46 protein-coding genes and 1 pseudogene (1 of these 47 running past the window's edge) are annotated in these 57671 nt (G+C 56.6%); 20 read left to right on the top strand and 27 right to left on the bottom strand.

Annotated elements, in window-relative coordinates:
- Positions 1-235: 235 nt before the first annotated feature.
- Both ACMUVN_RS27730 and ACMUVN_RS27735 read left to right on the top strand, forming a co-directional pair.
- The gene (locus tag ACMUVN_RS27730; RefSeq protein WP_414815733.1) at positions 236-1204 is read left to right on the top strand and encodes a hypothetical protein; all 969 of its coding nucleotides are present in this window, start codon (positions 236-238) and stop codon (positions 1202-1204) included.
- Between the two features lie 24 nt (positions 1205-1228).
- Positions 1229-2425: a phospholipase D family protein gene (locus ACMUVN_RS27735; RefSeq protein WP_414815734.1), complete on the top strand. Its 1197-nt coding sequence runs from the start codon at positions 1229-1231 to the stop codon at positions 2423-2425.
- Positions 2426-2946: 521 nt separating this feature from the next.
- Here the strand turns inward: ACMUVN_RS27735 and ACMUVN_RS27740 are convergent.
- The 3 genes from ACMUVN_RS27740 to ACMUVN_RS27750 form a co-directional block, all read right to left on the bottom strand.
- Positions 2947-5679 (bottom strand): UvrD-helicase domain-containing protein, encoded by a 2733-nt coding sequence (locus ACMUVN_RS27740; protein ID WP_414815735.1) that lies wholly within the window; start codon positions 5677-5679, stop codon positions 2947-2949.
- 482 nt (positions 5680-6161) lie between these two features.
- Positions 6162-9650 carry a DUF3427 domain-containing protein gene (locus ACMUVN_RS27745; RefSeq protein ID WP_414815736.1) on the bottom strand — a complete coding sequence of 1163 codons (3489 nt, stop codon included), beginning with the start codon at positions 9648-9650 and terminating at the stop codon, positions 6162-6164.
- A gap of 683 nt (positions 9651-10333) precedes the next feature.
- Positions 10334-11233, bottom strand: a complete 900-nt coding sequence (locus ACMUVN_RS27750) for a LysR family transcriptional regulator (protein WP_414815737.1) — start codon at positions 11231-11233, stop codon at positions 10334-10336.
- A gap of 120 nt (positions 11234-11353) precedes the next feature.
- Between ACMUVN_RS27750 and ACMUVN_RS27755 the strand changes: the two genes are divergently transcribed.
- The 4 genes from ACMUVN_RS27755 to ACMUVN_RS27770 all read left to right on the top strand — a co-directional run bounded on the left by ACMUVN_RS27755 (position 11354) and on the right by ACMUVN_RS27770 (position 15375).
- The gene (locus tag ACMUVN_RS27755; protein WP_414815738.1) at positions 11354-12535 is read left to right on the top strand and encodes an MFS transporter; all 1182 of its coding nucleotides are present in this window, start codon (positions 11354-11356) and stop codon (positions 12533-12535) included.
- Positions 12532-12999, top strand: coding sequence for a cyclophilin-like fold protein (locus ACMUVN_RS27760; RefSeq protein ID WP_414815739.1), 468 nt, complete (start codon positions 12532-12534; stop codon positions 12997-12999). The genes ACMUVN_RS27755 and ACMUVN_RS27760 overlap by 4 nt, the downstream gene beginning before the upstream one ends.
- A 30-nt stretch (positions 13000-13029) precedes the next feature.
- Entirely contained in the window at positions 13030-14109 is a 1080-nt protein-coding gene (locus ACMUVN_RS27765; protein ID WP_414815740.1) for an alpha/beta hydrolase, read from the top strand.
- A 75-nt stretch (positions 14110-14184) separates the two neighbouring features.
- On the top strand, positions 14185-15375 hold the full coding sequence (locus tag ACMUVN_RS27770) for a carboxymuconolactone decarboxylase family protein (protein ID WP_414815741.1): 1191 nt from the start codon (positions 14185-14187) through the stop codon (positions 15373-15375).
- 696 nt (positions 15376-16071) lie between these two features.
- Here the strand turns inward: ACMUVN_RS27770 and ACMUVN_RS27775 are convergent.
- Complete coding sequence (locus tag ACMUVN_RS27775) at positions 16072-16695, bottom strand: response regulator transcription factor (RefSeq protein ID WP_414815742.1); 624 nt, start codon at positions 16693-16695, stop codon at positions 16072-16074.
- Positions 16685-18592, bottom strand: coding sequence for a PAS domain-containing sensor histidine kinase (locus ACMUVN_RS27780; protein WP_018486468.1), 1908 nt, complete (start codon positions 18590-18592; stop codon positions 16685-16687). Before ACMUVN_RS27780 ends, ACMUVN_RS27775 begins: the two co-directional genes overlap by 11 nt.
- A 444-nt stretch (positions 18593-19036) precedes the next feature.
- Between ACMUVN_RS27780 and ACMUVN_RS27785 the strand changes: the two genes are divergently transcribed.
- The 7 genes from ACMUVN_RS27785 (at position 19037) to pseC (ending at position 25806) form a co-directional block, all read left to right on the top strand.
- Positions 19037-20011 carry an alpha/beta fold hydrolase gene (locus ACMUVN_RS27785; protein ID WP_024321371.1) on the top strand — a complete coding sequence of 325 codons (975 nt, stop codon included), beginning with the start codon at positions 19037-19039 and terminating at the stop codon, positions 20009-20011.
- Positions 20012-20110: 99 nt separating this feature from the next.
- Entirely contained in the window at positions 20111-20737 is a 627-nt protein-coding gene (locus ACMUVN_RS27790; RefSeq protein ID WP_115112110.1) for a pyridoxamine 5'-phosphate oxidase family protein, read from the top strand.
- Complete coding sequence (locus ACMUVN_RS27795) at positions 20737-21207, top strand: DUF1348 family protein (protein ID WP_414815743.1); 471 nt, start codon at positions 20737-20739, stop codon at positions 21205-21207. The genes ACMUVN_RS27790 and ACMUVN_RS27795 overlap by 1 nt, the downstream gene beginning before the upstream one ends.
- A gap of 14 nt (positions 21208-21221) precedes the next feature.
- Positions 21222-22073, top strand: a complete 852-nt coding sequence (locus tag ACMUVN_RS27800; RefSeq protein ID WP_414815744.1) for an alpha/beta fold hydrolase — start codon at positions 21222-21224, stop codon at positions 22071-22073.
- Positions 22074-22162: 89 nt separating this feature from the next.
- Positions 22163-22981 carry a GNAT family N-acetyltransferase gene (locus ACMUVN_RS27805; RefSeq protein WP_414815745.1) on the top strand — a complete coding sequence of 273 codons (819 nt, stop codon included), beginning with the start codon at positions 22163-22165 and terminating at the stop codon, positions 22979-22981.
- 660 nt (positions 22982-23641) lie between these two features.
- Positions 23642-24640 carry a UDP-N-acetylglucosamine 4,6-dehydratase (inverting) gene (pseB, locus tag ACMUVN_RS27810; RefSeq protein ID WP_414815746.1) on the top strand — a complete coding sequence of 333 codons (999 nt, stop codon included), beginning with the start codon at positions 23642-23644 and terminating at the stop codon, positions 24638-24640.
- Positions 24637-25806, top strand: coding sequence for a UDP-4-amino-4,6-dideoxy-N-acetyl-beta-L-altrosamine transaminase (gene pseC, locus ACMUVN_RS27815; protein WP_414815747.1), 1170 nt, complete (start codon positions 24637-24639; stop codon positions 25804-25806). Before pseB ends, pseC begins: the two co-directional genes overlap by 4 nt.
- A gap of 32 nt (positions 25807-25838) precedes the next feature.
- Here pseC and pseG read toward each other — a convergent pair whose 3' ends face one another.
- Genes pseG through ACMUVN_RS27855 form a run of 8 tightly spaced genes read right to left on the bottom strand, consistent with a single transcriptional unit; the run spans position 25839 to position 35534 of the window.
- On the bottom strand, positions 25839-26996 hold the full coding sequence (gene pseG, locus ACMUVN_RS27820) for a UDP-2,4-diacetamido-2,4,6-trideoxy-beta-L-altropyranose hydrolase (RefSeq protein WP_414815748.1): 1158 nt from the start codon (positions 26994-26996) through the stop codon (positions 25839-25841).
- An 8-nt stretch (positions 26997-27004) separates the two neighbouring features.
- Positions 27005-29356 carry a hypothetical protein gene (locus tag ACMUVN_RS27825; protein ID WP_414815749.1) on the bottom strand — a complete coding sequence of 784 codons (2352 nt, stop codon included), beginning with the start codon at positions 29354-29356 and terminating at the stop codon, positions 27005-27007.
- Positions 29353-29742 (bottom strand): GtrA family protein, encoded by a 390-nt coding sequence (locus tag ACMUVN_RS27830; RefSeq protein ID WP_047613713.1) that lies wholly within the window; start codon positions 29740-29742, stop codon positions 29353-29355. The genes ACMUVN_RS27825 and ACMUVN_RS27830 overlap by 4 nt, the downstream gene beginning before the upstream one ends.
- Positions 29743-29771: 29 nt before the next feature.
- Complete coding sequence (locus ACMUVN_RS27835; RefSeq protein WP_414815750.1) at positions 29772-31052, bottom strand: NAD(P)/FAD-dependent oxidoreductase; 1281 nt, start codon at positions 31050-31052, stop codon at positions 29772-29774.
- 10 nt (positions 31053-31062) lie between these two features.
- Positions 31063-31995 carry an NAD-dependent epimerase/dehydratase family protein gene (locus tag ACMUVN_RS27840; RefSeq protein WP_414815751.1) on the bottom strand — a complete coding sequence of 311 codons (933 nt, stop codon included), beginning with the start codon at positions 31993-31995 and terminating at the stop codon, positions 31063-31065.
- Positions 31995-32732 (bottom strand): SDR family NAD(P)-dependent oxidoreductase, encoded by a 738-nt coding sequence (locus tag ACMUVN_RS27845; RefSeq protein ID WP_414815752.1) that lies wholly within the window; start codon positions 32730-32732, stop codon positions 31995-31997. The genes ACMUVN_RS27840 and ACMUVN_RS27845 overlap by 1 nt, the downstream gene beginning before the upstream one ends.
- Positions 32733-32742: 10 nt before the next feature.
- A complete protein-coding gene (locus ACMUVN_RS27850; protein WP_414815753.1) occupies positions 32743-34077 on the bottom strand; it encodes an FAD-binding oxidoreductase in 1335 nt (444 codons plus the stop codon).
- Positions 34074-35534: a UbiA family prenyltransferase gene (locus ACMUVN_RS27855; RefSeq protein WP_414815754.1), complete on the bottom strand. Its 1461-nt coding sequence runs from the start codon at positions 35532-35534 to the stop codon at positions 34074-34076. The genes ACMUVN_RS27850 and ACMUVN_RS27855 overlap by 4 nt, the downstream gene beginning before the upstream one ends.
- A 146-nt stretch (positions 35535-35680) precedes the next feature.
- On the opposite strand from ACMUVN_RS27855, the pseudogene ACMUVN_RS27860 reads away from it, so the two are divergent.
- Positions 35681-35958 (top strand): annotated as a pseudogene (locus tag ACMUVN_RS27860) (IS5/IS1182 family transposase); the annotation flags it as partial.
- 26 nt (positions 35959-35984) lie between these two features.
- Here ACMUVN_RS27860 and ACMUVN_RS27865 read toward each other — a convergent pair.
- The 12 genes from ACMUVN_RS27865 to ACMUVN_RS27920 form a co-directional block, all read right to left on the bottom strand.
- Positions 35985-36737 (bottom strand): ABC transporter ATP-binding protein, encoded by a 753-nt coding sequence (locus ACMUVN_RS27865; protein ID WP_127431269.1) that lies wholly within the window; start codon positions 36735-36737, stop codon positions 35985-35987.
- Between the two features lie 3 nt (positions 36738-36740).
- The gene (locus ACMUVN_RS27870; protein ID WP_127431268.1) at positions 36741-37562 is read right to left on the bottom strand and encodes an ABC transporter permease; all 822 of its coding nucleotides are present in this window, start codon (positions 37560-37562) and stop codon (positions 36741-36743) included.
- Positions 37563-37644: 82 nt separating this feature from the next.
- Positions 37645-40404 carry a glycosyltransferase family 2 protein gene (locus ACMUVN_RS27875; RefSeq protein WP_414815756.1) on the bottom strand — a complete coding sequence of 920 codons (2760 nt, stop codon included), beginning with the start codon at positions 40402-40404 and terminating at the stop codon, positions 37645-37647.
- 258 nt (positions 40405-40662) lie between these two features.
- Positions 40663-42033 (bottom strand): DUF4910 domain-containing protein, encoded by a 1371-nt coding sequence (locus ACMUVN_RS27880; RefSeq protein WP_414815757.1) that lies wholly within the window; start codon positions 42031-42033, stop codon positions 40663-40665.
- 63 nt (positions 42034-42096) lie between these two features.
- Positions 42097-43662: a hypothetical protein gene (locus ACMUVN_RS27885; protein WP_414815758.1), complete on the bottom strand. Its 1566-nt coding sequence runs from the start codon at positions 43660-43662 to the stop codon at positions 42097-42099.
- A 270-nt stretch (positions 43663-43932) separates the two neighbouring features.
- Positions 43933-44625: a class I SAM-dependent methyltransferase gene (locus ACMUVN_RS27890; RefSeq protein ID WP_047613698.1), complete on the bottom strand. Its 693-nt coding sequence runs from the start codon at positions 44623-44625 to the stop codon at positions 43933-43935.
- 79 nt (positions 44626-44704) lie between these two features.
- Positions 44705-45490, bottom strand: a complete 786-nt coding sequence (locus tag ACMUVN_RS27895) for an AAC(3) family N-acetyltransferase (RefSeq protein WP_047613697.1) — start codon at positions 45488-45490, stop codon at positions 44705-44707.
- On the bottom strand, positions 45487-45744 hold the full coding sequence (locus tag ACMUVN_RS27900) for an acyl carrier protein (protein ID WP_047613696.1): 258 nt from the start codon (positions 45742-45744) through the stop codon (positions 45487-45489). The genes ACMUVN_RS27895 and ACMUVN_RS27900 overlap by 4 nt, the downstream gene beginning before the upstream one ends.
- 14 nt (positions 45745-45758) lie before the next feature.
- Positions 45759-46415 carry a cyclase family protein gene (locus tag ACMUVN_RS27905; RefSeq protein ID WP_047613695.1) on the bottom strand — a complete coding sequence of 219 codons (657 nt, stop codon included), beginning with the start codon at positions 46413-46415 and terminating at the stop codon, positions 45759-45761.
- Positions 46412-47218 carry a hypothetical protein gene (locus ACMUVN_RS27910; protein WP_047613693.1) on the bottom strand — a complete coding sequence of 269 codons (807 nt, stop codon included), beginning with the start codon at positions 47216-47218 and terminating at the stop codon, positions 46412-46414. The genes ACMUVN_RS27905 and ACMUVN_RS27910 overlap by 4 nt, the downstream gene beginning before the upstream one ends.
- 1 nt (position 47219) lies before the next feature.
- Positions 47220-48647, bottom strand: coding sequence for a class I adenylate-forming enzyme family protein (locus ACMUVN_RS27915; RefSeq protein ID WP_414815760.1), 1428 nt, complete (start codon positions 48645-48647; stop codon positions 47220-47222).
- A 7-nt stretch (positions 48648-48654) separates the two neighbouring features.
- Positions 48655-49692, bottom strand: coding sequence for a hypothetical protein (locus ACMUVN_RS27920; RefSeq protein ID WP_414815761.1), 1038 nt, complete (start codon positions 49690-49692; stop codon positions 48655-48657).
- Between the two features lie 543 nt (positions 49693-50235).
- Here ACMUVN_RS27920 and ACMUVN_RS27925 point away from each other — a divergent pair.
- Positions 50236-50670, top strand: coding sequence for a GNAT family N-acetyltransferase (locus tag ACMUVN_RS27925; protein WP_414815762.1), 435 nt, complete (start codon positions 50236-50238; stop codon positions 50668-50670).
- 107 nt (positions 50671-50777) lie between these two features.
- On the opposite strand, the gene ACMUVN_RS27930 is transcribed toward ACMUVN_RS27925, so the two are convergent.
- Entirely contained in the window at positions 50778-51689 is a 912-nt protein-coding gene (locus tag ACMUVN_RS27930; RefSeq protein ID WP_414815763.1) for a glycosyltransferase family 2 protein, read from the bottom strand.
- Positions 51690-51995: 306 nt separating this feature from the next.
- Here ACMUVN_RS27930 and ACMUVN_RS27935 point away from each other — a divergent pair, with 306 nt between their 5' ends.
- From ACMUVN_RS27935 to ACMUVN_RS27950, 4 genes are all read left to right on the top strand, one after another.
- Positions 51996-52178, top strand: a complete 183-nt coding sequence (locus ACMUVN_RS27935) for an SAF domain-containing protein (RefSeq protein WP_280949757.1) — start codon at positions 51996-51998, stop codon at positions 52176-52178.
- Positions 52175-52876, top strand: a complete 702-nt coding sequence (gene pseF / locus ACMUVN_RS27940) for a pseudaminic acid cytidylyltransferase (RefSeq protein ID WP_414815764.1) — start codon at positions 52175-52177, stop codon at positions 52874-52876. The genes ACMUVN_RS27935 and pseF overlap by 4 nt, the downstream gene beginning before the upstream one ends.
- 284 nt (positions 52877-53160) lie before the next feature.
- Positions 53161-54213, top strand: a complete 1053-nt coding sequence (pseI, locus tag ACMUVN_RS27945; RefSeq protein WP_414815765.1) for a pseudaminic acid synthase — start codon at positions 53161-53163, stop codon at positions 54211-54213.
- A gap of 724 nt (positions 54214-54937) precedes the next feature.
- Positions 54938-56212: an O-antigen ligase family protein gene (locus tag ACMUVN_RS27950; protein ID WP_183904500.1), complete on the top strand. Its 1275-nt coding sequence runs from the start codon at positions 54938-54940 to the stop codon at positions 56210-56212.
- Positions 56213-56357: 145 nt separating this feature from the next.
- Here ACMUVN_RS27950 and ACMUVN_RS27955 read toward each other — a convergent pair whose 3' ends face one another.
- The gene (locus ACMUVN_RS27955) at positions 56358-57269 is read right to left on the bottom strand and encodes a glycosyltransferase family 2 protein (RefSeq protein WP_414815766.1); all 912 of its coding nucleotides are present in this window, start codon (positions 57267-57269) and stop codon (positions 56358-56360) included.
- Between the two features lie 377 nt (positions 57270-57646).
- Here ACMUVN_RS27955 and rfbC point away from each other — a divergent pair, with 377 nt between their 5' ends.
- Positions 57647-57671: the 5' end (the start) of a dTDP-4-dehydrorhamnose 3,5-epimerase gene (gene rfbC / locus ACMUVN_RS27960; protein WP_414815801.1), read on the top strand. The gene runs 542 nt beyond the window's last position; 25 of the gene's 567 nt are visible here — the first part of the coding sequence; it begins with the start codon at positions 57647-57649; its stop codon lies beyond the right edge, outside the window.

Below are 57671 nucleotides of genomic sequence, written 5' to 3' on the forward strand. Positions count from 1 at the left end.
ACACCGCAGATATCAGCCGTAGATCAAAATCTCCATAGCCTCCGACTGTGGTCCGCGGGTTCCTTCCTCGGGGACTTTCGTACGCCTGGCGGCGCCCGAAACTCTTCACGTTTGCTGTCTGGCAGCTATCAGGCGCACATCAAATGAAAGCAAGCAGAGGCAAACGGCCTCTCTAGAATGTCGAGAGGACATCGCCGGCGCGGGGCGCGAGCGATCGACAACCAAGGGAGAAATGATGATATCTGGAGAAACTAAGATCGCTGCGGTCGCTACTGAAATTCAGGACCTGGCGCCGACTATATCAGAACTTGCGCAGCGGGCACGGATGGTGGCGACGTCCGCTTCTATCGCCAAGTTGGAGGGGCGGGGTCGAGCGGAACTGCTGCTTCCATGTGAGATCGGCGCCGAAGCTCTCGAGCGATGCAAGATCCTAGTAACCAATAACGTTGTTGTGCTGGAGACGCTCGGCGTCATCTCGCTGACCAGATATGTTTTTGAACTTCTCGTATGGCTCAGGACGATCAAGCAGACGCCTCTGAAATCCCTATATTTCCTCATGCTTTCGCTGAATGACGGAGAGGCTCATACGGCGCAACACATCGAGCAACTGAAAGCAGAAGCAAGCTTTTTCGACATGATGGCCGAACGCGACGATCCGGTGCCGGCGATGCGGGCGCTTCAGGAACAACATGGAGAGAACCTGACGGCGGAGATCGTACGTGCTGCTGAGAAGTCGCGAATGGGTGCGATCGATCTTGAAGCCCGGCGTCACTTTAGCGTTTATGCCGCTGATGCGAAAATCAACGGCTACTCGTTCCAGGCCCATTTGATCAGAACCAAGGCGATTATCGCTGCAGAGGCGGACCTAAAGGCTCATTGGCGAGCTCGCACCGAACTCGTCGATCGTTTTGGCCAGGCTCTGATCAACGAGTCGGGTATAGGTTCAAAATGGATCTGGGCCAATTCCGCCAAGGCCGTCGGCATGGAGGCGGAGTACGAGTATATCTATCGATACACATCGAGGCTCCTGCATGCGACACCCACCAGCTTCTATACGTCTGCGAAGAACCTGGAACTCGTCGAGATGCGGGTGTTTCTGGAGTTCGTCTATGTCCGGCTGCTGGACGTGATCGACGTCGTAGCCGAGCTCATCGATCGAGCTGAAACGAATCTGGTTGCCCACCCGGATCCGTTATCTGCTTGATTAGGAAGAATAGGGGGAGAATGGATGAATGTCGAGTTCCTGGAGGCGAACGCAATTCGGCTCAGGCTTAGGCGCTACATGGAGGAGTACGACGAGTTCCACTGGGCCGTTGCCTGGGGGTCGCACCCTGGCATGGCAAAGCGACTCTTCACGCACCGCTCCAAGTTCCGCAACGTTACCTTCGGGGTGGCGTTCAGCCAGACCGATCCAGATGTCGTCGACGCGCTAGTCGGCGTCGCCAACGGCTACGTCGCGACCAAGTTCGCGGGCGGCACCTATCACCCAAAAATCTACAGTTTCCGCACTGGACGGAGGGTGGCGGCTGTCGTCGGCAGCGCAAACTTCACCGGCGGTGGGCTAGGCGCGAACCTCGAGGCGGCGGTCGCGCTCACCGGCACGATGGACGACCCGGCGCTGTCCGATATCATAGCCTTCGCACGGACGAGCGCCGGATACGGGCGACAGGTGACCCAGCCCTATGCCGATGCCTACCGCGCGAGCTGCGTCCGCGCGGGCAGGCTTCCCAAGGCACCGCGCGATCCGGTGCCAGAGGGACGCGTCGGGGCCGCCGCCGCCATCATGAAGATGGACTGGGACGAGTATGTGCGCCGCGTCCGAGCCTCCCGCCATCACGACATGGCCCGTAGCCTGGAACTGATCGCAATCGCCCGGCGCTGGTTCGCGACCGAGGCGTCGTTCGCGCGCTTCTCGCCCGAGCAGCGCAAGGCCGTCGCCGGGATTCTGGGAGAGTACCAGAAGGTCGGCCCCGATCTGGACCGCGAGTGGGGCTGGTTTGGATCGATGCGCGGCGCGGGCGATTTCGCGAACCGGATTGAGCAGAACGACCGCTCGCTGTCCAAAGCATTGGACAGCATTCCATCGGGTGGCGAGGTGACACGTGCGCAGTACGAACGCTTCTGCAGGCTGTTCCGGCAGGCGTTCGCTAGATCGTCGCGCACGGGCGGCGTGCCGACCGCGACGCGGCTGCTGTCTATGAAGCGCCCGGACACTTTCCTGTGCGTTTGCAAGCCCAACATCGTTCAGGCCGCGAAGGAGCTGGGCTTTGCCCGCACGACCCTGGACCTGGACAACTACTGGGAGCGCGTGGTCGAGCCGATCAGCCTTTCCACCTGGTACAACGCGGACAAGCCAGATCATCCCGACGGCGAACTCTGGGAAGCGCGCGCGGCGATGCTCGACACGCTGTTCTACCGCCCGTAGGCAGACCCGAGAAGCGCTAGCGATGGTCCCGCGCCCGCCAACGCCGGCGTGCCCGGAGCGCTCAACTGGCGTAGATGGTGACGCGCACTAAGAGGAGGATGGGGCCGCAGAACACTTGCACAGGCTCAGCACCTTGAGCGGAATTTCGGCTGGCACTCGAACATCCACTCTTGTCCAGAGCTTCCGTTTGACGGCCGAATTCCGAGACAACGAAAGAAGCCTGCTCTTGGCCCGAAAGCGGAAATAATTGCCGCTCGTCCCCTCTGTTGACTGATGCCCAAAGCCAGGGCACAAAGGTGGCATCCACGGTCGCTTGCGTAATTTACCCCCCGTAACAAACCATTCTAAGTTGACGATCCATCCGAAAAATTGCGTAGCTTTTACAGCCATTTGCTCCCTTTTCTGAGCACGCCGCCCGTCTTAATTCCAAGCCAACTATGCAATCTAAGGCCGCACTAAAATTAACTGGGGACCCATTTCACTCGAGGCGACTCCCTCCTCTCGAAGCCTATCGAGGCATTCTAAGCGCGCGCGCCGATCTTGGACAAAGTTTTCGTCCTTCCCGTGCACGCGGGATAGCGGACACAGCTCAGGAAGGCACCGTAACGCCCGGACCGTTCAATCAGCCATCCATCCTTGCATTCCGGACATGATGGAAAGTTTGCATCGCAGTTGCACCGCGCCTCCGCTGATTTATTCGTACGGCTCGGAAGCCCAACTCCACAGGACGAGCAGGCGGGCAGCAAGTTTCCGCAGTGCTGAACATGTTCGCAGCGATACCAGGTTCGCGCATCCTGGCCCCGGACATCGAGCAACCGTCCGCCGCATTCTCCGCATTCGTGCGCAGTCTGTTCGCTGCCGGCCGCCGAGGCGATACCGTATTCAGGGTCTTTGTTGAGTTCGGTTACAAAGGACGAAGGCCTGGAGCTCGAAGCCATGATCGTCAGCGTGTGACGGGCTCGCGTCATTGCGACATACATGACCCGACGCTCCTCCGCGTTCTCGAACGATTCCTCCTCTGGCGATACCAACGCAAGCAAGGGGTCATCGACGATCTCGGAGGGGAAGCCCATCCGGCCGTTGTCCGCATTTAGAAGAATTACATGATCTGCTTCGAGGCCCTTCGATGCATGGATCGTCTTGAAATTGATGCGTAGCCGAGGAAACCTTCGCTGAACGTCGCTCATGTCTGGCTGGAGAAAGCGATACCGCCCCAGCAGCAACACACTCGCGGTGCTTGCGCGATCAATCCTGGCGGAGATTCCCGCAAGAACGTCATGGAGCTTTCTCTCGTCCTCGTTCTTCGGCGTCATCACGATCCTGATAGCCGGCTCGGTTGCCTTCCCTGCCGGAACTATCTGCTTTGAGATCTGAATCGGGTTTTTCAGTACAAATGTTCTTGCAGCGAATGCGATCTGGTCGATCGAACGGAAGGTCCGACCAAGGTCCACTGTTCGGTGGACGCCGGTCTCTGCGTTGAAGATCCCACCAAATTCAGCGCCGAAGTGGCGCATCAGATGGATGTCCGATCCTGCAAAGCGGAAGATCGATTGCCAGTCGTCTCCTACCGCAAAAACGCGGACGTCCTGGTGCTGCGCTTTTAATGCCTTCACCAGCCGGGCACGGCTCTGCGAAATGTCCTGAAACTCGTCCACTAGGATGTGTCGAAACGGGCTCACATATCGGCTTGTTTCGGCATACTGGGCAGCTCGCAAGATCATATCTTCGAAGTCGATCCGTCTGCCGAGACGTTTCTGGTACTCCGCGAAAACTGGTGCGAAGACGGCAAGGAAAGCCTTGGCGCGACTGCCTTGCTTCAACCGCTCCGAATTCGTCTCGCAAGCGGCGACGTTGTAGCCCCCGCCCTTGAACTTGCGCAGGAAGGTACCGAGCAATTGTGAAAACGCGTCGACCTGCTTCAACTCAATCACTCGGTCAAAGATTGTATCGGCTGGGCGAGGTTTCAGTGTCACATGCGGTTCGAGCTTCTCTGCCAAGGCAATGAGCAGACGCCCCTCCTGCCGTTCGTAGCTATATGTTTCGATGAGCGTGGTTTCATAAGCCGTGTGAAGCTCGCGCTTCCATTCCATGCCTGCCAGGTAATGGTCACGGTCGACGAAGGGTGCTGTGGTCAGCCGCTCGCTGCCATCGGGCATCTTTTGACGCCGCACACCGAAATGCTCGATGTAGACACCACTTTCAGTCAGGCGAAAATCCGGGCAATAGTCTCGGCGTCCCGTCTCTCGGATCTTATGCTGGTAGTCCGGCTCATATTCGTATTCGATGCCGTTTTCGTAAAGCCAGTTGGCAATCTGCAGCTCTTCGTAACTCTTGACCTTCTCGCCCTGCAGGGTGCGGAGATCCTGCTTTTCCATATGCGTGTAGAAATCGTGTTTGGTCTTGAAGTCCCACTCGGTCTTCGGTTCGATCAGAAAGTGCGCAAACCACTCAATGATTGCCTTGGACACTTCAGACAGCGCGTGAACGAGATCCTTCAGAATCTGCTTAATTAAGTTGGTGAACGCCAGCTCGTCCGTGGCGTGATCCGCCAGTGCCGGCTTTGACCCCTCGACACCCCCGATGATGTCATAGGCAATTGCGTGGAAAGTTCGCGCCACGATCGGCACGCCGGATCGTGCCTCGACTCGTTCCGACATTTCCTCGGCGGCATTCTTTGCGAATGCCAGCAGCAGTATTTCATCCGGCCGACGTATACCGGCCTTGATCAGATAGGCGGCCTTGGCAGTGATCACGCTGGTCTTTCCGGATCCGGCGCCGGCCAACACCAGCGTTGCGTCCTCGTCCACAACCACGGAGAGGCGTTGTTCCGGCGTCAGAGGCTTGCTTTCGATCGTATCGAAGAAATCCTTCCAGCGTTCGAGCTCGGCAGGAACAAAGGTAGCGATTGCGCTCGTTCTCATCGTGTCAGGCTCGGCGGCGAACTTCCTCACAAGCGCAACACGCTCGGCTTGGTCGGCCCCGATGGCGTCTGGCTGAAGTTTCGATAGCAGCAAGGTCTCGAGTGCCCTGGCGTCGCTCAGAAGCGGCGCGAGTTGGCATGCAGCGGGATAACGAGTGGGCTTGGCAAGTTCGGCAATCGCTCGATGAAGGCGAAGCAAGCTATCTGCTTCACGTTCCAGCGCCGAAAGATTGAACCCGATCCAGGCTCTTTTGACTTCTTCGGCGAACATGTACGCATCAGGATGTCGGAGGCCACGCACCACGAGATGGCGCTCTGCCGTGGTAACTGTCATCGTCGCACCAACAGTTCCCTTCCGTACCAACGGAGCAGCAGCTATCGCTTCAAGGGATACGGACGAGGTCAATCCGCGGCGAGTAACCCGCAGGTAGTCCCCATCGAGCTCCATGGCCTGAAACGTTGTCCCGAATGGGTTCACAAGCAGTCCAAGCAATGGCCGTTGTTGCAGTCGATTCAATACAGGAGCCTCGTATCGCGTTCGGCGGCGCAGCTCGGCTTTGCCATCGGAAATGATCCGACTATACATCGCGAGTGGTAAAGAGGATGCACATGACCAATAAATAACGGCCATGTTGATTGAGCCCACTAACGAGGATGAAGTATGGCGGATTTAAACGAAGAATCTCGCGCCCCGGACTACCGACAATGAGGGCGCTCAGTCTCGGCAAGTTGACCTGGAAGTCATTTCCGCACTGGCGCACGTAGCCCGCCGCCTAGTCAACCCAGCGTTCTGACGCACTTGAAAGCGCCAATAGTTCAGACCTTTAGTTGTGACAGAAGCGTCGACGGCACCGCCTCACGTAGTCGCCATGTCACGGTAATCGGCATCTCGCCTGTCCAGGTTTCGAAATCCACTTCGCCACAGTAGATAAATGGTGCCGGCTTGGGTCCGATCTTCTTCGTCTTTCGGACGAGCAAGTGGACGTGAAGACCCAGGGCTTGATGGTCACGGATCATCTCGCCATGCTTCGATTGTTGCTTGGTCCTATTCTGACTTTGCCATGAGAATTCCGTGGCTGAGGTGAAGTGATCAGCATAGCGGTGCTCGTCCATCATCCCCTCCTTCTCCAAGGTGACGAGCAGAAAGACGTGAGGCGGTTTTGGCACAAAACCAGCGTTCCACGTCGCCTGATCGAAGGTTAGGCCGAAAGCTGGAGGGATAACCTCGCGCGAATAGCGTTCCCAAAGCCGAAGGCCTGCCTGTGCCTGGGCCTGTACACCCATCGGCTCCATGCGCCAGACATCGCTCTGGTATCGGAATCGGACACGATCGCCTTTGCCCGGAAGTCCGGCGTCGTCGCCGAACCATCCGTGAAGAATGGTGGACAAGCGGTTGGATGAATCGTCGGCTCTCCGCACAACGTTAATTGCGATCTTGGCAACTGTAGCCTCCATCGGCTGATCGTCTACGATAACGTGCAGGGGCCCTTCCGGCAGCCGCCCTGCGCCCGACGTCGTCGGGAGGAATAAGATAGGTTGTCCGCTCGTGTTTCGGGCGACGCGGCAAACAGCTTCCGCCGGCTCGTTGGGAACACCGCTTCTGCTCAAATATTGCGCAAGACGCCAATCGAGGATTTCCCGCAGAAGTTGGCTAAACGTCGCCCTATCCCGTGGAACTCTCACTAAGCCGAATTGATCTTCTCGCAAAACAAAATACGGAGCGCCCTCGCTATCCCGCAGCTTTGTAAGGACATCGATCGGAAACCTTAGCACGAGCAATCTGAGCGCTTTCCGATCCGTGAGATCGACAGAGAAATCCTGCTGAAGCTTATGGACTCGAGAGGCCAACTGCGCGACGCGCTCGACGAGCTCATCGACGGTACAGCGGTCCCGCACGGTCTCCTCATCGAACAGTGCGAGAAGCGTCACGAGCTTGTAGCTTCGGGTTAATTCGGTCTTCTCCATCTCCTGAAAGAAATCCCGATGCTCCAACCAGGTCGATCGTTCCAGATCGTCCAACCCGCGCATGCGTTCCACGAAACCAAGCCAGGAACGTTCGCTGCTGCTTCTTGGATTGTTAGTTGAGTGGAAAACCTCTGACGCAGTTGGGCGGACGCCATGCCGCTCCAGGAAGTCGCGGTAAAAGTCTTCCAGTGCATTCTCGGTGCTGGCTGGTTTCACCAGCATGCGCAGTATGTCGAGTGCCTCGAGGTCGTAGGTCACTTCACAACCGGTGGGCAGATTGATCTGATCGCCTTGCAGCCGTTCCAGGAGCTCGCGGATATGGCCACCAGAAGACGCATCGACATTCGCAATCGAGGCGATCGCACGCAACTTCGTGAGAAAGATTCGATGGTTGCCGATATAGTCGATGACAACGAGACGCTTCTTGTTTGCGGATTTTCGCAAACCGCGGCCGAGCTGTTGCAGCCAGATTATAGTCGATTCCGTTGGCCGCAACATCAACACGGTATCGATACTTGGGACATCGACACCTTCGTTGAACATGTCAACGGCAAACACTACCTCGAGTTCGCCCGCTTCCAGTCTCTGCAGCGACGTAGCCCGAGGTGCGGAGTTGATGCCGGAATGGACGGCGGCGGCCGGCACGCCGTGGCGGTTGAAGAAGTCGGCCATGAAATCGGCATGCGTCTGGGAGCAGCAGAAGCCGATGCACTTTGTCCCGCCGCGCAGTCGGTACTGTTCGAGCGCGTTCTGCGCTCGTGCTTCTGTGGCGACAGCAGCGGTGAGTTCTGTCATGTCGAACTGCGCGCTGCGCCAGGGGATGTTTCGATAATCTACATTGTCCGGGACGCCGAAGTAATGAAAGGGGCAGAGATGCCCGGCTTCTATCCCCAAATGGACACCGGCCTGGAAGACGAGGTTCTCTTGGCACAGACCGAGGAGATCAGCTCCATCGCTCCGCTCGGGCGTCGCCGTCAGACCGAGGAGGAACTTTGGTTCGAAGTAATCGATGATGCGTCGGTAGGTGGTCGCTGCTGCGTGATGGAACTCATCGATGACGATATAATCGAAGGTGTCCGGTCGAAATTGCTTGATCTGGTTCACCTTGCCGAGAGTTTGAACGGAGGCGAAAAGGAGATCGGCATCCGTGTCCTTGTAATCGCCCGACAACCTTCCGATCCGAGCTGTCGGTCGCACGCGTCGAAATGTCTCGATCGCCTGATTGAGTATTTCCTCGCGGTGGGCGACGAAGAGGATGCGACGATATTCGAGGCGATCGCTGTCGAAGGCCGCCAGCCAAGTCTTACCAAGACCGGTAGCGAGCACAACAAGGCCCGCAGTAAATCCGTCCTGCCGTGTGTGCTCGAGCGCTGCGAGAGCCTGCCGTTGGATGGCGTGGGGTTCGGGAGGGGGCAGCGGCGGCTCGTATGCTAAGCCAGCATCCTTGAAGCCTAGCGGATTCCTCCGGCTTTCATAGCGGTCGATCCACTCCGGCGTGACGGAGACTGCGCTATAGGAATTGAACAGGTCTTCGAAGCCATTGGTGATCTGGGGGAAGGCCGATCGGTCGTGGCTGGAAATGACCTTGTAGTTCCACTCGATGGATGTCGTCAGTGCCGCCTCCGACAGGTTGGAACTGCCGACGAATGCCACGCCCTCGTTGTCCGACAGAAAGATATAGGTCTTCAGGTGAAATCCCTGCGCCGCAGCCTCGAAGACCCGGAACGTCAGATCGCCGTCGAGATCGGCCAGACGCCGCAGTGCCATCGGCTCCGTCACGTCCATGTAGTCGCCGACGAGAATTCGGGCTCGTCCACCGCGGGCCAGAAAATCTTTCAGATGTTCGACGATCAGTCTGGCGCCGCTATCAAGCAGAAATGCTACTGCGATGTCGCAGGCGTTCGCCTCGTCCATATGCATGATGAGGTGGGGCAGAAGGTGGTCGCTTCCGCCAGTGACCAAGCGCTTTAACGCTTGGGTGCTGCTCACATCCTGGGCTAGGTAGTTGGCCTTGTGCGGGATAACATGCCTGATGCCGCCTCTCGGATCGTCGACGTCACCTAGGTAGCGCGGAATGACATGCAGGTGAAAATGGGAGACCGTTTGTCCTGCAGCCTCAGCCAGATTGAAACCGACGTTGTACCCATCCGACTTATGCCTTCGTTCGATCTCGATTTTTGCCCTGTCGATGTTCTGCCAGATTGCCTGCTTCTCGTCCGCTGAAAGATCGTCCCATGTCGTCGCATGCCGTCGTGGAACGATGAGTAAATGTCCTTGCGACACCGGGAAGCCGTCCCACAGGGCGACGACTTGATCGTCCATAAAGGCGATGCGGCTCAATTCGGCGGTACAGAAAGGGCATTTGATCATCGGTAAACTATGGGCTGCGTCGCCGAAGCATCCCAGGATGGCTGATGCTTTTCCACACAATGTTTTTGAGAACCCGCCGCGTTTTCGGCACCTGGCTGAGGCGCCATCCAATGTGGAACCGTGAGGTGGAGGCGCGTTCAATCTAAGGAAGATAATGTGGAGCAACTTCTATTCAAGGTTGCTTTGACGCAAACTTGCCGCCTCGCCGATTCACCGAGACGACCACTTCTGGGACGCGGCAGGAATGCAAGCTATGACGGGAATGAGCGGTCGATTAACAAGGTGACGGCCAGACAACAACTTCGCCCCGAAAGCGGAAATTATTGCCGCTTATCCCGCCGGTTGACTGATGCCCAAAGCCAGGGCACAAAGGTGGCATCCACGGTCGCTCGCGACGGAAAAACAGAGGGAATTCAAAGGCCATTTCGCTAAGTCTTTGAAATCATGCGAGAATCCAGGTCTCCCAGGCAAGCCATTTTAGACCGATTTTCCGATTCAAATTGGCGACCATCTGTCGCACGAAAAAGTGACGTCTTCTCAATAACTTGGGCAATCTCGGCCGCAGTTCCTTAGGCCATCCGTCGTGTGCGAAGACGGCTAGGAAAATTGGCTGGGGACCTTGTTATCCGGTCGGTACCTGAAATTCACTCAACTCAAATTGTTCCGCGCTGCCGAAGAGCGTCCACGATCACCGCCATAGCAGGCGACATCTGACGTCTGCTGGGATAGTAGAGATGGTAGCCAGTGAATGGGTGGCTCCAGTCATCTAAGACAGCTTGCAAACGGCCATCAGCAATATGCTCCTCGACAAGGTTGTCAGGAACGTAGGCGATGCCGAAGCCTGAAACCGCTGCCTCTACCTGCGAAATCGAGGAGTTGAAACTTAACTGGCCATCCACCCTCACCCGCAGTTCCCGGCCGTCCTTTTCGAACTCCCAGGCGTAGAAGCCGCCGAGCGTCGCCTGGCGCATGTTGATGCAGACGTGACCCACTAGATCCTGAGGCACCTGAGGACGTCCGCGTCTGGCGAAGTATTTTGGAGAAGCGACTGCGCGGAGCCGCCAGTCAGGACCGATCCGGACGGCGATCATATCCTTGTCGACGTTTTCCCCAAGGCGAACGCCGGCATCGAAGCGTTCTTCCACGATGTTGCGCATTCCATTGTCGGCGTAGAGCTCCACCTTTACGTCGGGATATTCGTCGAGAACGCCCGATAACTTTGGCCATACGGTTGTCTGCAGAGCATGATCGGACAAGGTCAACCTGACGGTGCCGGAGGGCTTCTCGCGGAATGCGACCAGATCTCCAAGATCCGCTTCGATGCCCTCAAACCGAGGTAAGATCGATCTGAACAGGCGTTCTCCAGCTTCCGTCGTCGCGACGCTGCGGGTCGTTCTTGTAAGAAGACGGACGCCGAGGCGGGCCTCCAACTGCTTGATTGTGTGACTGAGGGTAGACTGGGACGTCGCAAGGTTTGCGGCTGCCTTGGTGAAGCTCCCTTCCTTCGCGACCTCCAAGAACCACAACAAGTCCTTCATGTCCTCGCGTTGCATCTGCGCATCCTATTCATGTTGAAAATCGATAGGTCCATGCGGATTAGCCCGTCTTATCCGAAAAGTAGGTGAGGACTATCTTCAGCGCAACGTTGAACAGAGATGATTCAGGACGAAGCAATGACGCTCACCATAGACAACATCGAACGGAAACCCTCGGCATGGGGAGCCGTTCTCTCCATGACCCTGTGCGTGTTCGTGCTGATCGCGTCGGAGTTCATGCCGGTCAGCCTGCTAACCCCGATCGCGGCCGACCTAGGCGTTTCGGAAGGGAATACGGGTCAGGCGATTTCGATCTCCGGGATCTTCGCGGTGATCACGAGCTTGTCCATCGCCACGGTGGCCGGTCGACTTGACCGACGCCTGCTCGTGCTGGCCTTGACCGCGCTGCTGATGTTGTCCGGCGTCCTCGTCACCTTCACGCCATCCTACCCGATCCTGATGCTCGGCCGAGCGCTGCTCGGCGTCTCAATCGGCGGCTTCTGGTCGATGTCGACATCGATCGTGATGCGCCTCGTCGATACCGACCAGGTGCCAAAGGCGCTCGCGCTACTCAACGCCGGCAATGCCATCGCCGCGACGATCTCCGCCCCGCTCGGCAGCCTGCTCGGCGCCTACATCGGCTGGCGCGGCGCCTTCTTCCTCGTCGTGCCGATGGCGCTGCTCGCTCTTGTCTGGCAGTGGATGAGCCTGCCCAGCCTTTCGCCGCGCGGAGAAGGATCAGGAAACGTGTTCCGGCTTCTTGGACGTCTACCCGTCGCGCTCGGCATGGCGGCGATCCTGCTCCTCTTCATGGGCCAGTTCGCGCTCTTCACCTATCTGAGGCCGTTCCTGGAAACGGTCACCCGACTGGAGATCGAAACCCTTTCCCTTGCCCTTCTGGTGATGGGTCTGGCCGGAGCGGTCGGCACATGGGTCATCGGAAAGCTCCTGTCCCGCCGACTGTTCAGCATCCTCGTTGCCATCCCGCTGCTGATGGCCTGCATTGCAGGCGCGATGATCGGGTTTGGCGAGATGAAGCTCGCCGTGCTCCTGTCCCTGGTAGGATGGGGTTTCCTCGGAACCGCCGCTCCGGTCGGCTGGGGAACATGGTTGAGCCGCGCCCTTCCCAAGGACGCGGAAGCCGGCGGCGGCCTGCAGGTGGCTGTTATCCAGCTTGCGATCACGGCCGGCGCATCCCTCGGCGGCCTGCTCTTCGACACGGTCGGCTGGCGCTCGACTTTCACGCTCGCCGCCGTGCTGCTGCTCGGCTCGTCGCTGATGTCCATTGCCGCATGGCGTGCCACCAGGAGGTCCCGATGAGCGTCCCGCGCACTGGTCCGACCCGCCGCGGTCTTCTCGTCTCGGCCGCAGCCGCCGCAATCTTACCGACAAGAGTGTTCAGCCAGAACGGCCCTGACAACCAGGAGCGCACGGACGTGAAGATCAGATTGATATTCGACACCCACACGATGACCGCGACCCTCTACGACAACCCGTCGGCACGCGACTTTGCTTCGATGCTGCCGCTGGACTTGGAGATCGACGACTTCGGCTCCAACGAGAAGATCGCCTACCTGCCCCGCAAACTGACGGTGGACGGGCACGGCCCATTCTCGAACGAGCGGCCATACGACCTCTGCTACTACATGCCCTGGGGCAATCTGGCGATGTTCTACGCCGACTACAAGCATCCGGGCCTCGTGCGCCTCGGCCGCTTCGACGACGGCTACGAGGCGCTGCATGTCCGGGGGAAATTCCCACTGCGCATCGAACGCATCCAGTAAGTCAAAACCTCTATCTACGGAGATCACATGATGACCAGGAAGACCGACAATACCGAAGGATTCGACGCAGGCCGGCGTAGCCTGATGAAGGCGACAGGCGTCGCCGTCGCCGCACTCGGCGTTATTCCAGCGGCTGCCGCAACGCAGGCGTTCGCCCAGACGAGCTCGTGGGACAAGGTGTTCCCGAAGAGCGACAAGGTCGACCACCAGAAGGTCTCGTTCAAGAACCGGTACGGCATCACGCTGTCGGGCGATCTCTATCTTCCGAAAGAACGGGGAAGCGGCAGGCTTGCAGCACTCGTCGTCGGCGGCCCGTTCGGCGCCGTGAAGGAGCAGTCTTCCGGTCTCTACGCCCAGACGATGGCCGAGCGTGGTTTCGCGACGCTCGCATTCGACGGGTCCTATACCGGTGAAAGCGGCGGCGAGCCCCGCAACATCGCCTCCCCCGACGTCAACACGGAAGACTTCAGCGCGGCCGTGGACTTCATCGGCCTCCAGTCCTTCGTCGACCGCGAGCGCATCGGCATGATCGGCATCTGCGGCTGGGGCGGCATGGCCCTGAACGCCGCCGCTGTCGACAAGCGGGTCAAGGCCGTCGTCGCGAGCACCATGTACGACATGACCCGCGTCATGTCGAAGGGCTACAACGACAGCGTGACGCTCGAACAGAGGACGAAGGCGCTGGATCAGATGAGCCGGCAGCGCTGGACCGATGCGGAGAAAGGCACCCCCGCTTACCAGCCTCCTTACAACGAGCGCAAGGGCGGCGAAGCGCAGTTCCTGGTCGACTACCACGACTACTACATGACGCCGCGCGGCTATCATCCCCGCGCCGTCAACTCTGGTAATTCGTGGTCGCAGACGACCCCGCTGTCGTTCATGAACATGCCGATCCTGACCTACATCGCGGAAATCTCGCCGCGGCCGATCCTGTTTGTCCACGGCGAGAAGGCCCATTCGCGCTACTTTTCCGAGACGGCCTTCGCAGCGGCCGCGGAGCCGAAGGAGCTGATGATCATCCCCGGCGCTAGCCACACCGATCTCTACGACCGAATGGACAAGATCCCATTCGATCGCATTGCCGGCTTCTTCGGACAGCATCTCGCATAAGCGAGGAAGCCATAACGATGGCGGCGTCGCGTAATTGACCTCGACGTCGCCAAGCTTTGAAAGAAGGATTCAAAGATGAAGAACATCGCTGCATCCATCGCCATGTCGGCGCTTGCGACCACGGGTGTCGAAGCCCAGGAAGAGCGCCGCAGAATAGCACCACCAGCCGTCTATGACGTCGCACCCGGCCTCGGACATTTCACCGACGAGATTCTGTTCGGCGAGGTCTGGGAGCGGAAGGAACTGGCGCCGCGGGACCGTAGCCTCGTCACGGTCTCGGCGATCGTCTCCACCGGCAAGACGGCCCAGATCGGCGCCCATGTTGGCCGCGCCTTGGACAATGGCATGGCCCCGCAGGAGATCGGCGAACTCATCACGCAGCTTGCGTTCTATTCCGGCTGGCCGAATGCCATCTCCGCGGTCGAGGAGACGAAGAAGGTCTTTGACGCCCGACAGATAGGACCTGTCGGCAACAGTGGGGCTGCGCGCGTGGAGCTGGAAGCCGCGGCCGAGGCTGCGCGCAGTGAAACCGTCAACACCACGATAGCGCCGACAGCGGCCGCACTTGCCGATCTCACCAATCGCGTGCTGTTCGGCGATCTGTGGCAGCGCCCGGATCTCTCGGCACGCGACCGCAGCCTGGTGACCATGTCGGCGCTGATCGCGATCGGGCAGCCCGAACAACTGCCCTTCCACGCCAACCGAGCCATGGACAACGGGCTGACTGCCGGTGAGGCATCCGAAGTCCTGAGCCATATCGCCTTCTACGCGGGCTGGCCCCGAGCCATGTCGGCCGTGCCCGTGCTTAAGCAGGTTTTCGCAAACAGGAAGGAAAAACCGATGACCACGTCGCAGTCAGACATCAAGATCACCCCAGCGGGAAGCAGCGCGACGCCTGGTCCGGAGCAGTACTTCACGGGTAAGGTTGAGATCTCCGGCCTCTACCAGACCGACGCGCCTGCACGGGTGGGCGGAGCAACCGTGTCCTTTTCGGCAGGTGCCCGCACAGCATGGCACACCCATCCGTTGGGACAGACGCTGTTCATCGTGAGTGGCCGTGGCTGGGTGCAAAAGGAAGGAGAGGCAGTCCAGCAAGTCGATCCGGGCGACGTCGTCTGGATTCCACCTAACGTCCGGCACTGGCATGGAGCGTCAAGTAACGAAGCGATGGCGCACTTCGCCGTGGCCGAGGCGCTGAACGGAAGTTCGGTCACATGGATGGAGAAGGTGTCAGACGAGGAATACGAAAAAGGTTCCGCTCGCTGATTGATAGGCGTGTCACGATGGGATCTGTCTACCCGTCGTGACTTTCCAACGTCGTCCAGTCTAAAGGCAGAAGCCAACAAGGTTCAGCTCTTCAAAAGGTGGTGCATGAACCAATTCTCCCGCGATAATTTCGGCCCAGTAAGCGGAAATTATTGCCGCTCGCCCGTCCTGTTGACTGATGCCCAAAGCCAGGGCACAAAGGTGGCATCCACGGTCGCTCGCGATGGGAAAAGATAAGGAAAACAAAGGCGATTTCGCTAAGTGTTTGAAATCATGTGAGAATCCAAGGTCCCAGGCAGGCTATTTTTGGACCTTCATACCACAACTTTTGACCACCAATCCTCAAGACGAAAAGTATAGCCTTTGCAGCTAGTTACCGATAATTCGCGACAAACCGTTCTGTGATTTCCGGGGATCGAAACGCTACCTTTAGCCGCACGAAAACTGGCTGGGGACCCTGTTTCAGCCGCGATCATGGTCGCGCCCATAGCGGATGTCGAATCGCTCAATGGATGACCGGGCGGTAGCGGACTGGCAGCTCCCGGTGTCCTTCACTTCTGTAGAAGACGGTCAGATCGAAGCGCGAAGTTTTCAGGTCCGGATTATGGCACACAGGCAAAAGGCTCAATCACCATCGGCCGGTGTAGGACCCTCAGCTCTTGCAAGGGATCGAACGCTTCCTCCAAATCGCTGCTTTCAGCCCTTCAGAATGCCCGCAATCCTAACCAAATCCGCAACTGACGATGCTTGCATTTTTCGCATCATGTGACCGCGGTGAAGCTTCACGGTGGCCTCAGCGAGCTGAACTTCAGCCGCAATTTGTTTGTTCAGCTTCCCGGCGACAACCAATGCCATAATCTGCCGCTCGCGCTCGGTAAGTTTGGAATACATTAGGCGCAATGCCGCCGTTTGACGTGCCTCTTCGCGTCGAGCGCTATCACTTGCCAAAGCCCGATTCACCGCTTCGAGCAGGTCCTGCTCGCGCACAGGCTTGGTAAGAACATCGATAGCACCTGCCTTCATGGCGCGGACAGCCATCGCCACATCGACATGAGCACTGATCAGCACCACCGACCTTGGATGCCGGCTTTTCGCGAGTGCCTCCTGAAACTCCAGGCCGCTTTGACCTGGCAAGCGAATATCAAGCACAATACAGCCGGCACGATCAGGATCATCCGCGGCAAGAAACTCTGCCACCGACCCATGGGTTTCAGCGACAAGTCCGACTGACTGGAACAATCCTCTCAAAGCTTCGCGGATACTTTCGTCGTCATCGATGACAATAACTGTGGGCTGCCCTCTCTTGCGATCATCTATCATGGACGACAGCGCCCTCCGCCATTGGCAACGTGAACGTAAATAGGGCCCCGTCCCCGTTCTCCCCCAATGAAGCCCAAATACGGCCACCATGGGCTTCGACGATGGAACGGCATATCGATAAGCCCATTCCGATACCGTCGGCCTTCGTGCTGTAGAATGCTTCGAAAACGCGCTCCAATTCGTGGATAGGTACCCCGCGACCCGTGTCAGAAACGCTCACGCTGACAAGCTGCTCCTCCACAGCGCATCTGATGTTGATGTGTTTTGCTGTTGAAGAAGCTGTCATCGCTTCGGCGCTGTTCATAACCAAGTTGAGAACAACCTGTTGCAGTTGCGTTCGGTCTCCTACGACTTCGATAGGCGTTGCTGCCATATCAAGACTGAGCTCTATTCCACGCCGTTGAAGTTCGCCCGTCAACAGATCCAGCACCTCGCGAACGGCAGGTTTGAAGTCAGTTAGCTCAATCCTGGCAGGTAACTTCTGAGCCATCGCCCGGATACTGGTGATGATATCGCCGGCGCGATGCCCATCCCGGACGATCCTTTCGGCGGCCACACGCGCCTGCTCCAGATCGGTGTGGCCCGGCTGTAGCCACCGCAGACATGTGCCGGCATTCGTGACGATTGCCATCAGCGGCTGGTTGACTTCATGGGCAATTGAAACGGCAAGCTCACCTGTGGCCGTCATCCGCGTCACATGCGCGAGGTCACTCTGGCTTTGCCGCAAGGACTCTTCCGCCCGTTTGCGATCCTCGATATCCACGACGACGCCGTACCATCTCACAACATTTCCATCGGGATCCAGAAGGGGGCTTTGTCGAAGGTTGAACCATCGATATTCGCCATCGGCGCGTCTGATGCGGGCGTCTACAGGACGACTTTTTTTTGAGGCTACGATATCGTCCCAAGCCATACGCATCGGCTCGACATCATCAGGATGAAACATACGATAAAAACCGAAGCCGACGATCTCTTCAGAAGGTAGACCGACATAATCGATCAAGTTTCGATTGAAATATTCAAGCCGGCCATCCGAGGTGCAGGACCAGGCCATGGCGGGTATCGTGTTGATGATAAGATTGAGCTTGTGTTCACTTTCCCTGAGCGCAGCTTCGCTTTCCCGAAGAGCATTCTCCGCACGTTGCAGGTCTTCGATATCGATGTTAACACCGAACCAACGAACGACGCCGTTGGCATCGACCAGCTTTCGCCCTGAGAAGTAAAACCAACGATAGTTGCCGTCTGCTCCGCGAATGCGTCCTTTCAAAACAGTGTGGTCGGAATGCTCGAGGTCTCTCTTCCAGATGTCCACCATGCCTGGAATGTCGTCAGGATGGTAAAGGTCCAGAAAGCCCCACTCGAGGATTTGATCAGCAGGACGACCTGCATAGTCCAACCAGCTTTTATTGACAAAATCGGCGCTGCCATCCGGTCGCGCTGACCATACGAGAACAGGCAGCGAATTGATGATAAGGCTGAGGTTTTCCTCGCTGGCCGCAAGCGCAGTCTTCGTTTCCTTCAATGCATTTTCGGCCTGTTTGCGGTCTTCTATATCGAGGACCACACCATACCACCTGACGACGTTTCCTTCGGTATCGAGCCGCGGTTTCTGCCGAAGCGTGCACCAACGATATTGGCCATCTGCGCGCCTGAGCCTGCCCACGACCTCTCTGGCATGTTTCGAGGCCATGATGTCGTGCCATTCCGAAGCGAGATGTGACATGTCGTCGGGATGAAATAGCTTGTAGAATCCCACTCCGGAGATTTCCTCAAGCGGCGCCCCGATAAACTCGAGAAAATGCTGGTTGGCAAAATCCAACATGCCTTCCGACGTTGCGGACCACACCATGGCGGGGATCAGATCGATAATGGGATCGGTTTCCGGCTCTCGTTCCACCGCACTCTCCGTTCAGTGTTTGAGACGTTACAGAGCCCAGACGTTCCGACTCCATGTCAGGAAATGTCGAAAGATGGCCGATCGTCCGTCGGAAATAGTTACGGGATTTCTGTGACTTGGGTAAGGGAAAATCGATATACGAAGGTCTATGGTTGCAATGCCATCGTCTAGTTGCGCGTGACCTAGATCGCAATTGAGCGAGGCCATAAACCGGCTTACTCCTAAACATCGAAGCCTTTGATGAACGGTGACCTCAACGGATCCCTCGTCGCCTTCACATCGACCATTCACGTGCAACGAATTTCTACATCGCTGCCATTTCCTGACCTGAGGCAACAGCCTCCGGTGACGTTGTTAACCGCCACGGCGCTTGCGCGGTCCGAACGACCGACAGCAGCCCTCATTCGAAATCATTTTTTCATCTCGACTTTTAGGGAGACCATCATGCGTAGCTTGATTATGTGCTTGATGCTGGCGACCGCCAGCATGACTGCCGCAACAGTGGCGTCAGCGCTTCCCGCGCAGGCCACGACGGACGTTCGCGAGGCTCCGGTTCCCGTCCACTACCGAACCGCAAAGATCGAGGGTCTCGATATCTTCTACCGGGAAGCCGGGCCGGCCGACGCTCCGGTCGTGCTGCTGCTTCATGGTTTTCCGACGTCATCCCACATGTTCCGGAATCTGATCCCGCTGCTTGCAGATCGATACCACGTCATCGCGCCGGACTATCCGGGTTACGGGCAAAGCGCATCTCCCGATCATAGCAAATTTGCCTATACGTTTGGCGGGGTCGCCAATATCGTCGACAAGTTGCTGGATCATCTGGCCGTCAAAAGCTACGCCATGTACGTCATGGATTATGGTGCACCGGTGGGATACCGCCTGGCGCTGAAACATCCCGAGCGGGTCAGTGCGCTGATCATCCAGAATGGCAACGCCTATGATGAAGGGCTGAAGGAATTCTGGGATCCCATCAAGACCTACTGGTCCGATGGATCGCAGAAGAGCCGTGAGGCGCTCTCCGGTCTGGTCACGCTCGAAACGACCAAGTTTCAGTACACCGACGGGATGGAAGACGTATCGCGCATCAGCCCCGACAACTGGGTTCACGACCAGGCTCTCCTGGACCGACCAGGGAACAAAGACATCCAGCTCGACATGTTGTATGACTATCGCACCAACGTGCCGCTTTACCCTGACTTCCAAAACTTCTTTCGTGAGCGTAAACCTCCCACGCTCATCGTCTGGGGCAAGAACGACTATATTTTTCCTGAGGCCGGCGCTCATCCTTATCTCAAGGACCTCCCAGATGCCGAAATTCATGTCTTGAATTCGGGTCACTTCCTGCTCGAAGAAAAACTTGACGTCGCTGCTCCTCTAATCAACGACTTCCTGGATCGCAACGTCGCGAAGAAGTGACCATCAGACATGGTCACCGGCGGTGTGACCAAGGTTCCGCAAACCCGAGGTCACACCGCTGAACGGCGGTTACTAAATTCCAGATTTTGGAGATCTCCCATGCCGTACCATTTTTTGGAAGTTGCAATCACTCCGAATGTGCGGCTGGCCCAGACTGAAATGGGTGCCGATCAGATATGGTTGGGCGATCACCATCGAGAGTCGGATAGTTTCACCGACAGCGAGCGCGCCTTCATCGCTGCTCGGGACAGCTTCTATATTGCATCTGTGTCGGAAACCGACTGGCCTTATGTGCAGCATCGCGGCGGGCCGCAGGGCTTTCTCAAGATCGTTGACAACAAGACACTGGCATTCGCCGACTACCGGGGTAACCGCCAATACATCAGTACCGGTAACTTCGCCGCAAACGATCGGGCCTGTCTCTTTCTGGTTGATTACCCGCGGCGAGCCCGCCTCAAAATCTACGTGCATGTCGAGAAGCTTGCACTCGATGCCGACCCGGCACTGACCGATCTTGTTTTGGATGCCGGCTACCGAGCAAAGGCTGAGCGGATTTTCCGGCTGCGGCTGGAAGCCTTCGATTGGAATTGCCCTCAGCATATCACTCCGCGTTACACCGAACACGAAGTCGAGAAAGCAGCGACACCATTGCGTGAGCGCTTGGCTCAATTGGAGGCGGAGAATGCAGACCTGCGGCGCCGGCTCGAAGCCTTGGGAGAAAAATAATGAACGCCACAAGACCCTCTTTGCCGCCGTTTTCGGCGGTTTCCGCAACAGAAAAGGTCCGGCTTGCAGAAGACGGTTGGAATAGCCGCAATCCCGAAAAAGTGGCACTGGCCTATAGCGACGACAGCCAGTGGCGCAATCGCTCGGAGTTCGTAAATGGCCGCCAAGCGATCGTCGGCTTTCTTACCCGGAAATGGCAACGCGAGCTCGAATACAGGCTGATCAAAGAGCTCTGGGCCTTTACGGACAATCGCATCGCTGTTCGCTTTGCCTATGAATGGCATGACGACAGCGGCAACTGGTTTCGGTCTTACGGGAACGAAAATTGGGAGTTCGGGGCCGATGGCCTCATGCGAAAGCGCTTCGCTTCCATCAACGATGCACCCATCCAAAGCCATGATCGACAGTTTCATTGGCCGCTTGGCCGTCGACCGGATGAGCATCCCGGCCTCAGCGATTTCGGCTTCTAAGGGGGAAGGACAAGATGAGGCATTCCACCTATCACCGCGTTGATATCGACGGTCTCGAAGTATTTTATCGGCAGGCCGGAGAACCAACCAAACCGACCCTGTTATTGCTGCACGGGTTTCCGTCTTCGAGCCACATGTTTCGGGACCTCATTCCGCTACTCGCCGACCGATTTCACCTTATCGCGCCCGACATACCGGGGTTCGGCCAGTCGGAGGCGCCCGCGCGCGAAAATTTCGCCTACACGTTCGACAATCTTGCCCGCATCATCCAGAGGTTCATTGAGGTGCTGGGCATCGAACGATTTGCCCTCTACGCTTTCGATATCGGAGCGCCCATCGGTTTCCGCGTCGCGATGAAGTTCCCGGAGCGGGTGACAGCAATCATTTCCCAAAATGGCAATGCCTACGAGGAGGGGTTGAGCGACGTCTGGAACCCGATCAGGCGATACTGGTCCGATCCCACGACCGCCAACCGCGATGCGCTGCGCGAGATCATGAAACCCGCCGCCATCCGCTGGCAGCACGAGCATGGCGTTTCGGATTTATCGAACGTGTCTCCCGATGGCTATTCGCTCGATGCCTTCTACATGGCGCGTCCGGATGCTGAAGAAATCCAGCTCGATATTGCGCTCGACTACGCGAGCAACGTGACTCTGTATCCGATGTTTCAAGCTTATTTCCGCCAGTATCAGCCCAGGTTCCTGGCTATCTGGGGCGACAAGGATCCATTCTTCCTGCCCGCAGGCGCGGAGGCCTTTAAACGCGATCTCCCGAATGCCGAGATCCGTCTCCTCGATACAGGCCACTTCGCGTTGGAGACGCATTCCCGAGAAATCGCCACCGCAACAGCCAACTTCCTGACCTAACGGCGCTAGCAGCCTCAGCCTGCTTCTACCGTGGCTGACCTCGCTGCGATGAATTCCGTTTGGCTTACTGATAGTTCAAGGACACTGCCATGGATCGCCCGTCAGCATCGCGCCAAGTGGTGCCCGAAGAAGATATCATCGAAGCGAGAGCATTTATCGATCTGTTCATGATCGCGCCCCAGACGCTCGTAGACCAGGCTGAGTTTCGCTGCATGCAATTGGGTGCAGGTTGCGCAATATCGCTGCCCAACGCGCCCGCCATCGGTCTCAATCGTATCCTTGGCCTTGCAACACTTGAAGACCTCGACACGGCCTATGAGTGGATGAGCAGAAAGGCAGGCCGGCGTTACTTGCAAATGAACGCTGCCACCGCTCCTCAACAGACACACGATTGGATAAGGAAACGGGGCCTTGTTCCCCAAGGTAACGGATGGGCAAAGCTACGGCGCACAGTGCCTTCCACGCCACTCATCCATTCTGGAGAGGTCGCTACCCGGCAGGTCAAAGTCACCGAAGCCGAAATCTTCGGCTCGATGATGGGCGCCGGATTTGGCTTTCCGGCGAGCCTGACGCCGCTTTGGTCAGCGATCGCCGGTAAGGAAGGCTGGGCCCGCTTCTTCGCTGAGTTGAATGGCAAACCAATTGCGACAGGCGCGATGTACGCATCAGGCGGCTATGCGTGGCTGGGCGGTGGCGCGACAGTTCCCGAGTTTCGCAATCGAGGGGCACAGAAGGCCCTCATTACCGCGCGTCTGAACCAAGGCGCCAGTCAAGGCGTTCAGACATTCGTCGTCGAAACCGCCCAGCCTTCGGCCGACGAGCCAAATATCTCTCACGCCAATCTCATCGGGGCCGGATTCGAGCAAATTTACACGAGAATGAATTACCGGTTCCCGGACGGTTCATAAAGGGACGCCAGACACCCTGGGTTTGCGGCTCGAGCTGTTGCTTCCTTTCCAGTTGCCGCGCTTGTCGGATGAGTGCTTCGAACTCTGAGAGAATGTCATCTGCTTCCGGATCAGCCTGCAACCCCATTCCATCCTCCAGCACCGATTGATACGCGCGTTGAACGAGGTTCGTGTCGCACTCAGCTCTCGCCGATCCCCCTGGATGTCCGCTTTCGGGATTCGGCTAGGGTGCGCTCTACGGCCGCGATGGGGCGCGAAGCCGCCGTGCTGCGGTGGTCGCCAGTTCGGTAGCTTCGGCGCTCAGCGCGGCAATTATTTCCGCTAACGCCGCCGGTTGACTGATGCCCAAAGCCAGGGCACAAAGATGGCATCCACGGTCGCTCACGGCAGGAAAATATAGGGAAATCAAAGGCTATTTTGCTAAGCCATTGAAATCATGTGAGAATCCAGGTTCCCCAGCCAAAATTTTCCGAGGACGAATTCATAGGCCTACGACAGCTCCGCATGTGATTTGCGGTGAGCAAACGACAATGTCTGCTTGCCTGGCTGGCAGCTTCGTCGGCACTCAAGTCGGACTGTATCGACGTCGCAAACCCTTGCTTGGCCGAGAACGCGTCGTTAGAAGATTACGATTAAATGATGTTGAAGAGAACGTGAATTATGCTGACAGGTCAATCGATCCTCATCACCGGCGGCACCGGGTCATTCGGCCATGCATTTCTTCCAATGACACTTGAACGTTATAACCCGCGCCGCATCATCGTGTATTCACGCGATGAAATGAAGCAGTGGGAAATGGCCAAGAAATACAGTGCCGACAAGCGAGTACGCTTCTTCATTGGTGATGTGAGAGACCGAGAGCGTCTGTACAGGGCGCTCGACGGGGTCGATTACGTCGTTCATGCCGCGGCAACGAAGATAGTGCCGACAGCGGAATACAATCCCTTTGAGTGCATCAAGACCAACATCAACGGCGCCATGAACGTCATCGACGCCTGCATAGACCGCGGAGTAAAGCGCGTCGTTGCACTCTCGACCGATAAAGCCAGCAGCCCGATCAACCTGTACGGAGCAACCAAACTCGCTTCCGACAAGCTTTTTGTCGCGGGCAACTCATATTCGGGCGGCAATCGCACACGCTTTGCGGTGGTTCGCTATGGAAACGTCATGGGCTCGCGCGGCTCGGTCATTCCGTTTTTCCTCTCCATCAAAGACAAGGGTGTGCTGCCCATCACCGACTCGCGCATGACCCGGTTCATGATCACGCTTGAACAAGGTGTGGAACTGGTCTGGCACGCTTTCGACGACATGGAAGGCGGCGAGATCTACGTCAAAAAAATCCCTTCCATGAAGATGGTGGATCTCGCCGCCGCCGTTGCACCGGAAGCTCAGATCGAAATTGTCGGTATCCGCCCAGGCGAGAAACTTCATGAGCAGATGATCGGCGAAGAAGACTCCTTCTACACCTACGAATATAACGATCATTTCAAGATACTGCCGGCCATCAATAATTGGGGCACCAGTGCCGAGCGCATAAAGGACGGGGTGAAAGTCGCGGAAGGCTTCAGCTATACCAGCGACAACAATAAGGAATGGCTGAGCGTTGCATCTCTCCAGACCTGGATCGAAGAAAATCGTCTCAAGATCGGAATGATATGAGTTCCTCCATTCCCTATGGCAGACAGGATATCAACGATGCGGATATCGACGCAGTCGTCGCCGTTCTGAGATCTGACTTTCTGACGCAAGGCCCTGTCGTGCCTCGTTTCGAGCAGGCCGTCGCATCCTATTGCGGTGCACTCCATGCTGTTGCGGTGAACAGCGCGACCTCGGCGCTCCACATTGCCTGCCTCGCTCTCGGACTTGGTCCCGGTGACTTGCTTTGGACAAGCCCGATCACCTTCGTAGCTTCCGCCAATTGCGCTCTATACTGTGGCGCTGATGTCGACTTCGTCGACATCGACAAGGACAGCTACAATCTTTCGCCGGCAGCGCTCGAGCAAAAATTGTTGGAAGCAGAGCGAAGGGGACGCCTGCCGAAGGTGGTCGTCGCAGTCCATCTGACCGGGCAGCCCTGTGACCTTGCGGCGATCCATGCCTTGGCGCTTCGTTTTGGCTTTGCCGTTATCGAGGACGCATCGCATGCGATTGGAGGTCGCTATCTCAACGAGCCTATCGGCAACTGCCGCTATAGCGACATCGCGATATTCAGCTTTCATCCTGTAAAAATCATCACCTCGGCAGAGGGCGGAATGGCCGTTACCAACGACCCAGAACTCGCCCACAAGATGCGCCTCTTTCGTAGCCACGGCATTACCCGCGAACCCGACAGGATGACGCAACAGCCGGACGGGCCATGGTACTATCAGCAGATAGATCTCGGCTATAACTACCGCATGACCGAGTTGCAGGGCGCGCTGGGAATAAGCCAGATGGATCGTCTGGACAGCTACGTCTCCAAGCGCCATCAATTGGCGAGACGTTATGACGACGCGTTCAGCGACTTGCCTGTGATCACGCCCTGGCAGCATCCTGACGGATACTCCGCGCTGCATCTTTACGTCATTCGTGTCAAATCGGGAGAAATCGGGAAGAGTCACAGGGACATTTTCGACGCGATGCTGATGCAAGGCATCAATGTGAACCTCCATTATATCCCGGTGCATCTGCAGCCGTATTATCAACGTATGGGCTTTCAACGTAACACCTACCCGGAGGCTGAATCCTATTATTCAGAGGCCATAACCCTTCCGATGTACCCAACGATGACTGATGCGCAGCAGGAGCAGGTCATCGTGGCGTTGCGGGAAGCCGTTACCGCATAAGGCTGTCGATCATCCCGATCAGGGACGGCGGATTACCTGGCAGGCGACACGCCTGCTATCTCGGACGCCACCTTCACTGCCCCCAAACCATCAATTCCTACCGCAGAGACGCGCTCCACCATTACCTCGAGGCCATCTCCGATGAGAGCCGATAGGGCTTTCGGCAAGCTTTCGGCAAGGGATTCGGGACCGTTCGGATCCAGCGCTATAACAGCCTTTCGCGATGAAAGCGCGTGAGCGCTTTGCCTTTGATTATCCGCCAGTATGACAGTGAGGCTGGGCAAGCCGAGACAGCAGCGCTCCCACGCGCTGCCGCCGGCGGCGCCTATCGCGAGATCGCTATCTGCCATCAGCAGCGCCATATCGGTCACGTCAACACGGACCTTTGCCGGCCAGGGCATCGACCGCGCCAAATTGCGCACACCTCTCAGCCATTGCGATTGAGAACTCATAACGATCGTAATCTGGCACGATGGAGATAGCGGAGATCTCTTCAACGCCTCCAGAATGTCCGATGTCACGTTGTTCCTGTCCACTCCGCCCATGGTGATAAGAAGCTGCTGCAGTTGCGGCGTTCTCCGGCGAGCCAGGCTGTAGTGTCGCAACTCAGCAAATTCCGGACGCAACAACGCATAGCCCGGACCCAACAGAAGTCTGCAATTGGAAGGTACTTTGCCGGCATACTTCTGCTCACCGGTTCCGAGGTTTTGATCCAGCAACAAGTCGCAGTCGTGGACGCGATCGCCGATATCATCGATCACCATCAGGCGATCGCAGAACGGGCGAAGCCTTTTTTCCCACCGGAAATCGATTGCGTAATGGTCCACAACGATCCAGGACCATTGCCCGCTTCTGCTCAGCAGCAGGCATTGATCTGCATCGGTTTCCTGAGCGACGCCCAGCCAGCCGGCGTGAGACAAGACAGGTTCGCCATCGGTAACATTTTCAGAGCCGCCATCCAACCTGACCAGGATATGCCCGGCATCCTCAATCAGCCTTCCAAGGCTTTCGAGCATGAACCTCGCGGCAAAAACGCAGCGGTAGCCGTTGGCCTTCAGAGTGTTCGCCAAGGTCAGGCACCGCATCACGTGGCCTGCTCCGATGTCAGCGGACGCGTCAGCACGAAAGAGAATTTTCTGCGTCATTTCACAGATGAAATCCCGATCTTGCGCGCCCGGATCTTGCATCATCGACTACCCTATTCTTCAGCGACTGAGCTCCAGTAACTCCAATCCCAGGCACATCCGGCCTTGCACTCGGTTTCAAGCGTGATCTCGTGAACATCAGCCGGTACGGCGAAACTCTCTGTCTGCTCGCCGCGATCCGCCTCTACAGCGGCTGGATCGAGACATCTTTGTGCTAGGGCCTGTTTTCCATTTCTGGCGAAGAAACATACGCCATCCGTGTGACCGCCATCTTGCCAGCCGCCAGGCCGTATGCCGAACGAGAGCGATAGCTTTGATGAGGGTGTCACCGGTAGACGCAGTACAGCCGGCGCATGGGCCAGCAGTCCCTCGGGCACTCGAGAAACAGTCGCCCCATTCAGCGCGTTCGCGCGTAAAAGCGGGAGAATTTTTTCATCGCGCAGCAGGGCGTTTTCGATGATCGGTCCGCCGGAAGCCTTTCTGAGGACATCCTTGTCGAGCTCGGTAAAAGTCACCGTAATCGCCGATTGATAGAAAAGACCATGCCGGACCCCCGACTTGATATTGACCGACTGCGCGTGCCTGAGATCCGGGTAATCCGAGTGCCCGGAAGAAACCTTCAAGTATGCGACAGGGTCGACAACCAGCGGTGAAACAAGAAAACCATCGGCTGCCATCCCGGGTATCAGCCGGTAGACGCCGGTCGATCCATCGGAATAATTGACGGATATCTCAGACATCGGCGGTCGGTAGATCAGCTCCGCCAGGCGCCCGAGAAGGGTCGGCCGCATGTCGACTGCGATCATGATCGGGTTGTCTGTTTTCGGCAGCTGAACGTCCTGGCCGAGTTCCGTCTGAACTTCGATATCCTGCTTTTTCACGCCCGATACCGCGGTCGGACGCTTCCGCAATATGATCTGCCGATCGGTTTCGATAAAAGGCTCATATCTGGCAAAAAATAGCGGCCACAGCGCTCCCTCGGCGGAAGCCGGATGCCGTCCGTCGATCGAGCCTGGGGCCATGATCACGTATTCCGGTGCTTCAGGGCCGTCATAAAAGGCTCGAACGCGCTCAATCAGTTCTGGCGTGTAGGAGGTATATTCCTGCACAGTCGGACGAGGACGGTAGTCGAGGCCATTCCCGATGACATCCGATTGCTCTGACTGGATGATATCAACGGAACCGTTCAACGCCGGCAGCGGCGTTTTTTGGCGAATGGCAGCCAGAGAGGCGGCATTCTCGGCTTTAAGCTTATCAAGCCAAACGGTTGGCCGAAACAGAAACTCGCGTCCTCGGACCAAGCCTTCGGATATCTGTTGCGGCAGTGTCCGAATATTTTCTGAAGGCAACATCTTATAGGCGACATAAAGGGCGGCATAGCTCGGCATAATGCAGACGCAGGCCATCGGGATCAGGAGCTTTTTCCACCGCGTCCCTACGTAGGATGCTGAAAATCCGACCGCCGTAATCACCATCGCCAACGCGCTCCAGGAGATAAGCGTATGGAGATCATGGCGAACAAGCCCAGCCTTGAAGGCAATGAAAAGAAAGCCGGCAATGACGAGAGGTCGGGCGATGAGGATGTCGTAAGGTATGCTGCCAGCCCGCGATGCGGCATCACGAAGAAGGACCACGATGAACACCGCCGCGATTGCGAGCCAGATCGCAAGATCCGCCACGAAGACGGACAGGCTCATTGCGCTGGAATAGCCCCCGGAAACCTGCAGGCTCGCGACCAGGAACGCAGGCAACTGCGCCAGAGGCTGGCCGGAGATAAACAGGCCCGTGTAGAGCCCGGCCACCATCACCAGAAAATGCAGCGGAACTCGTCGGCGACGCACCGCCACGACGTCAAGCAGCAGCATGGCCAGTATGGACACCGGGAATGTGGAAAACTTGGCGAGCGCGAGTATGCCCGATAGATACGCGCCTGCAATCGTTACAGGCAGCCCCCGTTTCGAGTCATTCTCGAACCCGTATAGCGCGCCCAGAAGCGGCACGAGCAGCAGCAGGGTGTCCTTGGAAATCATGCAGATAGACACCAGGACCCAACCTGAAATCATGCTGAGGACGTTGCCGGATGCGGAAAAAAGCAGGCCTAGCGCAAGAGCCACGAAGGCGACGATGCCAAGGGATATAATCGCCACGGCGAAGGCGGTTATGGGCTCGAACTGCTGGGTATAGAGGCTGGATAGAGGGCCACCGGTAAAGACGAGATCTGTGCCGAACAACAGGTGATGTTCGACACCGTAAGCCAGAGCCGCCTGCCACGAAGGGTCAAGGCCTGACCGCACCGGATGAAGGGCGAGCGGCTGAAACTTGAGATAAAGACTGACGAACAGAAGCAGAAAACCGACTGCAGCGATCCACCATGTTTTTCCCGGTGCAGACGTCTTCAACATCACCGATGGCTCCCGAACGTAAAGTATTTATGGAGAAAGTAACTTGTTGCTATCGGGCTCAGGACGCCGATGACGTGAGCGACTGTTTCCGCATGGAAATTAAACCCGACAAGCGGAACGACGAAGTGGACAAGTCCGACGCTCACAAGCCAGACCTGCGCGAATGCCACGAAATTGACAAGGCCGAACCGAATATATTCATGGCCGACATGCCGCCCCGACTTCTCGAAGACGAATATCTTCATCAGCACATAGGCTGTCGACATGCCGATCAGGTATGCCAGCACGATGGCCGGCGTGTAGTCCATAATCGTCGACAGCGCGATCCGTGAAAGAATGTTGGCCGCCGCCGCGATCCCGCCTGATACTGCAAATCGGACGAACGGCATCGAGAAAAGGCTGACGACCCCGTCCCTTATCAAGTCAATGCCTCCGCCATATTCCGGCCGTAGCGGACACTTTCAGCAATCCCGCGATCCTCGGGATAGTAATAACAGGTGTCGGCAATCTGCAGGCCGGCGATCGGCGTCTGGATCGGCGGCAGCTTGTCGAGGAAGTTTGGTTCGCAGACAGGCTGCGCGTGTTTCAGCCGCCCGACCTTGGCCTCTATGAGATCGTCCCGGGTGATCGCTGGATTGACCTTGCGCAGATAGCCAAAGGCCTCCTCAACGAACTGGCTATCGCTCCATTGCCACTTCGCCTGGCTGGTCGGCATATAATAGGGAACATAGACGATCGTGTTCTCGACCGGCCGCAAGTTGGAAAACTCGATCAGTCCCGGAATCTCGATGCTTTCATCGACGATATTGATCCAGAAGTTCCGGCTGATGGATTTCTTCAGTTTGAACAGCAGGCAGACGACGCCGATGTTTCGGATGGCGTCGTATTTCGCTTTCGACGCTTCCGGCAGAGACGGGACAAGCGTGGAGATGTAAGGTGTCGGCACAGTCGAAATGACAGCGTCCGCGGGGAAGAATTTTCCCGCCGCCGTCACTCCCGTCGTCCTGCCTGCCTCGGTCTCGATACGCTCCACGGGCATCCCGAGATGCAGACGGCCGCCTTGCGTCGTGTAGGCGGAAACAAGGGCGTCCACGAGCGTCTGGCTGCCGCCTTCGATGTAACCCAGTTCCTCCTGAAAGATGGAACGCCGCGAATTGCCAATGCGCCGGACCCGCGTGGCAATCCAGGATGCGGATACGTCGTTTGCGAGCTCATAGAACTTCAGTTCCATGAGGCGCTTCCAGAGCGTGTTGTACACTTCCCGCCCCGAACCGCCTTCCAGCCACTCTCGGGCGGTCTTGCTTTCGATAGAAGCGAAGCTCTTCGCCTTCGTGGTCAGGAACATCTGCAGACCGGTGCGAATCTTGGCAATGAGGCTGAGATGCGGGAATTTCAACAGACTGATCGGATCCCCCCAGGAATGGATCTGTCCCTTCATGTAGTAGCCCATCGATGTCGGCCGCCAGCGCATGCGATCGCCGATACCGAGTTCCTTCATCAAGGCAAACGTCGGTTCATCCGATTTGCATACGAAGTGGTAGAACCGCTCGATCGACACGCCGCCGAAATCGAAATGCGCCGCCATCCCACCCGCGACGCTATCCGCCTCGATGAGATCAACGTCGTGACCTAAACTCACAGCTCTGTGCGCTGCCGCCAGTCCCATGGCGCCAGCGCCTATAACCACAACCCGGCTCATCTCACGTCTCCTAAAACTCCAATACGATGCTGCTGTAAACCGGATCCAGGTAGCTTTGGCGGATCGCTTCGCGCAGCGGCGTCGGTGAAACATCGAACAATCCCGGCCAATCGATGACCGGAAACGTCTCAGGGATGACGAGAGCCTCAAGCTGACTGGTCGTAAAGGGAGGCTTGCTGCTGAACTTGCCGTAGACGAACAGCAACAGCCAGAACAGGCGGTAGGGCAGCCTGATGATGCGTGCTCTCGGCTTCACGGTGTCATGAATCATTCGAATCACGTCGCCGTAGTAGATCTGCTCCAGCCCCGATATGTCGAAGCTCCCGACCGGCTTGTTGCGCAGCGACGAGATGATAATGGCTGCGAAATCGCCGACATACAGCGGTTGGCGGATGAATTTTCCGTCGCCGGGGATAGGAAAGACAGGCACGCGGTCCATGAAGCGGCGAAGCCAGCCCAGATGCTTCCGGTCGAACCACCCGAACATCAATGTCGGCCGCAACACAACATGCGGGATATCGGTTACAGTGTCGATCAAACGTTCCTGCGCAGTCTTGGAGCTTGTATAAAAGTCCTCGGCCTTGGAATGCACCACGGATGACGAGATGTGCACGAAATACGGGACGCCGTGCTTGCGCATAGCTGCGACGATCTGCTCGGTGGCCACGACGTTGTTGTCGATAAATTCCTGCTCGTCGAGGCCGCCGATCTGCGCCTGGTTCAATAGAACGGCACTTGCATCGGCAAAAGCGTTCTTCCATGGACCGTCCACCGCAAGATCGGCTTCGATCACCTCGATTTCGGGATGAAGCCGGCGAAGCAACGCGGTATTGCTCGGATGTTTGTCGATACCCACGATCTGCAGGCCGGGCTCGCTCTTCAATCGCGCAATGACGTTCTGACCGACCAGACCGGCTGCGCCGGTAATGACTATCTTCGACATCAAATTTCCATTCGGTTGAAAATGGCGCTCGGAAGGTTCCGAATGATCAACATGATGTAGCGCCAGAAGCCCGGAGCATACGCCACCGGGCCGCCTCGATACGCACGCGCATGAACGATTGCCGCGACTTGTTCCGGCTTGGCCCAGAGCGCACCCTTGCGGTTCATGCCCTCGGTCATCGGTGTCATCGTCGGACCGGGTTTGATGAGCACAGCCCGCGGCCCCTTATCGGCAAAACGATGCGCTATGCCGACAACCAGCGCCTCCAGACCAGCCTTCGACGCCCCATAGATGAAGTTGGCTCGGCGGCCCCTGTCGCCTGCAACCGAACCGATGACGGCGAGCGTGCCGCGGCCCTGCTTCTCGATAATGTTGGCCGTCGCAAGGCACCACGCGGCAGCCGAGTTGAAATTGACCCGCAGGATCGTTTCCGCGTCGGCCAAATCGCGCTCGGCCTCGCCCTGATTGCCGAGGATGCCATAGGCCAGGAGAACGTGATCGACGCCGCCAAGCTGCCTGACGAATGCGTCCAACCGCTTCTCAACGTCAGCCGGGTCGCCGAGATCGCTGATGGCGACTTCGGCGGTCTCCGCGCCACGCATCTTCAGATCCGCGGCAGCTTGCGCCAGACGATTTTCGTCCCGCCCGACCAGCAGCAGGCTTGCGCCTTCTGCTGCATAAAGCCTCGCGGCCGCAGAGGCGATCGCCGAGGTGGCCCCTAAAATGATAACCCGCAATGGAGCCCCCTTACTCTTGCGATACACGCTTCCAGAAATGCGAACTGAACCCGCTATCTACGTATTTGGCGAAGTCCTGCCAAGCCGGATAACCGGCCTTGAACATTCGTGCCGGCATACGGCCATCCTTGGCAGGGTAGAGCCGACCACCCGCTTCCAGCACGATATCATCGAGCCGAGCCATCAGCCTCGAGGTGGTCTCGCCATGATTTGGAAAATCCAGCGCCAATGTCGTTCCCGGTCGCGGGAAAGACAGCATTCCGGGCGAGGAAATCGCGCCGAATGTCTTGAGAACGGCTAGAAACGACCCCTGCCCGCTGGCGGAGATGGTCTTTAGCATTTCTTTCGTAGCGTCTTTCTCGACGGCCGGCGGTACCACCGACTGAAACTGATACATTCCCTTGCTGCCATACATCCGGTTCCAACGCCCGATGGAATCGAGCGGATAGAAGAACTGATATATCGGTATGTTCTGCTTCCCGGCCTTTCGCTTGCCGTTCCAGAAATACAGCGAATTGAAAGCGCTGATCGAATAACGGTTCATGCAGAGGCTGGGAAGGCTGAGCGGCATCGTGAACTTGGTGTTCCCGCGGCCCGGCAGGCGAGAGCCGGTCTTTGCGTGGTTGCCACGCGTGAAAATTCCGCGGCCCAGGGATGCGCCTTTTGCGAGGCAATCGATCCAGGAGACCGTGTAGTCGAACGCGTTGTCGCTCTCGGCTGCCAGAGAGAAGAACATGTCGAGATTGTCAAAGGGAATGTTTTCGGCTTCCATGACCGCGCTCTCGATCGGCAGGACTTCCAGTTCAACCCAGGTTATCGCACCGGTCAGCCCCAGGCCGCCGATCGTCGCAGAAAACAGCTGGGGATCGCTTTCGAGCGTTAGCTCAAGTTCCTCGCCGTTGGAGCGCATCAACCCGATCCTGCGGACCCAGCGTCCGATGGTGCCGTTGATATGATGGTTCTTGCCGTGCACATCGTTTGCGACGGCGCCGCCCATCGTCACGAAACGCGTGCCGGGTGTCACAGGTAGAAAGAATCCCTGGCGGACGATGACCCCGAGCAAGGCGTCGAACGACAAGCCCGCTTCCACCCGAACAAGGCGGCGCTCTCGATCAAAGTCAATGATCCGGTCGAGACCGGTCATATCAATCAATCCGCCTTCGGGATTGAGGCCACTGTCACCATAGGAGCGACGCAGGCCCGTCGCTAAAAGCGCTCGCCCTTCCTGGCGGCCGGACAGCACGATGCGGGCAAGCTGGTCTCGCCAGGCAGGAAAAGCTGCATGGTGTTCCGCCTGCAGCACATTACCCCACGAACGGACGTCGGCCGGCTCGAATCTGGTCATAGTGCGGCCAGGAACAAGATCGCGACCACGACGCCGAGACCAGCGCTGATACGGTCGCGAATGGCAAAGCTGACCGGGTCGTCGTTCATCTTCCCCCGGTGTGCCAGAAGCCAGATTCTGCCAAGCCAAATCGACAGCATGATAGGAATTCCACCCAGGAAATGCGGAGAGGAATAGGCTTTGCCGGGCAACATCTCCTGCAAGACGAAGATCATCAGGACGACGAGCGACGCCAGGGCGGTGCCGATACCGAACGAAAGCGTCAAAGGCGCGTCCTCGATTTCGTAACCGCGACTCTTGAGACTCAGCGAGCCGCTGGTTGCTGCCCGAACAATTTCCGTATGACGTTTTGCCACGGCCAGCGAAAAGAACAGGAACACGGCAAAGGTCAGCAGCCATGCCGGCTTCGAACTCTCGAGCAAGACCGTCCCCATGATGAGGCGTGTCGTGAAAAGTATGCCGATAATAAGAGTGTCGAGCAGAGGAACCCGCTTCAAGCCCAGCGAATACGCTCCCGTTATCACCAGATACGCAAGGAGGGCGAGCGTGAATTGCGGGGACAGCAAGGCCGCGAAAAAGAAACCGCCTACCAGCAGCCCACCCGCGAGCATGAAACCGGCCCGGATAGACAGCTTGCCGCTGGCCAGGGCCCTGTAGCGTTTCGACCAATGCTGACGATCCGTATTGAGGTCGGCAATGTCATTGAGCAAATAGGTGGCAGAGGTGACCGCCAGGAGACAGGCGAATGCTGAGACGGTTTGCAGAATGAGTAAGAGGTTGGTCCATTCATGGGCCAGAATCAATGGAACAAAAAGCAGAACGTTCTTGGTCCAATGATGAACGCGGATGGCCTTCAAGAACTCCCTGAACTTCAGTGACGGCGAATGAAATTCGGCGATCACCGGCAGGTTGCGCCGCTTGAGCTCCCGCGACACACTTTGACTGACGCCGGCGGGCACGACGCCCTTTGACGCCTGCCATACAGGCAGGTCCGCCGCATGGTCACCGACATAGATGAAGCCGTCAGGAAAGCGACCTTCGAGATACAGCGCCTTGGCCTTGCCTTTCAGATTTGAGCTTGATGAGCCGACGGCCGAGGCGAATATGCCGACTCTTTTCGCAACCGCGTCTACCACGGATTGATTCGCGGCCGAGCAAAGATGGAGTTCATGCCCCTCTTCTGCCTTGCTGCGCAACCATTCGACGAGATCCTCCCGAAGCGGTAACACCTCGTGGGTCAAGTCGACTTCTTTCGCGAGCGCAGCCTTCAGTGCATGGCGGCCGTTCACGAGCTGTCTCAGCGCGTGAAACAGAACCAGCGGTTTACGGAAAAGCGCAACCGCAGCGGACTCATGCAAGGTGTCCGACAGGATCAGCGTACCATCCAGATCCACAATGATAGGCAATTTCGATTCTGGGTTCAGACAACCGTCAAACAACTGATTTGAAGTCTCCATGACCACCTAAGTCTATTTTTCTGCCGACCATTCGCTATACGGAATCCCAAGACCCAATATCAACAATGATTCTGGCCTAGGACCTGTCACGGGGGTCCAATAACACACCAATCGGGTTGTGGCGATCTGCGACGCCCAACCGAAGCGAACTGTTCGGCGACATGGAACAGCATGTTTCGTCGCTAAAGCCGGTGGCGCCAAAAGGGTGTCTGGTGGCGTTTCCATAAGGCGATGTCGGACGACGGTGTTTTCGAATAGCTGATTGTCGATAGCACCATCATTCGCGCCCACCAGCACGCTTCCGACGAGAAAAGGGGCTGAAGATCGGGCCCTTGGCCGTTCTCACCACGGCTTGACCACCAAAATCCAGATGGCCGCACGTGGCCTTGGATGTCCCGTTCGTCTCGTACTGACCGCCGGCCAGATTATCGAGTAACGCGCTGGCTGCACCTATCCGAGCGACTTGGTGTAAGCTGCAAGGACATCGTCGATAGGGCCACGCATCCGCATGCGACCGTGCTCCATCCAGAGGCCCTCCTTACACCATGCCCGTAACAGATCGTTCGAGTGAGACGCCATCACCAGAATTCCGGCGTTGGAAATGAAAGTGCGCATCCGTTCCTGCGCCTGGGCAAGGAATGCCGCGTCGCCTGCGCCGATACCCTCATCGATAAGCAGTATCTCCGGCTTGATCGATGTCGAGATTGCGAAGGCAAGCCGTGTCGACATGCCGGCGCTGTAAGTGCGAAGCGGCATATCGAGAAATTCGCCCAGCCCCGTCAAAGCACCGATCTCTTCTGCGCGGGCCTCGATCTCCTTGCGGCTGTATCCGAGATACATTCCCCGCAGAATGATGTTTTCCCAGCCACTTGCCTCGACATCCATACCGAAGCCAATGTCGAACATTGATGCGACTTCGCCGTCGATCTCCGCTGTTCCGACCGACGGTTCGTAAATGCCGGCCATCACCCGCAGGATTGTCGATTTTCCTGCGCCGTTGTGGCCGAGCAGGCCAAGGCGCGTGCCATGTTCGATATCCAAAGTCAGACCTTCGATCGCTCGAATCACGACCGAACCGGTGCCTTCACGGGGCTTTATCTGCCCGCCTGTGGCTGAAGCGAGAATACTATTCTTCAAAGAACGATGGCTGGCACCGTAGATCGGAATGTCGACCACGACATCCTTCAGAGAAATTTTAGCCAAGGATTAGCTCCAATAGACGACGCGTGCGCGGTAACGGGCGAAAAAGACCGTAGCGATCGCACCAAGGGCAATCGTAATGCCGACACTCGCCGTCCAGTTGAGTAGAGTGCCCGTTTTTCCGAGCAACGGATCCCGGATGATTTCGATAAAATGATAGAAGGGATTTGCGGTCAGGACCCATGCGCGGCTTGGCATCTGGTCGGCGCTCCAGATGATTGGGGTCATGAAGAAAATGATCTGCATAACGCTTCCAATGATCATCGGCACGTCGCGAAACCGCGCGCATAACGGACCGAGTATCATTGATATAAAAAATCCACTTAAGATAACAAGAAAGAGCGCCGGAAAGAACAGAAGGACATTCCAGCCCGGATTCATCAGGAATACTACCGCGATAATTATATATATTAGAAAATTATGCACAAAAACCAGAAGCTGACTCCAGATGAACTGGAAGATAAACATGCTGACCGGCATCTTGATCTGCCGCATGGCGCCACCGGCAACGGCGAATATCCTGCACGCCCCGATGATAATTCCGTTGATCAGGCCCCAGACGATGAGACCTATCGCAAGCCTGGGCAGGTAATTCGCGACATCGATCTTCAATATCTGGGAATAAAGCACACCGAGACCAAGAACCATCATTCCCATGGAAAGTGTCAGCCACAACGGGCCTATGATAGAGCGGCTGTATTGCGACTTTATCTCTCGCCAGCCCAGGTATAGCCATAGTTCACGCTGGTCGAACCCGCTACGGATATCATCCAGCGCACGCATGGTATTGCTTTTAGCTCGCGTCGCCATCGTGCTCTTCTCGATCATGCTGTTCCATCGGTGTCTCCTGGCGCATGCGCCGTGACCGCTCGATGGCAATAATAAACTTCAATTTTTGTCCATCTGGATGTCAGGACGCCAGGGTGGGATCAATATCGTTTCGCGGAGGCCATGCAAGCGAAAAATCTTCGTATTCCAGTGTCAGATTGGGGTTGTAGGCCGGATCCGCCATCAACACTTTCTCCCAGCGCCGGAGCATGAAAAGCACCTCGGATTGGAAGCGCTCTTTCTTTTCGGCAGTATCTTCTACCCCTCGCGTTGCCGACTCGTGATGGCGTAGTTCAGCGTAGGGCGTCCAGACATTCCGGAAGCCCGCCTCTCGGAGCTTCAGGCAGAAATCGACATCATTGAACGCGACCTTGAGATTTTCCGCGTCCAGGCCGCCGACCAGTTCGTATGTGGACTTTTTGACGACAAGACATGCCGCCGTTACCGCGCTCAGCGTTTGCGTGAGCTCGCCCCGCGAGAAATAGCCATGTTCGCCGCGTCTCAACATCTTGTGGGCATGACCGGCCACCCCGCCGATGCCGAGAATGATGCCGCCATGTTGCAGCCGGTCATCCGGATACCACAGCCGCGCGCCGACCGCTCCGACCTTCGGCTGCATGGCGATCGCCACCATTTCGCTCAGCCAATCCGGAGAGACGACCTCGATATCGTTATTGATCAGGCCGACATATTCGCCGTCGACAAGACTGACGGCCTTGTTGTTGATTGCGGAATAATTGAAAGCCTGTCCATCGCGAACGACTTTCACCCGCTCGTGCAACCGAATTTCGTCGAAATAGCGAAGCGTCGCATGGTCGTCCGAATTGTTATCGACGATCAGGATCTCAAAATTGGGATAGGTGGTTTTCTCGAGAATGGAGCTGACACACTGACGCAGAAGCCGCAATCCGTTTCGCGTTGGAATGATCAGGCTTACCTTCGGAGGATTGGGCGGCAGATCGTACCGCGCCCTGTACATTCCAGTCGGCAATATTTCGATGTGACCAGCCAGCCCCGTCCGATGCAGATGTTCGTTCAGGGCGGTTTGACCGGCGATGGCGGCATAATTTTTGTTGCTGCCGCTTTGCGCCGTGCTGCCGGAATGGCTTCGCCAGTGGTACAGAACCCGCGGGATATGGCAGATCTGCCCAGGCAGCAGGCCCTCAGAGAAGCGCAGCACCAGATCGTAATCCTGCGCGCCTTCAAAGCCCATCCGAAAGCCGCCGATAGCCCGCACATGATCCATCCGGTACGCGCCAAGATGGCAAACCATGTTGTGCGACCGCAACAGATCTGGGTTCCAGTCCGGCTTGAAGTAGGGATCATAACGCCGGCCGTTTTCGATCTTGTCCTCATCGGAATAGATCAACGCAACGTTTGGCTCACGGCTGATGGCACGACCGACATAATACAGCGCATCTTCCGCAAGAAGATCGTCCTGATCGAGAAGGACCATCCAACTGCCGGACGCGAGTTCCAATGCGGAATTGGAGGCCTCGGATATATGCCCGTTCGTAGCGCGATAAACAACCTTTATGCGCGGATCGGCAGCGGCGAATTTTTCAAGTAGGGGGCGTACATGCTCGGACGTCGACTGATCGTCCGCGATGCATAACTCCCAGGACGGATAGAGCTGCGCCTGCACAGACGCAATCGCTTCTTTCAGCCAATCGACCTCCGGGTTGTAGACCGGCATGACGACCGAAATCAGCGGCGGTTTTTCCCACGACGCAATTTCGGACCGAATTTTTTCGCGTCCCACCTCATCGAGGCCGGAATATCGCTTAAGCCAGCTCTCATAGTCGTTGCCGGAAAGCGGGTTGCCTCCATGACGCAATGCCTTGGCGCGCGCCCATGCTGTTTTACCGCCTGCCAATCCATCCCGCCTCAGGATGTTCAGCGATCTCTGTGCAAGGCGCGCATAACCGCCGTGTCTCGTTGCCAACATCTGCATCATGCTGGCGAGCTGCGGAATACGGGCACCGGCGCGGTTCGCCAACCGGAGCGGAGCCGTCAATTTCCAGCTCGTCGAAGACAGCATCATGTCCATCGCCTGGCGATGTTGTTCGAAGGCATTGGCGATACGGTCGCGATCGGCCGTCAGCAGCTTTGCCTGCTCCCCGATGACCCCCAATTGCTCACGAGCCACGTCTATCTGGTGATCAAGAGAATTGACGAGACCCAGCCTCGAGTAGAGCATGCGGTTGACGGCTTGTTCTTCCGGCGTAAGAGCGCAGAGAGCCTTCAACGCCTCCGGCGCCTTCTTGCCCACGACGAGGACGCCCAGACCATTGCCGTGATGAAACTCGAAGTTCGGATGCGCGGCCGAAATCTCCGCCCAAAACTTCCAGACACTTAAGTCGCCGGTCTCTACTCGCGTATCATGAAACAGGACTACCGCTCTGTCGGATAGCGCGCTTTCCCAACTTTGAAAGTCTTCCAGCACATCCTCATAGCGATGGCGCCCATCGATATGCAGAAGATCGACTGATCCATCGGCGAACTGAGGCCTCGCATCGGCAAAAGTCGATCGCACCATAGTGCCGATGCCTGGATATTCCTTGAACAATTCGGCTCGGAGTGAATCGTGCACTTCAGACTCGTAGAGACCGGCATGCTCGTCCCCTTGCCACGTGTCTATGGCGTAGATTTTTGTGCCGATCCCACCCCCCTTGGCTGCCTGGCAGAATGAAAGGAAGGAAAAGCCGTTGTGTGTCCCGAGTTCGACCACGGTGCGAGGCCGCAACTCCTGCATCAGCCAGAAGGCGAAAGGCGCATGTTCGAGCCAGGCCGATTTTCTGACGTGCTGAGAAGGTTCGAGCGAATTTTTGGATACAAGCATCTAGCTCTCTCTCGGCATTTGGAACACTGCGTTATTGAGTTTAGCTTCTATCGATAATTGCTGTGTTGGAAATAGGGTATTTGACAAAAGGGCTTCCCACAGGATTTTACCGCCGGAATGATCCGGTTTCGGCCTCGCGCGCGGAGCAACCTCTGGTGGGTCGGGTTGGCCGGCAGATCGCCTATCGGGCAGCGATCCGCGTCGATAATGGTCGCGAATTCATCTCCCGTGACCTTGATCTGTGAGCCTACCTAACCTTTAAGCATTTAACGGCTGAGCGGTAAGTGAGAGATCCTCGACAAGCCCAACTTCAACCAGTTTCAGGACGATCGGATAGATATTCCAAATCGCCACGCCGATCCTATTCGACACCTCCAAAAGCGATGTTCTGCCGTCGAGCTGAGAGATAACGTTCATCATCAGTCTGACGGTTGCGCCTGATGTCTTTGTGGAAATGGTGGGATAGAGGCCCCGCTTCCCAAGCTGCGGCTCGCCGAGAACATTGATCTTGTAATGACGATCCTGTTCCACCGCTAAGATTGCCCCTTGAACGGCTCGAATAGCTCCCCCAAGGCCAGCCGGTGAAATAAGATCCAGATTGTCGAGTGACGTATGATATTCCGGGTAAACGCCGTATTTGGAACGCATAAGTGAGGCAACTGGCAAATCGATACCGGGAGCGCAATATTGCCGTTCGTCGCTGCCACGGTCCCACCAAGAATAGCGCTCAAACTCGCCAGCGACATGCTTCAAGGCGTGGAGAGCCGCACGATCTGCCAGCGTATTGCCGTCCCTCGATGGCAGGAAAGAATAGGCGCGGTCGTCGCCCACGCAGGTGATGTTGAACCCGGCACGCACTCTTTCTTTCATAACTCCCAGATTGCGACTGAGATAGCAAATAGAGCCGATCGTTTCAGGGATGAATATGGCGCGAAATGAATAGGGAAGCCTATCTCGCGAGATCAGCCATTTGACAATCTCGGTTGTAACAACTGGACCAGAAAGTTCATTGTTTGCCATGGAGGGATGACAAATATAGGTGGATAGGAAAATTTCTTCTGCACTATCACCGGCGATGAGAATTTCGCCGTAATTCAGGCTGCCAGGCGCGAGCGTAGAGTCAATCCGAACCCGATATTGTCCAGGTTTCAACGACAAACGCTGATGGTGACTGAGGCAAAATCCCCACCGGCGGGAGTAATAGGACGTAACATAGGGTATAGCATCCGGCTGGTCTGGAAGCGAATAAAGATGCGCTTGCAGATCGTCCAAGGACAGTTCGCAGTTCACCGGCTCCGAATATCCCATCAGATGGAGATTGTTGGCCTTGAAATCGACGATACGATTGCCTTCCGGATCTTCGATATAGGCCTCTCGAACGTCCCATTCATCCGGCACGACCCAATCGAAAGCCTGTGTTCCCGAAGGAACGGAATGAGTGGTTAACTCCGGCATTTCCCGCGTCAATATCGCAAGCGTTTGCCTCACGCCGGGTCCAGTGATCGATCGGTTTATCGGAAACAGTTCGCAAGCCAAATTGTAGGCAGCTTGGCCCGATTCGCGCGCCGCGTCGGAATTCATTGGTTCAGCGGTTCCCGCAAGCTCACCGCCAGGCGCGCCAACATGCATTTCTTACTCCCACAATAACCTGACGCAGTCCTCCGCAGACATCACCCCGCCAGGACCCAATCTTCAAATAACCCCACGAGGAAAATTCGTCTCGGTCTTGTACCAACGAAGATGCCGCTCCGCCAGCATATGGTAATAGGCCGGATCGGCGCAGGACCTGATTTGCCCGATGACGAAATCGGTATCACCGACTTGGAAGTGCTCGGCATCGAGGGCGGTGTAGTCGACAATGGGAAACTCCCGAACGATCAAGCCGGGGATGCCGCGCCCGATCCCTTCCAAGAGCGCGGTCGAGCCCAGCGAGACGGTTAAGAATATCATGTTTGGGAGGTCTAGCTCCTTGGTCGTCTGCTCGGTGAAGCGAAAACGATGGCCGATCGGGAAAAACTGTTCAAGCCAGTCGGCTTCTTCCCAGTAGGCCTTCGGCTTAACGAGAACCTGAAATTTGTCGGGCAACTCGCCGAGTGCTCCGAAAAATTTCTGCAGCACCGCCTTTTGGGCACGACAATCCATCGTCGGCATACGGTTGATCCGGTGCGCGCCAGCAAAAACCACGATGTGAACGGGCTCTTCCGACGCATAGGAGCGGGTGCCGGAGGCCTCGGAGAGCATGAAACTCGAGTCGATATTTACGATTTCGGAGGGGATCACTCTCGACCACGTCCGCTTGGCGCTCGCCGTAACGGCAGTCACACTGGCTAATGCATCGTGTTTTTGAAAGGGAACATGGCCGGCATTGGAGGAGTGCGGCCACAAGCGGATATGTCCGCCAGCGGCGGCCACGGCGTGGCTCATAAGCGCGCCTTCTAAAAATAAATGATCGCAGACATGGGCCTCGCGGGCCTTGGAGGCAGCGACGGCTTTATTGGCATTCTCCCACGCCGCCTTCGACAGCCCTCCAACAAATGTCAGAAAGGCATCTGTGAGTTTGGGAGGTGGATTGGAGGGAGCGAAGATTGAAAATGCCTTGCGGGTCGAGACAATATCGAACGACACGTTGATGGAAGGCGGGTTGTCAACTTCGCTCCACAGATGGATATCGGCTGCCGCTGCCGATGCCGGGTCACGCACGGTCCCGACGAGAGCAGCCCGCCCGATCGTAGAACGCACCTTGTTGCGATCACGCATTCCCTCCGGGTCGAAAACCTTTTCGAACGTTGTCGTGGGGATTTTGGCGTCCACGCGCGAATGCCACCAGGCGGAGTTTGCGACAAAATTCAGTTCGCCTTTTCCGTCGGAAAACCGGTTCGACAGCTCTTGAGACCTAGCAAGTAGAAAACTTCTAGCACCGCGCCGCCTCAGTTCCGCGACCAAAATGAAGGGCTCGAGTTCATTGTATGCCCAGTGATTGAGACAGGTTACCTGCCCATGGTCGATGGGGACAATAATAAGGTTCTTGCCAAATTTCTTATGCAGAAACCGTGCGAGATGACGCATCGGCAAGATAGCGCTGATCTCGGTCCAAACGGCAAAAAACCACGCTGCCTCCAGGGCCGCAGCCTCGGTCGGTGAATTTGGCGCCATCACCCGAGCGAGACGTCGGCATATCCTGCCCGATAACGCCAGTGACAGCCGTATACATTCGGAAAGATCAAAGGCGCCAAGAGGGTAGTCGCCGTCGTCGTTCAATGCATCGATAGCTTTCCTATCCAGAACCACAGACCAGCTAAGTAAACGTGCATAGAATTTGGCATCTTTTGCAACTATAATATCCGAAGAAGACGTATTCTTTAGACGAAGATCAAAGTTTATACGTCGGAAAAAGTCAGCTATCCTGGATAAACTGGCTCTCATCTTCCTCAACGGAACAGTACCCCGGCATCGCAATTTTTGCAAAAGCCCACGTTGCCGATGGCACCGACTAATCGTCTCCTGGCCGACTTTTCTCATTGGACGGGGTCAAACCTTTCGCTGCGCACAAAAGACGTGCCAGTGATAGGGCAATCCAAACCACTCCATGTCGAGATCAGCATGGCAGAAGTTTTCGAATTTCGCCTCAAAAGACTCGACCAGATCGGCACGGTCTTCGATGCAGCGCATGATTTCGCCATTGCGCATACCGAAATAGTCGTTCGCAATGATGCGATAGCCGGCTGTGTCACTCACCGTCGAATCTTGAAAAATGAAGCTGGTTTTCTTTGGAAGAGACGCAACGATCCAGCCGCCGGGTTTTAACACCCTGGCCATCTCCGCGACGTGGGCGCCAAACCTTGGGCCGCTCAATGACATGTAGTAGCAGCTGTTCCACGTCAGTAGACGGTCGAAATACGAATCCTCATATGGCAGGGAACCCGCATGACCGGCGCGGATGTCTACTTTCACGTCGTAGGCTTCCATCCGTCTGCGCAGCGTACTGCAAATTGTCTCGCTGACCTCGACTGCGCAGACATCGAAGCCTAGTCCGCTTAGGAATGGCAGATGTCTGCCGTCGCCGCAGCCCATATCCAAAATGGAGAGGTTAGCGTGATCGCGCGGCATCGTCAGCGCAGGGAACGTCCCCTTGAATATCCTTATTACGCCTTCCGCGGGGTAAGCGATCGGACTATCGCCCGAATAAAGCTCACCCCAGGCCTTTTTTGAATCATAGCCCATTCCAACCCCCATTCATATGAATCTCGTGCGACCGAGCCGTCGCTGCAGCCTCATCTGCCCAGCATCGACGCCATAGTTTTCAAACGACCAGCTTCTCGTGCCGAGCGGTCAATATATAAGGATTCCTCTCAAGCAACTCGCCGAGAAAATCGCGTGCCTTTCGACATGATTGCGCAACAATCTGTCCGCGCCCGAGCGGCACTATCTTCGACAGGCCGGCGGCGACCGATGCATTGTGATAATGCTCAAATTTTGGAACGGCATTTGGATCGGCAAGTGAGCGGCCGGTGTAGACGATTTTCGCAGCGCGCGGCCTACCATGGTCGATAATCGTTCCCATCATCGGGATATCTGAGCGATAGGCGACGCCCAGCTCGCGTTCCACCCAATGCAGGTAGGTAGAGCCGCTATCGAGATTCAGATTGCATATAGTCGCATCGGCCTCGTACAGCCGTGCCCAGATACTGCGGGGACCAAAGCAGATCGGGTCAATATCGCGCGTTAGACTGTCAGCTGAACCACCGAGAGCCACAACAGAAAGCATCGGGTCGGCGGAACGGCGCCCCATTCCATTTGCGATTAGCCAGTTGCCCAGCCCGGAGGTCGTTGAAACGCTCTTCTGAAGATCGAAAATGCCATCCTGTTTGTCGGAGCTGAACGAATAGGTAAAAACAGGCAGAACAAGGGTCCCGTCCGGTCCAAGAACGGACTTAAACGCGGCGAGCATGATATCGATAAGCTCGGACATATTCGCGGCGCCGGCTACCGGGCCGAAAAACGCTATATTGGCATGGCTGAAAACAGTCATTCCTGCGGTCAGCCCCGCAGACCGCAGGGCCTCAATAATATCGCCCTTGGTAATCATGCTGCGCTTTTCAAGCTCTCGACGACCTCGGCCAAACCTCGAATGGTTTGAAGGCGTCGATCCTGAAACGCCTCGGGTGTAAATGTGAAGCCGAATTGCGCCTCCGCTTCGAGTAGTAAATTCATGAGCGCCATGGAATCGAGACGCCCCGAGGTAAAGAGATTTTCACCGAGCTTTGCTTCTTTACCGAGCCCCGAAAAGCTCGGATCGATTTGCTCAACGAAGGCACATGCCCATTCGGTCAGATCCGTCACTGTTGGAACCCTTGCTATTCGACAATGGCAATAGCGCGCACGGGGGCGCCATCGCCTTCTTCAATCTTGAGCGGCAATGCCGATAAGATGAAGTCCTTGGTCGGAATTTGAGACAAATTGACGAGATATTCAAGAATGGCGACTCCTGCTCCCAACAGGATCGTATGATTGGGAGAGTCGCGGTCGCTTCCGCGGCCGTTGCGCGGGTCATCGGGCATAGGTGCGTCGAAGCCCACCAGACGAATGCCGTTTTCCACTATCCACTCGCAGGCCTCCTCGCTCAGATAGGGATGGTCGCTGTAATATTTCAGGCTATCGAGACGCCGTTCCCAATCATAGCGAAACAGAATACGCGATGGGAAATCCCGTCCGATACGTTCAACAAGCATTTCCCGGGTGATTTCGGTCTTGTCAGGAAGATGAGTGAAATCCAGCACCCGAGCCGGGCCATAGTAGATATCGAGGTCGGTATTTTCGATCGTCTCACCCTTGGGCACAAAGTGACGGGGCGCATCGACATGCGTGCCGGTGTGCGTGCCCAAAACGATCTTGCGCGTTTCCCGCCCTTCGACCTCGAAACGTCCCAATTGGGTAATTTCCACAACAGGGTGCCAGTGTACGGGAAAAGTCATGATACCCTCCCGCAGAGTCATAGTCAGGTCAATAATCATGTGATCGGCTCCACCAACTCAATAACCGGTCCATGCTCAGACCGGACAAGCGTTATTTTCAATGATCTATTGTTCACCATAAGCGCGAAGGACTCGCTGTGCCCCCCCAGCGCAGATAGCATGGGAAGATGAGAATGCCCGGAGCCCCGCGCCACAAGCGCGATGCACGGACTGCCCGCCGCGTCCAGAGGTGAGCGCAATACCCAGTTCGGATGATCGCAGTATTCAATCGGCAAGAGCCTGGCCTGCAGGGCTGGAATTGGACTCAACAACGACCACAGGCCGGATGCCGCGTCGGGACGAAATCGCAGCGACGAGAGAATCTCTTTTGACGCATCAACATTGAGGCTCGGCATAAGACATGCGAAAAGGCCGGATGCTCCGCCTTCGCTGAACCACACGAAGATGAGCATAAGCTCCGGGTCATAAAAGACTTCAAGCGGAGCATTCAGCGTAGCCTCTAGTCGCTTCCAAGCCTCCTGGGTCAGCGGTAAGCAGTCAGGGCTAAGAGTTTGCCATCCGGCAAGAGGCTCGGGAGACTGAAAAACCGGAATGAGGTCTGCTGATTGCATTCCCCCTGTGTGCCCATGGTCCAGAAGTTCAATGCTCATCCCGCCCGGAGCGCCAAGTGAGCGGATATGATGCCTTCGCTGGTAACGCTCGAGGAGCGCGGACTTCGTCGGGTGGTTTTCGAGATCGGGTTCGTCAAACCGCGTCGTATATCCGAGCAGGGCAAGACGCGAGGTAGAACGCTCAATATCCGGGGTATTCAGTGCGATGTGGCTAAGGCCCAGGATAAGCATCTCAAATCGTTTCCTCGGCAAGCATCTCCCGGAGGTCCTTCCGCCGAATCTTTCCCGTAGGCCCTATCGGAAAGGTCGCGACATAAGCGATGCCGTCTATTTGTACCCTCCCGCCTTTTTCGCGCATCAGCCTCTGGGCATTGACAAGAATATCTGCCCCTTGCGGGCGGGCTACTTCCTCCAAGACGAGAATGACTTTCTGACCGAGCATCGCGTCGGCCAGTCCGATCAAGCAGAAGGATCGCTGGCCAAAGAGAGGCGATAGATAAGCTTCTGCCTCAAAAGGATTCACATTGACGCCGCCACGCAATATCACATCGTCGCTGCGTCCAAGGATCGAAAGGCGGTTGTTGTCGTAGCTGGCGATGTCGCTTGTCACGAACGGTTGTTGCGGAGTTCTGACCCTGCCATCTTCGAGGTAGCCCAAGAATGCGTACGGCGTTGTGATGGCAAGGGTTCCAGAATCGCCGGTCGCAATTTCAACTCCCTCCAGAGGGCAACCGACAGTCCCGAAGCACGGCGATTCTGCGTCGTCGACCGAAACATACAGAAGCTCCGAGAGCCCATAGGATTGAAGCGGAGCCAGTCCATAAGTTGATTCAAATGTCTCGGCGTCGGACTTGAGCATCGCGCCTGTACCGACGAAAAGCCTCCGGAATGCTTTGGGAAGTTGCTTGTCTCCACGATCCAACTTTGTCGCCAGCGACAACATGGTCGGCGAGAGCCATAAAGCCGATACTTCGTTTTCCGCCACGGTTCGCCAGAATTTAAGGGCAGTCCCCGTCGAAAATGCGGAATCTATGACCACCGCCGCGCCAGCTTGAAGCGGTGCAAGAATGCCATTAAATATTCCTGCCATGTAATACATGGGCATGACATTCAAGAAGCGATCCTTATTCGTAATGCTGGTCTGCCGGTTGAAGGCGTCCGCGCAAGCGAGGAAACTCTCGGCGGCATGGACGATTCCCTTGGGTGCGCCGGTCGATCCGCTGGTGAATGTGACTGTGAGAGGGGTTCCGGGCCTAACGTCCACTGGCACTTTCTCAACCGCCGGCAAATCATCCAGGCGCCAGGCTTCGGTGTTGCATACGGTCTTCCCCGTGGCATTCACTGTGGATTTCGCCCCGACCAAGCGGGCCGCCTTCTCGACGTCGGCAGGGCTTGCATCGGCCGGCTGCATGCAGAGCGTAATGCCGTGACGCATCGCAGCCAGCAGCAGCAAGGCAGCTTCAAGAGTGTTATCCACTACGGCGACGACACGATCTCCGGGGTGGATACCCATTTGCCCCAACAGCGATGCCAACCGATCCAATATCGGAACGAGTTCTGTTCCCGCGACTTCACGTCGCCGATCGCCAGCAATATCGATAAGGATTGGATATTCCAGCTCGCGAAAGCGCTCGAAATAGCGGTCTATCAGTTTCGACATTGCCGCCTCAGAGATTTTCCTGCTCGCGTCCGTAATATTGGCTGAGGGTAAAGTGATGTTTCGTCGCGCTATGGTCCTTCAATTCCATGGCCTTTTGCTCCACCAGAGCATCGGGCGCATCCGACTGGTTCTCCTGGCAGACCGCGATGATCAGCAGACGCGGATCTACGTCATATTTGAGAGCATAGCGTCTAATCACGTGCATATAACTCGAATGAAATCCGGAATAACCGCACACCAGATCGACGCTGTCATGACCCACTTGATTTAAAAGCGGCCGCACATGCTCTTCCGCCGCATCAAGCAGGCGCATGAGATTGAGATTTACCAATTTACCTTCACGATGCATCAGGGCCACGAAATGCTCTGTCATCGTGTTTCCGGTACAGCGGCCCATTCCCTGTAGCGACGTGTCGACCAATGCGGCGCCGCAGGCTTCGGCTTCCAGCGCATTTGCCACCGCCAAGCCTAAATTGTTGTGGCCGTGGAAGCCGAATGGCAGATCCTTAATCCGCTCACAGTACTGCCGGACAGTTTTTGGAACCATACTGCCTGCGGAATCAACGATATAGACATAGTCTGCTCCCGCAGCAACGACATAGCGCGCAGCCTCTTCGAAGACAATTGGCGGCCTTGAATAGGACTTCATAAAGTTGACGCAGGCGATAATACCGGCTGCCTTGGCTTTTTCGATAAAAGGGACCGCCTTTTTATAGGCATCTATTGAGACGCCAAAACGCAAGAATCCCATTTTAAAATCAATACAGGCATCAAGGTGTTCAAGATCGCATATGCCTGGGATCGCAAACATCCCCCATTTAGCGTCTCTTACCGCTCCAGATGCGGCCGCCATATAGATCTCATCGGTCTCCCTGGCTTCACCTTGCCCCCTATTGGAGGCATTGAGACCAACACCATGTCCAACTTCGATAAAGTCAACACCTGCTTCATCAAGTTCCAGACATATGTCCGCCGTCTGCTTGCGATCAAAACCGAAATTGATCACATACGATCCATCGCGCAGGGTTGTATCCAGTAATTTCATTGAGGCCTTCTCAGACAGCCGATGCCAGCGGCTTGGACAGCTTTGGAGCCACTACATACGTCCTTAGTATTGACGGGATCAAGCATTTAACAGTGAGGTGTCCCCTTCTTTGGGCCGTCCGAGCCGAATTCCTGCGGTTATGAGCGCGCTCGGCCAAGCCCGCCGAAGAGCCTTTCATCAGCACAATCGGCATTTGAATAGTCCTCTAACACTCAACAAGGGATGTGTGCTTAAGGCACGCCAAGCTACGTAGCTGGTGCGCAGCTCGGCTACGCTTAAGCACCCGGCGGCCCAACAATTTAGGTCGAGGTCTTACCAGCAAAGAGCGAGATGAGCGCTGCCCTGGAAGCCTCCGAGGCAAAATCACTTGCGGCGTTCCGCTCGACCTGCGACGGCCTCAAGCCTGGCGATGATGATGCTATCTTTGAAAGACTGAGGGAATCACACCCTTCTACAATGGGGCGGTCTGTCCTAGGGTCTGGTGTGGAATGTTGATGACGAGTCCCGCTTGCATTGGCGGCTAAATCGAAGGGACGGGCCACTGTGTTGATACTTCGTAAGGCAACAATCTCCGACGCGAAGGCGCTTTTCGATTGGCGAAACGACCTTGCCACACGAGCGGCTAGCATCTCCACCGGAGAGATCGAGTATGATTCTCATGTGGCGTGGCTCACGGCTACGCTCAACAATACCGCTAGGAGCCTCCTTGTTGCCGAGGAGGATGGAATCCCGGTCGGAACCGTCAGGGTAGACCGCGAGCCGAATGGAACCGCAGAGCTATCTTGGACGGTTGCCCCTGATGCTCGCGGGCGCGGATTGGCGAAACGCATGGTTCAGCTGGCTGCTGATGAAACAGCCCACACACACACAGTCCGCGCTAAAGTAAAGGCCGACAACATAGCCTCTGCGAAAGTTGCCGTTGCTGCCGGGATGGTCCTTTTCAAGAGAGACGGCGACGTCCTGTACTTCTCCCGATAATCGTCAAAGTTTCGAGGCAGCGAGGAAAAAAGCGTCGATCTGCTCGGGCGTGAAGTCCATGGCAGCGAAGCCGGTTTCGATCATCGGGGACCACCTGAAGGAGCCGATCACAATCGACCCGTTCGGCCGATCAGGCCATGGTAGATTCCTAGAAGCATCATCTTCGAATGGTGCCACCTCTTAACCCCAAACACACTGAAAAAGACGAACTGACGGAAAATGCGCAGAGCCAATATAAAGCGCCATGCCCAGCCGATCCATCGCCGCCGGATGAGCCAGACAGCATTGCGAACCGCATAATAGTGCCTCAAAGGGCTATGAACCGGGACGCTGCGGCCGTTGAAATCTATCCATTCGTCCCCCATCGAATGTTCCATGAAGGCATCGTTCACGCCAAATAAGCCAAAACCCTTTTCCTTGGCACGCAGGCCCCACTCGATATCGACATAATCAATGAATAGCCCCTCCTCCATATGACCAACTCTCTTGAAGACGGCGACGGGAATAAGAGAGCCTGAGGCAATCAGAAAATCGGCACTGCATGTTTCCTCTTGCTCCGACCTGGGACGCCTCTTAAGCTTCAGCCCTTGTCGATATACAAAAGGCGCCGTTTCGCCTTGGCGATGGTCGAGATAGCTCGGCCCCACAGCCGCTACCGCAATCCCCCTTTCCTTCAAGCCTTCGAGAGCGGTTATGAGTTGCCGGACCATTCCAGCGGCAGGCACGCTATCTTGATCCAACAGCAGGATGTATTCACAACCCCGCGCCTCGGCTCGGCGGATCGCAACATTTTGCGCGTAGGCGATGCCGTAATTCTCGCCCAGACAGATGACCTCGATATTGAAGTCGTACACGAACGAAGGAAGCTTCGTCCCGTCGCCATTATCGACCAGACAGATACCATCAACTTGGGTGCGGATGCTCTCTATAAGCGGATACAGCGCTTCGGGATCAGGCTGATATGTGACGATAACTGCGACCGTCCGAGGCTTATCCGTCAAAGCCGATTCAGCTATCATAAAGGGCATATCCTCGACTGGTTCTTCAATCTTGCAGTCACTGCGCGGGCCATTGCATTGCGGAACGCGCAAGCATGCCGCTCGCCGTGCTTCATATTATCGGCAGGACCAAAAGAGTATCGGAATTTTGCGGTGCGCAGAATCTTTCACGGCTCACGAAACTGAACGGCAATCCGCCGCATCGGCATAGGAATAGCGATTGCATAGGCGAATATGTTGACGCTAATAGGAGACGGTATGGCTATTACATCCGTTTGTCACAGTGCACGTGCCGCCAGTGCTGAGATTGATGGAGCGGCCCAGTAGTTGCAGCGCAAGCCTGTCAGAAAGGTCGAAATGTTTACCGACGTCAATCTGCGATCGATCCGCCCCGGCTTCGGCATGAAAGCGAAGCATTTCGATACCTTGCTCGGCCGGCGTGCCGCGCGCGACATCGCTTTCGGGAAGCCCCTTGACGCCTCAATGATCGAGGGTGGGTTCGAGGCTTGAACGAGGGCTCGAACGCCGTTTGCATCATTCCGGCCCGCGGTGGCAGCAAGCGCATTCCTCGGAAGAATATTCGTCCTTTCCGCGGTCGCCCGATGCTTCTCTGGTCGATTGAGGCTGCTTTGATGTCCGGCGCTTTCGACTCGGTCCTGGTTTCGACCGACGACGACGAGATCGCGGACGTCGCCCGCGCGGCGGGAGCTGAGGTGCCCTTCCTGCGGTCGGCTCGTACGTCCAACGACCACGCAACGACCGCCGATGTCCTCGCAGAGGTACTCCAGCAACTCGGCAAGATTGGGCGCAACTACACCCTGGGCTGCTGTCTTTATCCGACCGCGCCGTTTGTTCAGGGCGGAGACCTGGCCACCGGACGGGCACGCCTCGAGGACAGCGATTTCGACGTCGTGATGCCGATCGCAGCCTTTTCCTACCCGATCTGGCGATCGCTGGGGCGGGACGCGGCAGGCAGGGTGCTTTTGAATTTCCCAGAAAACCTCAATGTCCGTAGCCAGGATTTGCCGACGGCTTACCATGACGTAGGTCAGTGGTACTGGTTCCGAACTGAGGCCTTCCTGCGCACTCACATGCTTATGGGCAGCAACACCGGGTCGATCGTGGTACCGGCGGACCGCATGCAGGATATCGACACCGAGGAAGATTGGGCGATTGCCGAATATAAACACGAGAGGCTCTTCGGATAACGGCCCCCGCCTCCACCTGTTCTCCAATCGTCGCGGCATCCACGAGCCTTACAAATATAACCGTAAAATTATCGGCTTTGCCTGCTGCTCTATGCGATCGGGCAAAGCCGCTGACTTCGTACCTGGTAACAGAATAATTCGCGTCACCACCCATCGTGTGCTTCCGCGATCGCGGCACAGAGCCCGCTTTGCCGAAGCTGGGGTCGCTGTCATCGTCTCGAACACCGAGTTGCGTTGACGAATATGCATGGGTAATTATGAGAGCAAAACTCCAAGGATCGCAGATGACGCAACATGAGATCTCTATTGCTGGTCGCCGCATTGCGGATGACCAACCACCATTTATCATTGCCGAGCTTTCCGCCAACCATCTGGGAGATATCGGCCGCGCCTTGAAGTCGATCGATGTTGCGGCCGAATGTGGCGCAGATGCCGTGAAGTTCCAGACTTATACTCCCGACACACTGACCATTGACGTCGACAATGAATATTTCCGAATAAGCGGCGGCCTCTGGGATGGGCGCACTTTGTACGATCTCTATGGCGAGGCGTTCACCCCATATGAATGGCACGCCGAATTGTTTTCACATGCTAGAAGCAGAGGTATCATCCCGCTCTCGACGCCCTTCGATGAAACCGCAATCGAGCTTCTCGAAGGCCTTGACGCTCCGGCCTACAAGATTGCCTCATTCGAAGTTATCGACCTGCCATTGGTGGCTGCGGTCGCGAGACGCGGAAAACCCATGATCATTTCGACGGGCATGGCCGATCTCGCAGAAATCCAGGCGGCCGTGCAGACGGCACGCGACAACGGAACTTCCGAAATTATTCTATTGCACTGCACAAGCGCTTATCCCGCTCCGTTCACCGATGCGAGACTGCGAACGATCCCGCACATGAAGGAAGCATTCCAGGTCATCGGCGGGTTGTCGGATCATACTCCCGGTACCGCCGCAGCTGTCGCCAGCGTTGCCCTTGGCGCCCGCGTCATTGAGAAACACTTCACCTTGTCACGAGATGACGGTGGACCGGACTCTTCTTTCTCGCTAGAGCCCGATGAACTCGCCAGACTTGTTTCTGACTGCCGCAGTGCGTGGGAGGCCCTTGGGTCAGTCAGCTATAACCTCTCCAAAAGTGAACGCGGAAGCGAGAAATTCCGCCGGTCATTATTCGTCGTGCAAGACGTCAAGGCTGGTGAAGCAATCACCCACGCTCACGTTCGTTCGATCCGCCCGGGATATGGCATGCCGCCGAAGCATCTTCCGGACGTCATCGGCAGAAAGGCTGCACACGACCTTAGCCGAGGCCAGCCTCTGACGTGGAAGGATTTGGATTAGCGATTTGCTCAAGGTCGGCGTACCGTTCCCGAAACAGCGCGATCGGTAGGCCCCAGCCTTCCGGTCCCATCAGACCAGACCGCAAAACGGCGAATTCGCGCCGTTCGACGTTCCAGGGGATTGCGCCAGGCGACGACGAAGCGATCTATCAGGGTCTCAGGACTGCTCATCCATTCTACAACGGAAGCGTCTACGAGCAGATTTGATCCACTTGCTCACAAGGGTTTTTCCCGAGATCGAATGCCATGCTAGCTATCGCTTTGTGTCCCGATACGCGATCACGCCTGGAGAGGGCTACGACCTTTCCCGGCGGCGTTGCAAGGCAGACCCATTCCTTGGCGCAAAGCTCAAGGCACATCTGCGAAAAGCTGGGGCAAGAACCTTCGATGCTCTCGGTCGGCGGCCTGCCTCGACTGTCCCATCGCCACTGTCGATCTGCGGCTTTTCAGAGGACCGTGGCCTGTCGATCTGGCAGGACATCGATCATGCGGTTTGACGATCAATTTTTTCAAATCAAGCGCACCTCAGGCGTGTTTTCTGGCAAAGCTGGCCCAATTGTCGCATACGCTTTCCGCCCATCATCGAATAGAAACACGTTCATCCAGACTTCCTGTTGCCGGAATACAACGTTGAATAAAGCCATAGATTGCACCGACATCCACAGCTTGACAGCGGTGACCACGATCCTTAGCGAGGCAGCGTGGGCACGGTCAGGACCGGCAAATTGAATTACTTCAGACAACTCAAAATAGCGGTTCTTGGTCCCGAGAATGGGACGGGAGATTCGCTCGACCGAAATAACCGCATTGCGGTCTTTGCCTTTGCAATCCTTCCAGGACTTTCGTCGAACTTCAACTCCTTCATCCTCCTCGCGTCCATGGTGTGGGGCATCTATTGTCTGGCGACAGGCCGACTTGCATTGAACCTTTCGAGATCCGACCGACTGGTTGCCATCGGCATGTCGATCTACCCGTTGGTGATGATCGCGAGCATATTCATCAATCCACCTTACTCCGAGGAACTGGACTGGATATTCCGGCTCCTGCCTTTCTTTTCGGTCTGGCTGATCTTGCCGCGGATGCGCCACTCTCCCGATGGCCGTCTCGTGCCACTCTTTATCCTCGGCGCCGGCATCGGCATGATCCTGACCTTTCTTTTCAGTCTGCTGCAGATCATCTTTCTGATGCCGAGGGCAGAGGCGGGAACTTCGAACGCTGCACTCCTCGGAGTCATAGGCGTTCTTTTCGGCGGCATTGCGCTTCTCAACGTTCAATCTCCCAGAAGCGTAGAGCAAAGAATTGCGATATTGGGATATGCAGCGGGTCTCGGCTGCGTGCTGCTTTCGGGAACGCGCTCAGCCTGGCTGGTCATTCCCGTCCATATCGTCATCTTTCTCTGGTATTTTCGCAAACACAGCTTCCATCTGAGTTTGCGCAGCCTGGCCATTACCGGCTCCCTGCTGTTGGCGGGAATTGTCGCCTTGGGCAGCGGCCAAATCCTCGATCGCATCCAGGCGCTCCAGGGAGATCTGACAACACTCGAACGCAGCGACGGCGAGATCACATCGCTCAGCGCGCGGATCGCTTTGTACAAAGGCGCGCTATCGGCAATCCGTAAGGACCCGTTGACGGGTTATGGCCCGCAAAACCGGATGGCTTCGGTCCTGGCGGAACTCCCCGATAACATAAGGCCGCAGTTGCCCTTCTCGCATGTCCACAACGGCTTTCTGACCGCGGGAATCGACGCCGGCGTTATCGGCATTGCAGCGCTTTGCCTGATGCTCATGACGCCCGTGATAGGCGCGTGGAGAAAGGAAGCGGGGCCGGGCAGGGACATCTCCATCGCGCTCGCTCTTCTGCTCGTCAGCAGCTACGTGATCACGGGCAGCTTTGGCATCATGTTCAATCAGAAGGCTCTGGATCCGATCTTCGCCTACCTCGTCGCCCTCATTTGTGCGGATCGCGGCAGCACAGGCTTTGCGCCCGTCGTTCGCGGCTAAATCTCGATCCAGTGACTGCTATCGACGTCTCTCGCTCAGAGACAACAAGGTCGATATCGCTGTGCCTTCTAACTTGAACGCGACGTTGCGTTTACCTGCCTCAAGAGGCCTGCTTCCTTCGAAGCCGAAGATAAGGAGGCTACGCCTACAATCTGTTCAGGAGAGCGAGGATGGGAAGAAATTTGGTCTGGAGCGTGCTTTGGCGCTTTATCCCGGTTCGCTTGAGCACCGACAATCGCTCAAAGGGCCAACCACCGTTGCGAGCCCGCTGAAAAGCCTGGAAAGCGGCGCGATTTTCGGGGGTAAGACGATCCTCGAAGGTCTTGATCGCCTCTTCGTGAGCCGTGTTCCACGCACGCCATTGCCCCCGAAAAGCCATCCACAATCTGGCGACTTGCATTGAGATACCGTTGTTGGCGCCAACCAGGTTGGTGGCGTGCTGGCGGTATTTCAACACCGGTTCCGCATCGTATCGGACCACGCCGCCGCAGCCTGCCACAACAATATAGAACCACCAGTCGTGGGAAATGAGACGTGTTTTCGGCAATGTGTTGACCACAAGATCCCTTGCCGCCTGATTGAACATCATGGTGTTGCCTCCACCGATGCTCTGGACCAGGGCGTTGCGAAAACTTGGTTCGAGTTTGAACTCGGGCGACATTCCTGCATGATTGAGTTGTTCATCGACAATTTCGGTCCGAGCGAAATAAACTGCCGGTGTGCCAGGGTCGATCCGCGACAGCCAGTCGAACGCACGTTCGAGTTTTTCCGGATACCAAATGTCATCCTGGTCGCAGAACGCATAAGCGTCAGCATTTTTGAGATTCGAAAGGTTGTTGAGGAAGTTACCGCAAAAGCCGAGATTGACGGGATTTCGTATCAAGCGGAAGCGCGCGTCCTTTGCAACCAGAGCTTCGAGCATTTCGACGGTACCATCCGTTGAGCCGTCGTCGAAGAACGTCACATGCCAGTCGGTGAGCGTCTGCGCCTCAATGGATGCAATCTGCTCCCGAAGATAGCGCATTCCATTATAGGTCGCGCAAAGAATTTCTATCAACTGAATAACTCCGATCCAGCTCGTATAACGGGGCGCCCGGCGATTTGTCGATCCGCTGTTTCACCACACATATCGCAACCCCATGCGGTCGATGTGCCAGCGTGCGCCATAAAGCATGATCGTCACCTCTGCCAAGCGCCAACTGAAATTCAAAGCATGTCGGGCGTGAATTCTCGCTGGCAGCAGCGGTTATGCCACTCCAAAGGCACCTTGCCGTCTCGGATAGAGGCGAGCCGGCACCTTTCACGCATCCGCTGGCAGAACTGGATTCTCATCTTGCTGTCCCGGCCCCGGCGCGGTATGTGCTCAGCAGCACGATTGGCTATATTGCCGGCGTTGGTTGCTGTCACAATCCAGCGATCGAGCCTAATGCAAGGATGTATGCATTGAATGTAGAACAAC

This window comes from Rhizobium sp. IY2 (assembly GCF_047532935.1).
GTDB lineage: Bacteria > Pseudomonadota > Alphaproteobacteria > Rhizobiales > Rhizobiaceae > Rhizobium > Rhizobium anhuiense.

Bases quoted from the DNA above. Each gene is read 5' to 3' on its own strand.
- pseB (WP_414815746.1), top strand. From the start codon at position 23,642: ATGCTGACAGGTCAATCGATCCTCATCACCGGCGGCACCGGGTCATTC.
- pseG (WP_414815748.1), bottom strand. From the start codon at position 26,996: ATGATGCAAGATCCGGGCGCGCAAGATCGGGATTTCATCTGTGAAATG.
- ACMUVN_RS27875 (WP_414815756.1), bottom strand. From the start codon at position 40,404: ATGCTTGTATCCAAAAATTCGCTCGAACCTTCTCAGCACGTCAGAAAA.
- ACMUVN_RS27740 (WP_414815735.1), bottom strand. From the start codon at position 5,679: ATGACAGTTACCACGGCAGAGCGCCATCTCGTGGTGCGTGGCCTCCGA.
- ACMUVN_RS27755 (WP_414815738.1), top strand. From the start codon at position 11,354: ATGACGCTCACCATAGACAACATCGAACGGAAACCCTCGGCATGGGGA.
- ACMUVN_RS27790 (WP_115112110.1), top strand. From the start codon at position 20,111: ATGCCGTACCATTTTTTGGAAGTTGCAATCACTCCGAATGTGCGGCTG.
- ACMUVN_RS27840 (WP_414815751.1), bottom strand. From the start codon at position 31,995: ATGTCGAAGATAGTCATTACCGGCGCAGCCGGTCTGGTCGGTCAGAAC.
- ACMUVN_RS27830 (WP_047613713.1), bottom strand. From the start codon at position 29,742: ATGCCGTTCGTCCGATTTGCAGTATCAGGCGGGATCGCGGCGGCGGCC.
- ACMUVN_RS27795 (WP_414815743.1), top strand. From the start codon at position 20,737: ATGAACGCCACAAGACCCTCTTTGCCGCCGTTTTCGGCGGTTTCCGCA.
- ACMUVN_RS27730 (WP_414815733.1), top strand. From the start codon at position 236: ATGATATCTGGAGAAACTAAGATCGCTGCGGTCGCTACTGAAATTCAG.
- pseC (WP_414815747.1), top strand. From the start codon at position 24,637: ATGAGTTCCTCCATTCCCTATGGCAGACAGGATATCAACGATGCGGAT.
- ACMUVN_RS27785 (WP_024321371.1), top strand. From the start codon at position 19,037: ATGCGTAGCTTGATTATGTGCTTGATGCTGGCGACCGCCAGCATGACT.
- ACMUVN_RS27775 (WP_414815742.1), bottom strand. From the start codon at position 16,695: ATGATAGATGATCGCAAGAGAGGGCAGCCCACAGTTATTGTCATCGAT.
- ACMUVN_RS27930 (WP_414815763.1), bottom strand. From the start codon at position 51,689: ATGATAGCTGAATCGGCTTTGACGGATAAGCCTCGGACGGTCGCAGTT.
- ACMUVN_RS27920 (WP_414815761.1), bottom strand. From the start codon at position 49,692: ATGAAATTACTGGATACAACCCTGCGCGATGGATCGTATGTGATCAAT.
- ACMUVN_RS27835 (WP_414815750.1), bottom strand. From the start codon at position 31,052: ATGAGCCGGGTTGTGGTTATAGGCGCTGGCGCCATGGGACTGGCGGCA.
- ACMUVN_RS27910 (WP_047613693.1), bottom strand. From the start codon at position 47,218: ATGCTTATCCTGGGCCTTAGCCACATCGCACTGAATACCCCGGATATT.
- ACMUVN_RS27765 (WP_414815740.1), top strand. From the start codon at position 13,030: ATGACCAGGAAGACCGACAATACCGAAGGATTCGACGCAGGCCGGCGT.
- ACMUVN_RS27890 (WP_047613698.1), bottom strand. From the start codon at position 44,625: ATGGGCTATGATTCAAAAAAGGCCTGGGGTGAGCTTTATTCGGGCGAT.
- ACMUVN_RS27895 (WP_047613697.1), bottom strand. From the start codon at position 45,490: ATGATTACCAAGGGCGATATTATTGAGGCCCTGCGGTCTGCGGGGCTG.
- ACMUVN_RS27760 (WP_414815739.1), top strand. From the start codon at position 12,532: ATGAGCGTCCCGCGCACTGGTCCGACCCGCCGCGGTCTTCTCGTCTCG.
- ACMUVN_RS27870 (WP_127431268.1), bottom strand. From the start codon at position 37,562: ATGATCGAGAAGAGCACGATGGCGACGCGAGCTAAAAGCAATACCATG.
- ACMUVN_RS27770 (WP_414815741.1), top strand. From the start codon at position 14,185: ATGAAGAACATCGCTGCATCCATCGCCATGTCGGCGCTTGCGACCACG.
- ACMUVN_RS27800 (WP_414815744.1), top strand. From the start codon at position 21,222: ATGAGGCATTCCACCTATCACCGCGTTGATATCGACGGTCTCGAAGTA.
- ACMUVN_RS27915 (WP_414815760.1), bottom strand. From the start codon at position 48,647: ATGTCGAAACTGATAGACCGCTATTTCGAGCGCTTTCGCGAGCTGGAA.
- ACMUVN_RS27750 (WP_414815737.1), bottom strand. From the start codon at position 11,233: ATGCAACGCGAGGACATGAAGGACTTGTTGTGGTTCTTGGAGGTCGCG.
- ACMUVN_RS27735 (WP_414815734.1), top strand. From the start codon at position 1,229: ATGAATGTCGAGTTCCTGGAGGCGAACGCAATTCGGCTCAGGCTTAGG.
- ACMUVN_RS27880 (WP_414815757.1), bottom strand. From the start codon at position 42,033: ATGCATGTTGGCGCGCCTGGCGGTGAGCTTGCGGGAACCGCTGAACCA.
- ACMUVN_RS27905 (WP_047613695.1), bottom strand. From the start codon at position 46,415: ATGATTATTGACCTGACTATGACTCTGCGGGAGGGTATCATGACTTTT.
- pseI (WP_414815765.1), top strand. From the start codon at position 53,161: ATGACGCAACATGAGATCTCTATTGCTGGTCGCCGCATTGCGGATGAC.
- ACMUVN_RS27850 (WP_414815753.1), bottom strand. From the start codon at position 34,077: ATGACCAGATTCGAGCCGGCCGACGTCCGTTCGTGGGGTAATGTGCTG.
- ACMUVN_RS27805 (WP_414815745.1), top strand. From the start codon at position 22,163: ATGGATCGCCCGTCAGCATCGCGCCAAGTGGTGCCCGAAGAAGATATC.
- ACMUVN_RS27855 (WP_414815754.1), bottom strand. From the start codon at position 35,534: ATGGAGACTTCAAATCAGTTGTTTGACGGTTGTCTGAACCCAGAATCG.